Genomic DNA, 57,671 nt, shown 5'->3' with positions numbered 1-57,671 from the left:
AGCAGCCTTTTTCTATGGAGCTGCCGGCCTGCTTGTGTGCCTGTCGATTCTTTTATCTATCGTTACTTGGGTCAGACAAAAGTAATTCAAGCTTGCCCGGCGTCCGATTCGGGCGTGCTAGAAGGATATTCCTGGTTTGCATCGAAATAAGCTTTGCGTAAAGGAATGATTATTTCGAAGAAGGTGCGGGATATGGAGCATTTTACAATGGAGTCCATCTTTAATGCGATTGGGGAATTGTTCTCGGACGAAACCTCGATTGTTGTTGCCAATACTAAGGAGTACATCTATTACAGGCCCAGCAAAAGGATCGATCTGAAAATTAAGCCCGGCGATCCCATTAAGGAAGGGACGATTACGCATAAAGCATTGACAGGCAAACAAAAAGTATCCGAGTTCATTGACCGTGACATATTCGGAGTCCCTTATTACGGCATGGCTGTCCCCTTGATCCATGAAGGCAAGCTCGAGGGGTGCGTGTCTGCGATTTTCCCTACCCTGACGACGGGACAATCCGTTGTCACCGTGAAGTATCAGGACGGGTGGGTTCCGGTTCCTTTCCCGGAAGTGCTGTATCTGGAAGCAAGCGACCGCAAAACGTACGTCGTCACCGAGAAGCTTTCCGGCACCCATAAATACACGCTAAATGAATTTGACTTTCTGCTGCCGAGAGACTATTTTGTGCGCTGCCACCGTTCCTTTATCGTGAATGTAAACCACATTAAGGAAATCTACCCGGATACGCACTCCACGCTTGTGTTAATCATGAGGAACGGGACCAAGATCACGGTCAGTCAATCGTATATCCGCTATTTCCGGAAGCTGCTCGGTTTCTAATGGACTTTTACGGTTTCGTTCGTCCATATACGTGTTCTGTCCGATTTTTTCCCTATTTCATCCGAAAATGCCTCTCCGCGGCCGATCATCGGTTAAAATGTGGCTAAACGACATATGAATGGGGGAAAACCCTTTGGAAAACGTTTTCAATCGCATTCGAAATCAACGTCTCCACGAGAAGGTCGTTTCTGCAGAAGAAGCCGCTTCCTGGATTAAAAACGGAATGACCTTGGGATTAAGCGGATTTACGCGGGCCGGAGATGCAAAAGCGGTTCCCATGGCGTTAGCGGAGCGTGCAAAAAGTGAAAAGCTTAAAGTTAATGTATATACGGGAGCTTCTCTTGGATCGGATATCGACAAGTTATTTGCCGAAGTCGGCTTGCTCCATAAACGTCTTCCTTTTCAAGCGGATCCGACGATGAGGCGGAAAATCAATCAAGGCGAGTTTTATTTCATAGATCAGCATTTATCCAAAACGTCGGAAATGGTGCGCGCTCAGGTGCTGGAGCCCATTGATTTCGCCATCGTGGAAGCGATTGCGATAACGGAAGACGGCATGATTATCCCGACGACATCCGTAGGCAACTCGATGGTGTTCGCGCAGCACGCGCGTTCCATTATTGTCGAAATCAACCTGGCGCAACCGCAGTCGCTGGAAGGACTTCATGATTTGTACGAACCGGGTAAACAAGGGGAGCGTACCCCCATTCCCATCTCCAGGCCGGATGACCGGATCGGGACCTTGGGCATACCCGTCGACATGAGTAAAGTCCGGGGGATTGTGTTTACGAACCAGACCGATTCCCCTTCAACCATCACAGCGCCGGACAAGGACACGGAAACAATCGCCCGGCATTTAATCGCGTTTCTGCGTCAGGAAGTCCGCGCGGGACGATTAACGAACCGGCTGGCTCCTCTCCAGTCAGGGATCGGATCGGTTTCCAACGCGGTTTTTCATGGTTTGCTGCAATCGGAATTCACGGATCTGGAGGTATATTCCGAAGTATTGCAGGACGCCGTGTTCGATTTAATGGATGCGGGCAAAGTCCGGTTTGCCTCCTGTTGTTCGATTACGCTCTCGGCTCCGAAGATGGAGCAAGTGTTCCCGAATCTCGAGAAATACCGGGACCGGCTCATCCTAAGACCGCAGGAGCTGTCCAATCATCCGGAGGTCATTCGCCGCATGGGTCTGATCGCCATCAATACGGCGTTGGAATTCGATATATACGGCAACGTGAATTCCACCCATGTGCTGGGGACGCAAATGATGAACGGCATCGGGGGCTCGGGAGACTTTGCGCGAAACGCCCGTATCTCGGTGTTCGTCACGAAATCGATCGCCAAAGACGGGAACATCTCGAGTATCGTGCCCTTTGTGTCCCATGTGGACCATACGGAGCACGATGTGGATGTGGTCGTCACCGAGCAAGGCTACGCCGATTTGCGCGGACTGGCGCCGAGAGAGCGTGCGGAGCTTATTATCAATCGCTGCGCCCATCCGCTGTACCGCGAAGCCTTACTGGACTATTATAAGGAAGCCCTTACGCGGGGAGGACAAACTCCGCATGTGCTGGAAAAGGCGCTGTCGTGGCATTCCAATTACAAGCAGTCGGGAACGATGCTTCAGAAAGTCTTGTCTTTATAAAGTGCGAAAACACAGGCTTCGGGTCTGTGTTTTTTGCTGTGGGAAAATTTCCTAATCCATATTGTAAACGCTTTAATAATGGTGTATGATAATAACAAACGTTACCGGAAACGTTTCCGGTAACGTTTGCAGGCTGGATTCATAGATGGAGGTACGATTTTGGCTAACATCAAGGATATAGCAAAACATTTGGGTGTTTCAGTTTCTACAGTTTCCAGAGCGATGAACAATCATCCCGATGTACGCCAAGAAACCAAGCTGCAGGTTATGGAGGCGATCCGTTATTTTAATTACCGGCCCAATGCGCTCGCCAAAGGCCTGATTCAGAAAAAAACGTTCACGATAGGGTTAATGGTCCCCGATCTGTCCGATCCGTTCCCTACGAGCCTGTCCAATGCCGTGGAAGAGACGTTGTTTGAACAGGGGTATCAGGTTGTATTCGGGAATGGGAACCGGAACTCGGAGAAGGAGAAACAATTTCTTCAAAGCGCCATCGAAAGACAATTCGACGGACTCATTCTGACCCCTGACTTCCTGGATGATGAATTTATTGAACTGTTGTCGAGTCTGGAAATACCGATTGTGTTCTTGAGAAGGAGACCTCCGGAAGGCCTGTCTATTCCGTATGTAGACGTAGACCATTACCAGGCGGCGACGGTTTCGATGAATTATTTGATTGAACTCGGACATCGGCAAATCGGCTTTATCGGAATGCCCCAAAGCTCTTTCATCGGTAATGAAAGACTGCGCGGATATACGGATGTCATGCGCAAGAACGGGCTGACGCCGGAAGCGGGCCATATGATCTTCGGAGGCCGCACGATTGAAAGCGGACGGGAAGCGATGGGCAAGCTGTTCGGGCACAATCCGGACTTGACCGCTGTCTTCGCAGCGAACGATTTGCTCGGGATTGGCGCTCTGGAATGGTTGGCGATGCATGATATTCCGGTTCCCGAGAAGGTGTCCGTCATCGGATTCGACAACCTGGAGTATGCCGGACTGTACTGGATTCAATTGACGACGATGGAACAGCCGCGCAGAGAGATGGGAAGAAGGGCGGCGCAGCTGCTGCTCCAAATGATAGCGGATAAAGAGTACACGCCCGAATCGGAATTGATGGAAGCCAGACTTGTTATTCGACGAACTTGCAAAGCGAGGCTGACCCCTTGAACAAAGTGTTGATCGTAACCGATATGGATGGCACATTGCTGGACCGTTCGCAGAACGTAAGCGAAGAAAATGCAAGGGCGATTAAGGAGTTCAAAGCCAGGGGAGGCTTGTTTACATTGGCCACCGGCCGAATGGAGTCGGCGGTCCTCCCCTATATTCGCCGGCTCGAGATTGACCTTCCCGTCATTCTCTACAATGGCGCCAAGATTTATTCGCCTGTCACCGGGAAGGTTCTTTATGAGAAGCGGCTCGTTATTCCCAAGGAAATTTGGAAGCGCTTTATTTCCGGTTTGTGCGACGAGTCGGCCATTCTTGTGTACCGCGAGAGCGACGTGTTTGCACCGGTGCGCAATGAGGTTCTGGAGATGCATGAACGCAAAGACGGCGTAAGATGCAAAGACATGAGGGAGGATTGGATCGATGATCCGATCACGAAGATCTTATTTATCGCACCGAGGGATAAACTGGAGCAATTCGAATCGCTGATCACGACAAGTGGAATCCGCTGCGAAATGGTTTATTCGGAAGCCAACTATTTAGAGCTGCTGCCGGAAGGCGCGACCAAAGGTGCCGCGCTTAGGGAACTGGTGCACATGCTGAGGATTGAAGGCTTGCATACGATTGCGGTTGGTGACAATGGCAACGACATCACGATGCTGCAACAAGCGGACCGCGGCATAGCGGTGGAGAATGCCAGCCAGCCTTTGAAAGAAGCGGCCGATGAACTGACGGTGCATCATGAGAATCACGCCATCCATGCGGTCATACACAAATTGATGCTTATGGAGAAAGAAGCTTAATAGCTTACAACATAAACCTAAATCAGGGGAGGCTTCACCTATGAAAAAAAGATTCAAGGCTGTCCAGCTTACCGCATTGACGCTTGCTGTACTCGGGATGACAGCTTGCGGTTCATCTACGGCGGATCAACCGGCCGCCGGCGGCAGCGGGCAGAAGGCGTCTGAGGAAGCGAAGCAGCCGGCAGCGAAATCGTCGAAGCAATTGACGATGTATACGGCTTATCCCGAAGAGGAAGCCATTAATTATGCTAACGAATTTGAGAAAGCGAGCGGAATTAAAGTCAAATTCGTCCGTTTGTCGGCAGGAGAGACGCTAGCCCGATTGCAGGCGGAGAAAAATAACCCGCAGGCCAGCGTTTGGTATGGCGGCCCATCCGACACCTTCGTCGCGGCCTCCAAGGAAGGACTGCTCGATAAATACACACCGCAAGGCATCGATAAGCTGCCGAAGGAATACTTGGACAAAGACGGATTATGGACGCCGCTCTATGTCGGTCCTCTCGGGTTTGCCGTCAATACGGAATGGCTCAAGAAGAACAACGTGAAAGCGCCTGAATCGTGGGAGGATCTGCTGAAGCCGGAATTCAAGAAGAACATTTCCATTTCGCATCCCGGTTCCTCCGGCACGGCCTATACCGTAGTGGCCTCGCTGGTTCAGTTGATGGGCGAGGAGAAAGCCTTCGATTACTTGAAGAAGCTGGATGCGAATGTCCTGCAGTATACGAAGTCGGGATCGGCGCCGGCGAAGCAGGCGGGATTAGGCGAAGCGGCCGTGGGCATTTCCTTCTCGCATGACATTTTGAAACCCAAGTCGGAAGGTTACCCGATCACGCTTGTGTTCCCCAAAGAAGGAACCGGTTATGAAGTCGGGGCTGCGGCGTTGATCAAAGGCGGGCCGGCTGACGAGTTGGACAACGCGAAGAAGTTCATCGACTGGGCGATCAGCAAAGAAGCGCAAGGCTTGTACGAGACATACAAAACGTTCCGCCTGCCTGTAAATCCCGAAGCCAAAACTTCCGACGGCCTGACGACAATAAGCGAGCTGAAAGTGGTCAATTATGACGCTGTCTGGGCGGGACAACAACGGAAGGACCTTGTAACGAAGTTTAATGAAAAAATCAAAGGTGCGGATGCGGCAAAATAGAGGGAGGCTTGCAGCAGCCTCTCTTAAGGAAAGGGGGAAGGCCATTTGGCTAAGTTGGAACCAGCCGCAAACTTGAACAGGGCATCAACCACTTCGAAACTTACGTCAATCCTGCAGCAAATGTGGAAAGAGCCCTGGTTGCTGGGCCTCATCATTCTTATTTTCGTTTCCCTGTTTCTTTTTGCCGTGTATCCCATTTATCAGGTGTTCAAAATAACCTTGGTCAGCGATAAAGGGCTGGACTTTACGACCGTAGCTAAAACGCTGGGAAGCCGTTCATTCCTGCGGTCCTTTTGGAACAGCATGCAATTGGGCGTCATCGCGGCGCTGACCAGCTCTGTCATCGGATTCGTATTCGCCTATGCCAACACCCGAACCAGCATGAAAGGCAAGTCTTTCTTTCATCTGGTCGCGCTGCTGCCGATCATTTCGCCGCCATTTGTCATTGCGCTGTCGGTGATCCTTTTGTTCGGGCGTAACGGCCTCATCACGAGCGGCTTGTTCGGGTGGCAGGGCTCGAACGTGTATGGCTTGACCAGCTTGATTGTCATCCAGACGTTGTCCTTCTTCCCGATTGCTTACTTGAATTTAAAGGGCATTCTGGAGTCCATCGATACGGCGGTGGAGAATGCTGCATTGAATCTGGGCGCTTCCCGCCTGAAAGTATTTACAACGATAACGCTGCCCTTGGCCATTCCCGGAATTTTCAGCTCGCTGCTGCTCGTATTCATCAAGTCCATCGAGGATTTCGGCAATCCGATGGTGATCGCGGGCGATTATTCCACCCTCGCGGTGGAAGCTTATCTGCAAATTACCGGGATGTACGATTTGCGCGGGGGGGCCATTATGGCGGTCGCCATTCTGTTTCCGGCCATGACGACGTATTTCCTCCAAAAATATTGGATCAGCAAAAAATCGTATGTAACCGTAACCGGCAAACCGTCCCATACGGAAATGCCGATTCGGGAGAACTATATTGTCTGGCCGCTGTTCGCTTTTTGCGGGCTGATCACCGGCGCAATCCTCGTCTTTTACGGGACCGTCGTCTGGGGCGCCTTTGTCAAGATATGGGGAATCAACCATTCGATGACGCTGGACAACTTCAAATACGTGCTCTCCCGCGGTTTTGATTCGATTACGAACTCGCTGCTGCTTTCGGTCATTTCCACGCCGATTACGGCCCTGCTTGGCATGATCATCGCTTTTCTAATCATCCGCAAAAAGTTTATCGGCAAAAAGTGGATGGAAATCAGCTCCATGCTCACCTTTGCCGTACCCGGCACCGTCGTTGGGATCGGGTATATCCTGGCATTCAATGAAAAGCCGCTGCTGCTGACCGGTACGGCCGCGATCATCATCATATGCTTGACGTTCCGCAATATGCCGGTCGGCATAGAGGGAGGCACGAACAGTCTCCGCCAAGTGGACCCGTCGATCGAAGAGGCATCGGCCATCCTGGGCGCGAACAGTTACACGACGTTCCGGAGAATAGCGCTGCCGCTGATGCGTCCGGCCTTGTTTTCCGCCCTCGTATATTCGTTCGTGAAATCGATGACTTCGATCAGCGCCATCATTTTTCTCGTCTCTGTCAATTGGAACCTGATGACGGTCACAATCCTCTCTCAAGTCGAAGGGAGCCGCTTGGGGGTGGCCGCCGCTTATTGCGTCATCCTGATCGTTATCGTCATGGCGGCTCTCGGTATCTTGCAACTGCTGGTCAATCAACTCGGGTCGAAGAAGAGGAGGGCCTTCTGATATGCGCGCAATCGTGGAAACCGTTCCATCATCCAAAGTAACATTTGCCGGGATCGTCAAGCAGTTTCCCGGCCATTCGGGCGAAGAACCGGTCTATGCCGTCAACAAGGTGTCGCTGGATATCGAACCGGGACAGCTCGTAACGCTGCTTGGCCCGTCAGGCTGCGGCAAGACGACGACGCTGCGGATGCTGGCCGGATTTGAGACGCCTACAGCGGGAGAGATTTCGATCAATGGGCAGACCATTACCCATTTGCCGCCGAATAAGCGCGATGTGGGCATGGTCTTCCAGAGCTACGCGTTGTTTCCCCACATGACCGTATATGATAATGTCGCATACGGCTTGAGCATTAAGCCGATTCCGAAGTCACAGGTCAAAGAACGGGTAGACAAGGTGCTGGCCTTGATGCACTTGGACAAAATGAAAGACCGCCTGCCTTCGCTGCTGTCCGGCGGACAGCAGCAGCGCGTGGCGCTGGCGCGGGCAGTCGTTACCGAACCGAAGGTGCTGTTATTCGACGAGCCGCTGTCCAATCTGGACGCCAAGCTCCGCGAATATATGCGCGATGAACTGCGCAAAATCCAGCAGCGCCTCGGCATCACGAGCCTCTACGTCACGCACGATCAGGCGGAAGCGATGGCCATCTCGGATAAAGTCGTGATCATGAACAAAGGCGAGATCCAGCAGATCGGATCGCCCCGGAAAATTTATATGAGACCCTGCAATCAATTCGTGGCCAACTTTATGGGCAAGGCGAATTTCCTCAAGGCGATCGTCGAGCAATCGGACTCCCGCCATATCGGGTTGAACTTGCTGGGTCAAAGACTGGTCATTCCGAAGGACCCGATCTTTGAGGTCAAAGCGGGGGAACGGGTCGATTGCGTCATCCGGCCTGAATTTTGGAGCATCGATCCCGAAGGCAAGTTCCAGGGCACGGTGGAACGGGCGATTTACCTTGGGCCTTACGTCGAATATGAAGTCGCGTTAGGCGGGCAAACCGTGGTTGTTGTCGATTACATGCATCATTTACATGAGCCGAAAAGCGTGGGAGATCTGATCCGGCTTGGGCTGTCGGGTCAATCCATTACTCTGCTGCCGCCGGGTCAGGAGTAGGGAGGAGATCAATTTTGATCCAGAAAAGAGGAGGTTCTATTTGAACCATTTGGAGATCGCCAAGCGGATTGCCAGGGATGCCGGAGCCATGATCAAATCCCGTTTAGGGACTTCCTATGTGACGGATGAGAAAAGCTCAAGCTTTGACCTTGTCACGGAAATTGATCGGGCTTCCGAGCTGATGATCCGGCAGCGCATTGAGGAACAATATCCCGAGCATACCTTCTTGGGGGAGGAAGAGTCGTTCGGCAGCGGCGAGCGATTCGTTGGCAGGCTGGAGCAAGCGTCGGCTGAGCCGTTCCTATGGATTGTCGACCCGATCGACGGCACCAGCAACTTTGTCCATAACATGCCGGGGTTTACGGTGTCCATCGCTTTAGCTTGCCGGGGGGAGCTGACGGCAGGCGTCATCTATGACCCCTGCTCGGACGAAATGTATTGGGCCGCGAAGGGGCAGGGCGCATTCGTGAACGGGAAACGCATATCGGTGTCGAACGTGGACCGGTTGGAACAAACTTTACTTGGCACCGGCTTTCCGACGGATGAGCGGGCAAGAGCCGTGGGCGTGGAATGTCTGGGTGAATTGAGCGGGAAATGCAGGTCTATCCGGTCGTTAGGGTCAGCGGCCCTGCAATTGGCTTATGTCGCATCGGGCAAGCTCGGAGCCTACTGGGAATACGGGCTGAACGTGTGGGATACGGCAGCAGGGGTTATTCTCATTCAGGAGGCGGGAGGGACCGTGACGGATACGGCAGGTCGCCCCTTCGATTTATTCACGAAAAACATCGTCGCGAGCAATGGCTTCGTTCATCAGCCGATGCTGGCATGTATGCAGCCCACCATCCATGCTTAACCGGCTAGTGGAGCGTTGGCAAATCGATCAGACAAGGGGTTCGGCCGAAGGCACTCGGTTCGGGCTCCTTTTTTGCATGAATTCCGGTATTTCTGGATACCGGCCCGGCGTACATGGATCCACCAAGATTTACCGGCATCCGGGCCTTGGTTATTGTAAAATACGTTTAGGGCGATGGGTTCTGTTTACGAATCCGATGCTTACAAACCAAGGGGAGTGAAGTCCGGGTGTCGATGGCTCGATTTGGTGAAATATGATCGTGATTGGCTGGAGAGGGAAGGTTTAGGATGCCGTTTTAGGGGAAAAATACCGCAAATGAACGGATGAAGGAGATGGAGCCTGTGGCTAAAATCAGCCGGGAACAAATCGAAAATATAAAAAGTGCGAACGCCGGGCGTACCGTTACGCTTCCGGACGGAACCGTATTGCCCAGACTCGGTCAAGGCACTTGGTTTATCGGAGACGAGCCTTCCAAAAGGCAGGAAGAAATGAAAACCTTAAGACTCGGTGTGGAGCTTGGCATGAGCTTGATCGATACCGCGGAAATGTATGGTGACGGAAGATCCGAGTCGCTGGTCGGGGAAGCGATCGAAGGCATAAGGGATCGCGTATTTCTGGTTTCCAAGGTGTATCCGCATAATGCCGGACGGGGCCGAATAGCCAAAAGCTGTGAAGACAGCCTGAAACGATTAAAGACGGACCGCCTCGACCTGTACCTGCTTCACTGGAGAGGCAGCGTTCCTTTAAGCGAAACGATAGAAGGCATGGAAAGACTGGTTGAAGCGGGAAAAATACGGAGATGGGGCGTCTCGAACCTCGATACGGCCGATATGAAAGAGCTGTCCGCGTTGGCTAAAGGTTCGCATTGTGTAACGAATCAAGTACTCTATCACCTTGGTTCCCGCGGCATTGAATATGATTTGCTGCCTTGGCAAAGAGAACACCGTATGCCGATCATGGCCTACTGTCCTATGGCGCAGGCGGGATCTTTAAGAAAAGGGCTGGTGGAGAACGAAGTGGTCAAGGACATCGCCGATCGGCATCATATCAAGCCGCTGCAGCTTCTCTTGGCATGGTGTATCCGAAACGGAGATGCGATAGCCATACCTAAGGCATCGACGGAAGAGCATGTGCTTGAGAATGCGGCGGCAGGCCTCGTTCAGTTAACGGAAGAAGACTTGCAAAGACTGGATGCCGTCTTTCCCAAGCCCTCCAGAAAAGTTCCTCTCGATATTGTGTAAGGACAGCCATACAGCTTTAGGAGCGAGCGCGCTGACCGTTTGAGGTCAGCGCGCTTTCGTGTGGAACGGCCCGGAATGGTTATCCGTGACGGGGGCGTTGCTACCGTTCAAGGGTGGCCCGGTTCTTCGGCGGATTGTACTTCTTCTTATAGTAATTGGAGAACCCGATCAGTAAAGGAACGATAACGATCGTCGGTATAAACCACAGGATGGTGCTGACGGATTGGATTTGCAGCAGCTTGGGAGCGCCGAATACGGTGAAGGCCGTAATGGTCGCGATACAACAGGTGAGCATGCCGGCAATATGCTCCATGACCCAATGCATTTTTAATCGGGGCGCCTTTAACCAATACAGAAGATGGGTTACGCCGAGGAAAACCCCGAGGAGCGGGAAGTATTGCAGCAAGGGGAAAGCAATTGTAAACCCGTAAATACTGATGCCGGCTCCGGAGAGCAATAACAGGATAGGGAACATCAAATCCCATACGTTGCGGTGCTTCTCCTGCCGCCGTTTAAAGCGAAGCACCCGAATGCCGTACCAGGCGCTGGCTCCGCTCAGGATCGAGATAAAGATTAAGAACCATGAGAAGGAGATGCGGTCCTGATCGCTGGCCGGGTCCAGGAAAATGCGAAAAATCCCCATATACAAAGCGCTAATGGAGACGATGGTCATCGCGTATACATAAATCCAGCCGATCCGATTATGCGTCTTTCCGCCCTTCTTCGTGACAATCGGGATCCAAAATACGAGTAACGCCAAAAAACCCGCAACAATATGTAGCCATCTGCTAAAGTGAAACGCTAGTTCCATCGAACCATCTCCTGTGAACGTATTGTGAGCACTTAAGAAATTATAACCAAAGTTATGGATATATGGGAAGAGAAATCATCATGCTTACAATTGCAGGCAGTCCGGTCTGGAGGGGCTGAAATCCCCGATTGTCATCATTTCGGTGGAAAGCGAGCAGCAAGCTCTTGAGATCGCCAATTCGGTCGAATATGGATTGGCGGCAGCCATTTTTACTGAAAATCTATCCTCGGCTTACCGTTTTGCCGATCAGGTGGAAAGCGGCATGGTGCATATCAATCATGGCACGGCAAGCGCGGCCCATATGCCGTTTGGGGGCGTGAAGCAATCCGGCTTCGGCGCGTACTCGATCGGAAGCTCGAACAAAGAATTTTATACCGAGATGAAAGTGGTTTATTTCCAGTATTAAGCCGTTCATTTAACCTCGCTTATTGGCGTTGTTGATGATCGGGATTCCTGATTCGATGAGCTTATCCGGGCCGGCGGACTCGGGAGGGATACCGTGCTGATAACGATGTTTATCCACAGGGTTATACACAAAGCCCACAAGCGGCAATCGCTTGCTGTGCATAAGTTTTCATGTCGATATCAACATATCCACAGACATACAGATTTTCGTGAAAATTGGGCGATGATCGCTTCCGGCTCCGTTCATAAAAGCTTTGACCGTTAACTGGGTCAGGCTTTTTTTTACTCGCCATCGTATTTTTTTTCCCGCTATTCAATTCGATCCGGTTCAACGTATAATAAAATAACGCATTTTTTAACGAGTTCTTGAAAAGGAGCCTGGGATATGATCTCTTATTTGACCGAGGATAACCTCAAAGATTTGCTGGAACGTTACCGTAGCCTGGGGCCTCTCCCCGGTATACTTTTGACCTTCCTGAAATCTTTCATCCCGCCCTTGCCTACGATCGTCATTGTTGGCGTGAACGCTGCGGTGTACGGATTATGGCTCGGCTTCTTCTATTCCTGGCTCGGCATGGTGAGCGGCTGCCTGGTGACTTTCCAGCTCGTGCGCCGAATCTCCGGACATCCATACCTGGAGAAGTGGGCCCGCCGCCCGAAGGTGGAGCGAAGCATGAGATGGGTTCGCCGGAACGCGTTCGGTTATGTGTTTCTGTTAAGTTTGTTTCCCGTAGGCCCCTTCGTGGTCGTTAATATGGCGGCCGGCCTTGCAGGAATGCGGCTGCGTTCGTTCTTGATCGCGATCCTGTTCGGCAAAGCCATTATGGTGTTCTACGTTTCCTATATCGGTTACGACCTGGAGCGGTATATCCGCAATCCGGCGCAAATCGTCTACGTGCTGCTGTTTATCGGCGCTTCGTTATGGGCCAGCAAGAAGATCGAGGCTTACTATACGCGGGAACGGGGACAAGCCCAGAATCAGTCCCATCCAGATAAAGGATAATTATTTGTAACGTCGAATGTAAGAAATCAACACCATTAACTTGTGGACTAGCGGCAGGCGGGAGTGTGTAAGATGGCGATGGCATCGATTTCATTAACGGACCAAATTGACGTTTCGAATGGGGCGCACATCCTATATTTTTACGAATCTTATGAGGGCTACCTGAGCAATGCCGTGGCGTTTGTTCGTACCGGACTTCGGCAAGGGCAGGAAATCGTGCTTATCGATAGTCTCGACAACCAGCGGCTCATCTACGAGCGTTTAACCGATGTGATCGAAGAGAAGGAGTTCGAGCATATCCATTTTTTCGATCACCGGGAGTTTTACGGCAAGTACGGGGCGTTTCATGTAAAGCTGATCTTGGAAAGCCTGGAAGAGTTGTTCCAGCCCTTTGTCAATCGCCTGCTTACGGTGCGGTCTTGGGGTCATGTCTATTGGCAGGACCAGGCGGACATCCTGGAGCAGCTGCGGAAGTATGAGTGTCATTGCGATACGTCCTTGAGCGAGTGGGGGATTCTCGGAGTGTGCGTGTATGATGGGCGCCATGTGCCGGCCAACGTGCAGAACGAGATGCTGAAGAGCCATGAGTACGTCATGACCGATACCAGCTTGGCGAAATCGACCTTTTATAACCAAAAAGGAAAAACGGTGCTGTTCCCTTCGCTTGCCGTACATACCCAAATGCAATCGGAAGTCGATTTATACAAGCAGAAGCTGGAGTTTGCGCACGTCGTCTCGCACGAGGTTCGCAATCCCTTGACGGTGATTAAAGCTTACGCGACCTTGCTGCAGAACAGGGAAGAAGATCGGTCCGCCCAAGCGAAGCTGCAGGCGATCATCGATTATGTGGACGTTATCGATAATGAAATTACGCATATTATCAACACGGAACAGATGCTGTCGTCGGAATCGCTGTGGGTGAAATCGAAAATCGCGGTAGCGCCTATCGTTTGCGAGGTGCTGCCTATGATGGTAACGAAAGCCCGTACGCAAGCTATCGCGCTGCACAGCGAATGCAGTCTCGGCGGTGAGACGATACTCGGGAATGCGATCGGGTTGAAGCTTATCATCTCCAATCTGCTGAGCAATGCGATTAAATACAGTCATGAGGGCGGCACGGTTTGGTTCAAGGCCGGTGTTCAGGGGAAGCGAGTCGTGCTGGTCATACGCGACCAAGGCATCGGGATGAGCGAAGAACAGACCCATAAGCTGTTCCGCAAGTATGAGAAAATGAACCATGAAAAAAGCGGCCAAGGGATCGGTTTGTTCATGGCGAAGCAATTGATCGACCATTTCGCCGGCGAAATCGAGATCGCGAGCGTTCTGTACCAAGGCACCGAGGTGACGGTTAGATTGCCGTTAAGCGAGGCTGCCTCGTAGCCGGTTCAATCCGGATAAGGCGCCTCGCCAGTCTAGGAACAGACACCTTCAGCTTACAGAAGCCCCCGGCGATGTTACATGGCACCGATGATGATGCCGGCCACCGCGTAATGAATCTCCGTCATATCCGGCATGCGTGCGAATCCCCTTTGGACTAACGATAAGTTTAGCTTGTATCTCCATTTACTGCGGCAGCAAAGAACCTTAACCCCGCGAAACATCAGCAGGGTTAAGGTTCTTCGTATGCAGCCTATATTCTAAACCCATCCAGCAAGCGCTGCAGTTCTTGAGAAGACGTTTGGAGCGTTTCGGCCGAGCGGAAAATGCGATGCATCGAAGCCAACTGCTCTTCATTGGCCGAGGCTACTTGCTGGAGGTGCCGGGTGGAATGACGGGAGATGCGGACCGTTTCCTCCATGGATGCGGATACTTGCTCGGTTCCGGCCGACATTTGCTCGGCGACGGCGGACACTTCCTGGATTTGCTCGGATACTTGACTGACAGCGCCTACGAGCATGGCGAAGATCGTCCCCACATTGCCCATCGCGACGGCGCCTTTGTCAACTTCCGAGGCATCCTGCTCGGTTCGGTCGACGGCGTTACGGCAGCTGCGCGTAATTTCCGCGACTAATCCGGCAATTTGCTTGGCTGCCTCGGTGGAGCCGTCGGCCAGCTTCTTCACCTCCAGGGCGACGACCTGAAAGCCACGGCCGTGCTCTCCGGCACGCGCCGCCTCAATGGAGGCGTTCAACGACAACAACCGGGTCTGTTCGGAGATGTCACGTATGACTTTGAGAATGCGGTCAATCTGAAGGGTTAATTCCGCCAGCTGCCGGATCGTCACCGACGTGCCGGCCACATTATCTTTAATCCGATTCATCTGCCGGATGGCGTCTTCGACAACAAGGCGGCCTTTATCCGATTGTTCGGCGGCGTGAGCGGCCGTCTCCGCAACGACGAACGAGGATTCGGCGATTTTTTGCACGCCGGCGGACATTTCATTCATCGCAGTGGAAGTTTCTTGCGCGGCTTGTACTTGAACTTCGGCCCCCGCCACGACTTCCTTGAAGGCCTGGGAGATCTTGTTCGTTAACTCCGTGCTTGACGTGCTGATCGCGTGTAACTGTTCGGAAGCGGACAAGGTCGTTCTGGAAACGTGCCTGCCCTCTTGTACAACCTGCAGGAACGAATCGGCGAGCGCATTGAAGGCGTTCATGACATATCTGAATTCGTCCTTCGTCTCCACGGGGACTCTGACCGTTAAGCGGCCTTCGCCCAATTGTTGCGAGACCTCGCCTAATTGCCGGATGCTTCGCTGCAAGGAAAGGGTAAAGGAGAAGAATAAATAAGCGATGAACAGGAGGACGATAACTACGGTCCAGAGCGAGAACGTCTTGGTCGCGTGATACTTCGCTATCCGCTGGTCCAGCTGCTGGACCAGCAGGCCCATCTCCTTCGCGTACAGGTTCTCGCTGGCGGTGACGGCCGCCTCATAGAGCGTTCGGACCTTCTCCGGCTCCACAATGATAAACGCATTGTTAATCAGCTGCACATGCAGCAGATCGTTAAACTGAACGACTGCATTCTCGCTTTCGCTCAATTCCTTCACGAGGGATTCGAGCAAAGCGGGCTCGGTTTTGGCTGCGGTTATGATGGATTTGGCAAGCGTCTTTTGATGCTTGTCGACTTCCCCGATCGCCAGGAGCAGCTCGTCTTTTTGCGCAGAGTTTGAGAAACGCGTCTTGCTGCTGACTTCCATGCCGATGGCCGCAGCTTGATTCAATTTGGCGAGCAGCGAAGGATAAGTGGAGGTTATGGAATCCATTAAGTAGTAGGAGCTGAGCTGTGGATCGAGAATCAGATTGGAGTTCACTTTGACCGTATCGATCAGCTGTACGAAGCGTTCATCCAGCTTCTTATGGGTTTCATCGGTTTTGGTCGGGCTGGAGCCGTCCGATACCGCTTTGAGCTCCCGCCAGCTTGCGGAGATGTCGGCGACGACTTCGGTCGCTTGCAGCTCGTCCTTGTATTGAAGCGCAAGCCGGTCCAGAGCTTCGAGGGAGCGCTCGATGCGGGCCTCCAGCTCTTGAAGTCTCTCCTTTGTCGGGGGTGTTCCGATGGTGTTCCCCAATGCCGCAAGGCGGTATTGTCCCAGATCGGTAAATAGACTCTCCAGCGGCTTGAGAAAAAGAGCCCCTTGTTTCTCCTGCTCCGCAAACCGGATATTCCGGTTCGCTTCGCCAGTCAACTGCAGCATCAAAATCACAATCGGAATGAAGAAGACGCTCCCGATCAAGATGAATTTATACAAATAACGCAGTCGGTTCATCACGAACATGCCGGGCACGAACAAACTTTGAAGGCTGGATGCCTTAAACGATGACTTCGATTTCATAGTCAAGCTCCCCCCGTCTTTTATGTCATAAAATATAACATACATATACCGGTCGAGGGAGTGTGGAACTAGAAAATTCGGACGAGTTTGTTTTTTTTAACAATAAAAGGTGCTGGATTTGTAATTTTATACAAAGGGCGGAGTAAGCCCAGGTTATTAAGGTTAGGTAATATGACATATAAATGCAAAAACGGCTCTTTCCTTCGCAGGGAACCGCCAGCTGCACCAGACGAATGGCGTGTAAGCGCGAAGCGGAGCCCAATTGTCATGGAAATGCTTTCTTTGCAGGGAGGAATCGGCTTGAAGCTGTAGAACTAGTACGTTGAATGACCTGGTTAAAGGAGAGAAGCTGTATGAAATCGGTAACGGTTCAGGATTTGGTCGAGCGCTTCTCCTTGGAAGTGCTGGCGGGAAGCCATAAATTAAACGCCGTCATCCCCAAAGGGAGGGTGCACCGGCCGGGCCTTGAGTTTGTCGGGTATTTCGATTTCTTCCCGCATGCGCATGTGCAGGTGCTCGGAAGCAAAGAAATTACTTACTTGCATACGCTTAGCGAAGAAGAACGCAACCTGCACATCGGCAATATCGTGAAATATCACCCGCCTTGCTTTGTGGTTACCCGCAATCAGGAAGGGTTGAAATATTTGAAGAAGTATTGCGAGGAAGAAGGTATTCCGCTGCTCCGCACGCCGCTTCCGTCGTCCAGATTCATCGAGCTTGTCGACGCTTATCTGACCAAAGCTTTGGCGCAGGAGATTGCCGTGCACGGCGTATGCGTCAACGTGTCGGGCATCGGTATACTGCTGCGCGGCAAGTCCGGCGTCGGCAAGAGTGAAACTGCGCATACGCTCATTCGGAGGGGACACCGGCTGGTGGCCGATGACATCGTCGTTCTGAAGAAAATCGGACCCGAGACGATTCTCGGCACGCATAACGGCAAGACGAAGGAGTTCCTTGCCCTGCGCAGCATCGGGCTTATTAACGTTTCGCGGCTGTACGGACGCAAGGCGTTCCAGGACGAGACGCGGATCGTGCTCGATATCGAGCTGACGAAATGGCAGGATCACGCGCTCAACAACGAGCTGGAGCTGGAGCCGAAGTTTACCGAGTACATGGATATCCGCATTCCGCATATCGAAATCCAACTGCAGCCCGGACGCGACGTGGCCGGATTGGTGGAGGCGGCAGCCAACAACTGGTACTTGCGTCAGCAGGGCTACAGCGCAGCCGAAGATTTCATGAAGCGGCTGCAAAGCGACGACTAGGCACGAACCGAGGAGGTTCGTGCCTTTTTTTGCAGCTTGGCGGTGTACGTCTCCGCCACCGCCAAGCGTCAGCGCATGGCGGTGGCCCGCACCATCGCCACGCCGCAGGCGGGCGCATTGTAGTCGCCGGCAAGCCGCTTATGTGGACGACTGTTTTTTGACCACCGTAAAGTTATCCTCAAGCAGCAGCCAGTTTTGAGGAAAGCTCAAGCCCAGCTTCCAGTAGCTGACTCCCCGCAGCTCCAGCTCTTTCACTAAGTTGAATTTCGCCTGGATGGAACGCGCGTCCTCGAACCAGACGACGTGCTGTTTCCGGTTCGCATCCCAGTACGAAAAATGAGGCGCTTGTTCCTTCGCATCGTACTCGATCCGGGCCTTGTTAGCCCGGGCTAGACGGATGGCCTCCTGCGGGCTGACCGCTTTCGCATAGGCCCCGCCTGGAACGTAGGGCAGCGTCCAGTCGTAGCCGTATAGGTTTTGCCCCATCATAATTTTGGAGCCGGGCATTTCCGTGAGGGCGTATTCCAGGACCCGGCGCACCGGACCGATCGGGGAGACGGGCATCGGCGGGCCGCCGCTGTAGCCCCATTCGTACGTCATGATGATAACGAAATCGGCGATCTCGCCGTGGGCCTTGTAGTCATGGGCGGTGTACCACTCGCCGGTTTGGGCTGCGCTTGTTTTCGGGGCGAGGGCGGTCGAGATCAGGAACCCTTCGCGGTGAATCGCCTCGGCCGCCTTCCTCAGGAAGCGGTTGTACGCCTCTTTGTCCTGCGGGCGCAGATGTTCGATGTCGAAATGAATGTCGCGGAAGTTCAGCCGTTTGGCGGTGGCGATGATGTTGGCGAGAAGCTTGCTCTGCAAGTCTTCGTTGTTCAGTACGGCTTCGCCGAGCTCGGCGCTGAACTGGTCTTTCTCGAGGTTCGTAACCACCATCATGAGCGTGACCTTCTGTTCGGCCGCGATTTGCGGCAGCTCGCCCAGCGGCGGCGCAAGGAGGGTGCCGTCCCGCTGAATGCGGAAGCTGAACGGGGCGAGGTACGTCAGATGCGGGGCGGTCTCGCGCGCCGCCTGGGTCAGGGCGGGGGAGACGCTGTCGCCCCGAGGCTCGATGTAGGCGTTGATTTCCGCCTGACGGCGAGGCGCCGGAGGAATATAGAGCCGCTGGCCGACGGTAAGCGGCTGGTTGACGCTGATCCCGTTGACGGCTGCGAGTCTTTCCGGCGTTATGCCGTACGTTCGGGCGATCTTAAACAGGCTGTCCCCTTGATGAACCCAATAATATTGGCCCACCATCGGGATGACGAGCGCCTGACCGACGACCAGCGTGCTGGCGGTGTCGATTTCGTTCGCTTCGGCGATCGTTTGCACGGGGACGTCATACGTTTGGGATAACTGATAGAGCGATTGTCCGGGTTGAATCACGTGAATTTGCATGCAACCTTCTCCTTTGAAGGAAAATCATCCTGCGGCGGCGCCGCAAAATGCGCTTGGTACAGCATATTCCACGCAGCAACCTTCCATGTCAACGTTAAACGTCCATAAGCATACGGGGTGTCGAAAACTGAAAGTTTGCTGAAATTTCGGAAGAAGTGAGGAAAAAGCTAAAGGTTCCTTCGGCGGCTGACGATAATAGATGAGGCGGGTTTACCAAATCGTGGAGAGGAGAAAACGCGAAAGATGAAGCAATTGCGTGTTCGCATGACCAGATTGTTAATGCTTCTGCTTGGATTTGTAGTGGCGACCAGCGCTTTTGGAAGCGTGAGCGTACGGGCGCAGGAACAAATATCGAGCCTGGTGCTGAATAAGAACGAGCTGTCCCTGGAAGTGGGGGCCACCGCGGCCTTAACGGCTACCGCCGTTTACGTTAGCGGCACGACGGAGAACGTTACTGTGAAGACGGAGTGGAATTCAGGAGATCCGGACGTGGCTTCGGTATACGCCGGTTCCGTGACCGCAAAGAAAGAAGGAAAGGCGGTTATCACCTCCACTTATATGGGCAAGACCGTCATTGTCAACGTGGACGTGACGAAGCGGGTCCGTTCTTTAATTAAAGATAAGCAGCTCATCGAGCTTCGGCAGGGACAATCGGAGCAGATCAAATTGACGGCTTATTACGACGACGGAACCTCCGAAGACGTAACGGCCAAATCCGATTGGAACATCGATAACGGTTCGATTGCGACGGTCGTCAATGGCAACGTGACGGGGCAAAGCTCCGGAAGCACGAGTATTACGGCCAAATATAACAATCAGCAGGTAACCGTGCCGGTCTATGTTGAGATCGTGAAACGGGTGGATCCGGAGAAAACGCAAGTCTCCTTGCTGTTGAACGAAACGGAATCCGTCAAGCTGTTCGCTACCTACCCGGACGGTTCGGTAGAGGATGTTTCGGATAAAGCGGACTGGGAGTCGGATGATGAGACGGTGGCCGACGTCATTAAAGGTAAAATCACCGGATACGGCCCGGGCCAAGCGACGATTAAAGCGGCTTACGGGACCAAGTCGACGACGATCAAGGTCGATGTCGATCAAGCCATGAAGATCGCCCTCGATCAGCAGAGCCTGTTCATGAAGAAGAATGCGACGGAGCAGCTGAAGCTGGTGGCGACTTATCCCGACGGGAGCTCGGAAGACATTACGGGCCGGGCGGAGTGGTCTTCGACCGACGAAGACGTCGTCTATGTCATCAAAGGGAAGCTTAGCGCCAATGAATCCGGGGAAGCGACCGTATCCGCGAAGTACGGGAACAAGACGGTGACGACGCGAGTTGATGTCGACGTACCGCGCAGACTGGAGCTGAGCAAGGAAGATCTTGCCTTGAAAACTGGAGAATCCGAGCAAGTCACCTTGCAAGCTACTTACGCGGACGGGACGGAAGAAGACGTCACCGGACAAGCCGAGTGGAAATCCGACAGCGCCGGGACCGCGGATGTTTCGGGAGGGAAAATAACCGCCTATAAAGCCGGTCGGGCGACCATTACGGCGAAGTATGGCGGCAAGAGCGTGTCCCTGGACCTCTCGGTCGATGTGCCGACCAAGCTGGTTCCAAGCGTGAAGGCGGTCAACTTTCAAGCGGGTTCGTCCGAACAGGTGACGCTGAAAGCCGTCTATGCCGACGGACGCGAGGAAGACGTCACGTCCAGGGCGGAATGGTCAACTGCAGCGGCCGACATCGCCGAAGTTAAACGCGGTCTCATTACCGGCGTCGGCACCGGCGCTACGACGATTAAGGCGCAATTCGGGACAAGATCGATTGCGATTCCCGTATCGGTCGGCGTCTTGAAGACGTTAACGGCCGATAAGACGCTGTTGATCTTGAAGAAGCATGAGGCTTACACGATCAAGCTGACGGCAACGTATACGGATGGGACGAGCCTCGACGTTGTGCAGGACGCGCAATGGAGCACCTCGAACGCGAATGCGGCGACGGTCGAACAAGGCGTCATTACGGCTGAGGGCGCAGGCGAAGCCAAGGTTACCGGCAGCTTTGGCGGTAAATCCGTTACGGTGACGGTTCAAGTGGATACGGCTAACAAGCTGACGGCTGCTCCTTCCATGCTCGCTTTCGATTTGGGCGAAACGAAGGTCATTGCGCTGACCGCGACGGACGGAAGCGGAGTGAGCAAGAATGTCACCGCCGAGGCGGAATGGAAGTCCGGCGATGAGAAGGTCGTTCAAGTCGTGAACGGCGTTGTCACGCCGGTATCCCGCGGCAAGACGACCATTACGGCGGCCTTCGGGGGCAAGACGGTGTCGATTCCGGTGGAAATCGGGGTCGTTCAGTCGCTGGAAGTCGACAGGAAGTTCATTTCGACCAAGAAGGGGCAGTCGGTTCAAATTACGTTAACCGCTCTGCTGTCTGACGGCACGAAGAAGGATGTAACCGATCAGGGCGTATGGAGATCCAGCAGTTATAAAATAGTCGATGTAGCGGGCGGATGGGTTACGGCGGTCGATTCGGGAACGGCGACGGTACTTGTTTCGTTCGGGGGCAAAACCGTGAGCATTCCTGTAGAAGTCGACAAGCTTAAATATTTGAAGACGAATGAAGTTGCCGTGGAGATGAAGAAGGGCGAAACGCTGCAAATGAAAGCCGTCGCTACCTTCTTTGACGGAACCGAAGAGGATGTCACGGTCGAAGGGCTCTGGTCTTCCACGAACATTCGAATAGCGGACGTGAAAGACGGTACCATCAAGGCGACGGGCAAAGGAAAAGCGACCGTTACGGTCACCTACGCGAAGAAGAAAACGACAATTGTGGTGAATGTCGTCAACTAAGCAGGAAGAGGATCCGTTTTGTCTAAGCGGATCCTTTTGCCTTGCCATCCAGCAGGCGCTTGATCCCCAGGCCGAAGAAGACGCCGATGAAGGCGAACAGCATAGGCAGCCATACCGGTCCGAGCAGCACGCCCGCAATTCGGAAGTTCGGGGAGTACACCACGCCTACCGTAGCGAAGAAGGCGCAAAAGACGAACGGAAATGTGGCATTCGGCGATTTTCCTCCTCCAGCATGTTTGTACGCGTCCCAAATGCCGAACATGTATACGCAAGGATAAAACATCAGCCACTGATAGTCCGTATGCTCGATTGATAGCTGAATTCGGCCCTGAAAGCTCTCGATGATCGTTGTGTTCAGATTCGCCCCCATATTGATGGCGAACTCAAGCGCGATGAGGATGATACCTTTGAAGTACTGTCCATTTAGAAATTGGCCGAAACCGGGGAAGGCGATACACCAAAATAAAGATTCGAGAGGGATTTTTTTTGGCATAGAGACGCGTCTCGTACTTACAAACGTGCTAAAGCTTTACGGTCAACAGCGCTGGGCGGCTTCTCCAGCCATCGGTTATTCATCATAATCTCGGCTCCATTTTCGGCAAATTTACTAACTTCAAGCATCAGGCGGTAATAATTGGTGCTGATGTCGCGACGCATGCTGACACCTAACGCCAGTCCGTCCATCATCAAAAACATCCGAGTATAAGCGCTTGCGCTTGGCTTCGGTGCAGACGTCCTGTTCCTGAACCCCGCAGGCAGCTGATACCTAGACTCCTTTCTAAATTACCCCAAATAAACTTTCTTATCCCCCGGCGCAGTGTCAGAGCACCTGATTAGGCGGTTGCCCGGTTGAGGAAGATCATGGAACATGATAAAATAGGACGCAATCCTGCGCGGTTCGAAGAGCCTGAATCGGCGTGTGCGGATAAACATTCGTCTGCCGTCGCACAATAACCCGCGCATAACTTTCGGATAAAGGGCGTGAACACATGCTAAAAGAACCGTTACTCGCGCAATTAAACGATCAAATGAACTTCGAGTTTTATTCGTCTCAAGTTTACTTGGCCATGGCTGCCTACTGCTCGTCGGAAAGCTTCGACGGGTTTGCGAATTTTTTCATCGTTCAAGCGGAGGAAGAGAAGTTCCACGCAATGAAAATTTTCCATTTTATCAATACGCTCGGCAAACGCGCGTTGGTAACCGGCATGCCTGACGTGCCAAACGAGTACACGTCGATGCTTGATACATTCGAACATGCCTTCGCCCACGAGCAGGAGGTCACGAAGCGCATCTACGCTTTATCGGATTCGGCCTGGAACGACCGCGAGCATGCGACGATCAACTTCCTGAAATGGTTTATCGACGAGCAGGTGGAGGAAGAAGCAACGTTCGATAGCATCATTCAGAAGCTGCGCCGCATCGATAAGGACAGCAACGCGTTCTACATGCTGGACGCCGAACTCGCCCAGCGCACGTTCACACCGCCCGCGGCCGGCGAAGCTTAAACGGTTCAATCAAGAGGCTGTTCCTCCAGCTTTCACTGAGGGGGCAGCCTCTTCGTTTGGCGGCTTGCGTTAGACAAGCCATGACGGCAAGCATCGGCCTCCGTTCTTTCTTTATATATATCTTGCAAACGATTTCGCGAGTGTGATAGATTTTAGTATAAATGGAAATGATTTGTATATTTATATGGGCGTGGGGAGAAACCAACGAATGAAAAAGCTCAGAACCATCCGCAACAAAGTGGTAAAAGCGACCGCAACCGCGGTTATCCTGGCGACGTTGTCGGCGCCTGCCGCTTACGCCGGAGCTGCCGAGGATCGCGGCGTCATCCCGGCCGTCATCGACAAAACGACATCCTCGGTGGTTGCCATCATCGGCAAGCCGACGGACAGCAAGAAGGTATGGCAATCGAGCCGTTACAATCTGGCGCACGGCACCGGCGTAGTCGTTCGAAGCAACGGATATATTTTAACGAATGCGCACGTGGTCAAAGATATGCATAACATAACGGTCGTCACTTCCGACGGCAAGTCCTATACGGGCAAGACGACCCATTACGACGAGGAGAGCGACTTGGCGCTCGTCAAGATCGAAGCGACCGGATTGTCCGCCGCCACGTTCGCCAGCCCGACCGACATTAAGGTCGGCGAGCCGGTCATGGCGATCGGCACGCCGCTGTCCTTCACGCTGCGCAATTCGGTTACGTATGGAATTGTCAGCGGCATGGAGCGTTCCGTGCAATCGAAATATCAGCTCATTCAAACCGATGCGGCGATCAACCCGGGCAACAGCGGCGGGGCGCTCGTCAACCTGAAGGGCGAAGTGATCGGCATTAATACGCTGAAGTACGTAGAGTACGGCGTCGACAGTCTGGGCTTCGCCATCCCGATCGATACGGTGCAGCACGTGCTCGACCACTTCTTTAAATACGGCAAGGTGAAACGTCCGTATCTTGGCGTCGAGCTTGGCGAGAGCTGGGAGGCGGTCGTCGGCATTCCGTCCGGCAACGGGCTGGAAGTGACGTATGTGGAGCCGGATTCACCGGCGGCGAAAGCGGGCGTGAAGCAGGGCGACGTCTTGATGGCGATCGAAGAAGCCAAGACAAGAACGCTTGTGGAATATAATGAGGCGTTAAAGAAATTTTTGCCGGAGCAGAAGGTGAAGCTGAAGCTGCAGAACGCCGCCGGGCAGAAGGTCGCCGAATTGACGCTTGGCGAGGACGAGTCCAGCGCGACTTCGCCGGAGCAAGAGGCGGACGGCTCTTATATCGATGCGGACCAAGGCAAGACGCATATCGGCGACAGCCACTACGGCTGGTCAATGAAGTATCCGGCGGGACTGATCAAGGTTGATCAATCCTCCGACGGCGAAAGCGTATCGTTCGCCGATTCCAAGGGAGAGTTCGCGATCAACATCAACATCCAGGAGAAGCAAAGCGTCGATCTGTCGCCGCTTGGCCTGCTGCGCAAGCTGAGTGACAACCAATACGGCAACACCGTACTGGAGAAGCAATATGTCGAGCAGGAGCCGGACAACTATGCGAAATTAATCGGCAAACGCGAGTTCGGCGACCAGTTTTATCAGGTTCGGGCTTATCAGAAGGCTGATAAAATTTTCTACATCACACTGGCTGTCAAGAGCGGGGAACTGTACAACAACAGCTTCAAGCGCAACAGCTATAACGATTTGCTCGATTCGTTCGTGCTTTCGTATGACGCTGACAATGGCGGGCTCAAAGACATCTCCGTCTATCAGACCCAAGACACGGTTACGACGCCGTATGGTCTCATGTTCGACGTACCGGCGGAGTGGAGCGGCCGCGAATGGGGCGGGGGACTGACCTACCGAAGCGAGGACGAGGAGAAATCGTTATCGGTTCAAGTGACGTCAGCCGCTTCCGGCGATACGTTGAAGGCATGGGCTAACCGCGAGGAAAGCCGGTTTACGGATCGATATGTGGCCGACTACCGGAAGGTGAAGGGCGCTGAAGAGACCGAAATCGCCGACGTCGCCGCCATCGAGAACCGCTACTCCTATACGATGGGCGATAAATGGGAGCATATGCACGTCATTTACTTGATCAAAGACAAATACAAGTACGAATTGATAACGACCTACCCGGAGGACGCGAATCAAGAGGAAATGAATGAAGTGATAGCCGATTTGAAGAAATCGATCCATTTCCCGAAAGAAGCGACCAACCCTTCGCTCGGTTTTATCCAAGACGAAGACGATCTGCTCGACCTGAACAGAACATCGACATACACCAACGAAAAATACCGGTACTCCGTGAAAGCGCCGGAAGATTGGACCGGCGGTTACGACGACGAGAGCGGCTCGGATAGGAAGACGTTCCATTTCGAGGGCGGCAGCTTCACGATTACCGCCGACGATTCCAGCGACCTCCAGGACGAGGTGAACAGCTTGGAGCAGGACTACAAGAAAAGCGCCGAAACGGACGCCAACTACAAATACACGGTAACGGATGAGAAGCTGTTTGATACCGATGTGAAGAAATACGCGACGCAATACAAGAGCCGCAACGTGCCTTACACGCAGAACGAGTACGTGTTCGAGAAGCACGGCATTGTGTACACGGTCCGCTTGCGTCTGAATGATGCGGTCAAGACCGACGAACAGTGGAAGCGTCTGAACGATGCTTTTTTCACGATGCACTTCAAGGATAAATAAGCTTGGCATCTCTTTAATCGCACCTCGCTTGCCGGATGTCATCCGTTAAGCGAGGTGCGATTGTTTGATTTGAGGAGTGAAGCGGGCTGTACGGCTTGTACCCGATCGTTGCCCAGCGGCAACGCCGTGCGGCAAAATGACGGCGCTTGACGGAGGGCGGTTATTGTGCCCCTTGACAGACCGTTGGTCGGTATGTATACTGAACTTATTAACAAACCGACCGACGGTCTGTATCTGGGGCGGAAAAGAAAAGTTTGTACGGTCAATCGGCGGCGCCCTGCGCGAACTTCACTTTAAAGGAGAGTATAAATCTATGTCCCCACGCTTCAACCCGTTTGCACGGATCAGTATGGCCATTGTCGCCTACTTCGTCTCGATGTTTGCGTTTCTCGGCGTATTGGCCGTTATGGACCAGCTTGAAAGGGTGCGAACGGAATACGCTTTTCTCGCTTCTATGAACGTTCTCGTCGGTCTCTGGCTCACTGCGGCTGTATTCGCCGCATACAAGCTGCTCGACCGCGGCCGGCCGTTCCGGCTCGGCTTCGCCGTACGCCGCAAGGATCTGGCCTTCGCCGCTGCGGCGGTAACGGCGTCGATGACGACCGCCATCGTCTTCGCCTTCGCGGCGGCAAGCCGGGAGCCCGGGCTAGGCACCGTGTTCCGGCTCGAGAAGTTGGGCGACACGGCCTTCCTGGGTGCCGCGGCGTACGGCTTCCTGGGCTGGCTCATCGCCTCCATGCAGGAAGAGGTGCTGAATCGCGGCTACATGTTCGCCAATCTGCACCGGCTGCGCCCGCTCGGGATGCTGCTCGCCGCCTCGTTCCTGTTCGCGCTGACGCATATCCCGACGAAAGGGCTGCACATGTACCCGCTGCTCATCCATTTCATCGGAGGCCTGTGTTACGGCTACGTCTACTTGAAGAGCGGCTCGCTCTGGATATCCTCCGCCGTGCATGCGGCGCATAACTGGGCGCTCGATCTATGGTTCAACGACGATTACGGCGTATCGCTCGTCTCGTTCGCCGTACCGCTGACGGATGGGACTAAGCTGTTGCAGCAAGCGCTGCTCGTGTTTCTCATCCTCGTGCTGACCTACGGGTTTTACGGCCGGAACGGCATCTGGACGCCGGCGGACAACTTGAACGCGCTATGGACGGCGGATCGTCATCGCCCCCACCCTCATCGGGGCGGGATTCGACAAGGTTCAGCGGCATCGGCCGACACGGCATTGTGAAAAACCGACCGTCGGTATATACTGGCTTTATATGTACTTCAGGCAGGAGGTCATTAACGTTATGGTTCAACCCTCGCCCGTAAGCGCGAGCTTTCAGCTCATTTTAGACACCGCTGAACAACTGATCCGGGAGAAAGGCTGCCGGCAAACGACGCTGCAGGACATCATCGACCGCTCCGGACTATCGAAGGGCGCCATCTACCACTACGTCTCCGGCAAAGACGAACTGTTCGGGTTAATTTTGAAATCGCGAATGGAAGAAGTGAACGTGAAGTTTTTCGAAACGGTAGCCGATCAACAGACGGCGAGCGTCAACCGGCCGCTGCAGACGATTGCCGAAGGAATGGCTCGCAGTGCCGAGCATCTGGACGTGTCCAACAAAATTTTCATCTATTTGCTCGGGCAAATGGACAACCCGAAGGTAGCCGGGCTCGTACGCGGCATTTACGAGCATACGTTAGCCACCTCCAGCAGGTGGATCGGCGTTGGTCAGGAGAACGGCGTCATTCCGCCGTCAGTAGATGCGCAGAAAATGGCTATGATGTTCGTCACTTTCTTATATGGCATGCGGGTGCAGAGCGTGATCGATCCGGAGCGCGATGCGCTGGCGCTTGGCGATATTTATCAGATGATGTTCCGTTCGCTTCAATAAAGGGATGGAACGATGAACCCAAAACCCCCTCCATCGTAACGTGAACGATAGAGGGGGTTTTTTTGGCGTTGCGCTATCCCGTCAACAGCGGCTCCGCCGCCAATGTCTTCGGCTCAAAGGGCAGACGAATCGTGAACGTCGTACCTTGACCTACGATGCTGTTCACTTGGATGCGGCCGCCGTGATTTTCGATGATATTGTAGCTGACCGTCAAGCCGAGGCCGGTCCCGTTTTCCTTCGTCGTAAAAAACGGCTCTCCCGGCTTCCGCAGCTTATCCTCCGGAATCCCCGGACCTTCGTCCCGTATCGCAATGGCGACGCCATCCGCGTCAGAATCGATGTCGATGGCGACGCGGCCGTCGACAGGCGTGACTTCGAGCGCATTTTGGATCAGGTTGATGAAGACCTGCTTGATTTGGTTCTCGTCGCAGTATATTTCCGTTTCGGCCGCCCGGCGCTGGAACTCGATCTCGATATTGTTCATGATCGCCCGAGTTTGCAAGAGGGCGACGATCTGCTCAATCGTATCGACCAGATTATATTTGCGGAATTGAACGTTGGGCGGCTTGGCCAACAGGAGCAGCTCGCCTACGATTTGCTCGATCCGGCGCAGCTCCTCTTCCATAATCGACAAGTAGTAATTTTTCTTCCTTACTTTGATCCATGCGCCCTGAACGTCAACGATCGATTTTCCTACGAAATCATAGAAGAAAGCATTTTTGTATAGTTGCAGTTCCTTTTCTGCGGTGGTTGACATGCAGGATCTCCCGACAGTTTTTACTTATATTATCCACTATAGGGATAAAAAGGGGCAAGTGGAATTTGTGGAGGAAGTGCGGCGCAATTTGGCAAGGATCAACAGAAGATGGAAAAAATTGACGATTTTTCATTGTCTTTTCGATCGGGACGGCTATAATGAAAGTAGATCCTAAAGCAGCGAAACAACTCTGAAATCGCAGTCGGCAAGAGCTTGATTCGCGACGAATCGGCGCATGCGCGATGACAGGAAACGACTTTTTGGAGGAACAAACGGATGACCCGACAAAGCAGCATACCTCTTACGAGCAAGTTCCATGTGCAGAACGGTTCGCATATTTTGTACTTTTACAACGATACGGAGAAATATATCAGCAATGCCGTTTCGTTTATTATTATGGGGATCAATCTGGATCAACGGGTTATTATCATCGATACGTCCGACCATTTTGAGAGGATGACAGAGGCGCTGCGGCAAGAAGTGACGGATGAACGTATCCGCCAGTACGTCCATTACATCAATCAAACCGAATTTTATGACATGCACGAGGATTTTCATTTCTCCCGGATCTTGTTGAATTTGAACCAAATTATCGCCCCCTACTTAGAAGATCAGGTCGATATGCGGCTGTGGGGGCAGGTGGGCTGGAAAGAGCAGCCGGACATGCCGGAGAAGATTCATGCTTATGAACATGGCTGTGACATTTCACTGAGCGGGCTGGGGTTTGTGACCGTTTGTGGGTATGATGCTTCGAACGTAAACGCGGCTGTTCTTTTGGAAGCTATGAAAACGCATCCATACTTGATGACCGATGACAAGTTGGTGTTGTCGAGTCTTTATAACCATAAATCGAATCATGCCGTGACTTATCCGGCGCTGGCCGTACAGAAGGAAATGGAATCGGAGATGGATTTGTACAGGCAGAAGCTTGATTTTGTCCATGTTGTCTCCCATGAGGTTCGTAATCCGCTGACGGTTATCAAGGCCTATTCCTCGCTGCTGATGAGCAAGGTTCAGGATCAGGAGGACCGCGACAAGCTGAAGGCGATTCGCGACTACGTTGCGTTGATCGATAATGAAATTTCCCATATCATCAGCACGGAGCAAATGCTGACCACCGACGCGCTTTGGCGGCGCAGGCTGACCGTCCCGAAGGAGCTGCTGCTGGACGTGATGGAGATTATGGAGGTCAAGGCGAGGACGCAAAATATCGCGCTGCACCACGAGATCCGGTTGAATGGGAGGGAGACGCTGCTGAGCAATGCGACGGGCTTTAAACTGATCGTGTCGAACATTATCAGCAATGCGATCAAATACAGCGACGAGGGCAAGCCGGTTGATTTCAAGGCGTATAGGGAGACCGGGCAGCTGGTGCTCGTCACGCAGGATTATGGCGTCGGCATGACGGATAACCAGCTCAGCCGATTGTTTCAAAAGTATGAGAAAACGAACGAGCAGCGAGGCGGACAGGGCATCGGACTGTTCATGGTCAAGCAGCTGGTGGAGCACCACCACGGCGATATTACCGTAGAGAGCCGTCTCGATGAGGGCACGAAGGTGACGGTCCGGCTGCCGATGCAAGGGTAGGCCAAGGTGCTCCGGGGGGCGTCGTTGTCGCGCCTATAGCTGAACGATGATGCGTAATATCTTTCGTAGCGAGCCTGGACATTACTTAGGCAGTCCGCTTCGCTGCGTAAAGGGCCGGAGACGAACAGACGCCGTATCCGCTTCCAAGGTTCGGTGCAGCACCCAGTATAGCGAGATCGTGATGCAGGCGCCGAACAAGATGTCCGTTGCATAATGCGCGCCCATGACGATGCGGCTCAACGAGGTGCACGACGCCCACACAATGGCGCAGCCCCATGCCGCATAACGCCAATAGGCGCGGACGCCTGCGGCGGCGACATAGCCGGGCAGCAGCAGCATCGTCCAACTGTTGGCGGCATGGGCGGACGGGAAGGAGAGGTTGCCGTTCGGTCCTTGCGGCAAGTACCAGGCGGTGAAATTGGAATGATCGGGCAGCAGATCCCGGAAGCGGATGCGGCCCCACCCCCACTTCAACGCATGCACGGCGGCAAGCTCGGCCGCTACGAGCAGCAGCGAGAGCAGGGCGGCCCGTTCGAAGCGGGCAAGATACTCCGCCGACAAGCGGGCGAGCAGTCGCTGCACGAGCAGGGCAGCAGCCGCCACGGCCAGCAGCGAGAGCAGGGCGTGTAGGCCGGTCGGCTTCACATGAAAGGCCCGTTCTGCGGTCATGTGCAAGATGGCGTAGCCGGCCGTCACATTCGCCGCGAGCAGGGGCAGCCGAAGCGTAAACGACAAGCCGTCTTTACGCAGGCGCGAACTAGCGAGCAGGAGGTGAGAACCGGCCCAAGCGAACAGAACGGCCGGATGCTCGCCGTAAACTTCAAAGAACCTGGCCCATTGCGAGCTTGTGTCCGCCAGCATCCGTGATAGATACAGGTCGTTCGGCCCCAGCAGTAAGGCCAGTCCTCCCCATAATGCCAGGAAAGCAAGCGGAAGCGGGGCGCTCCAAGATCGATTTCGATTGAACATGAGGTTATGGTCTCCTCGGGCGGATTTGGCTGGGCAACGATCGGGTATTTGTTATTTAGTATAAACGATGACCTTCGGGTAAAGTAAGTCCTTCTTGTATACGATTACCGGAAACGGTGCATAGTAAAAGTCAGCTGTACACCCGGCAAGCCGGCATCTACATGTACGGAGGTGATACGAATGACTTCGAGCCGAAACCATCAAGGCGCCCACGGCATCGGGCAGACGGAAGAGCAGTTGAACCGGCAAGCGCAGGCGGCAGAAGCGATCCAAGGCAAGAATGAAACGGATCAGAGCATTATCGCGGAAGCGAACCGCAGCGATTCGGAATTGGATGAAATCATCGAAAGCTAACCGGTCTCTCGGTAAGGGCACGGAAGGAAGGACCTTGAACGCAAGGTCCTTTTTGGCTTGGCAGGAACGGGCTTTTTCGGCTGCTTTCGTATACAATGGAAGCATTCCCGGCCGGTACGGCCGGCCAGAAGGAGCCGATGATGTTGGAGCCGCAAGCTCGTTATGTATATACATTCGCTTATCACGAGGACGAGGCCTCGTTATGCGCGCTGGAGCAGCGCGTTTGGTTCGGTGTGCAGGACGCCTCGCCCTGGATTGAAAGCGAACTCGGTTTGGACCTCAGCCGGAGTCCGTTCATGAAGCAGCGCCTCGACGTCATGTTCGAAGGAGCTGCGGTCGAAGAGGTCGCGGAGCGGGCGAGCGGGATCGATCTGAACGGCGATACGTTCAAGGTGATCTATGTGCCCGCAGATGAGCCGGCGGCTTACGAGGAGCGCCGCGCTCTGGAGCGACAGGTCGGGGCCCGGCTGCGCGGGAAGGCGGAGATGCGAACGCCGAAGCGGACGTTCGGCTTAGCCAAGCTGAAGCATCGCTGGGTCTTCGGCGAGCTGTCGGAGAACGCGGCGGTATGGCTGCGCCACAAGGATAGGCCGCGTCCGTACTCGACGGCGCTGAGCACTCGCGTGGCCCGGGCGATCATGAATATCGCCGTTCCGCAGCCGGCGGGAGTCCGCGCCGTGGATCCGTGCTGCGGCATCGGTACGGTGCTGATCGAGGCGCTGTCGATGGGAATGGACATCGAAGGCTTCGATGTCAATCCGCTGGCGGTGCGGGGCGCACGCGAGAACCTTCGCCATTTCGGCTATCCGGACGTCGTCAAGCTGCGGGATATGCGCGAAGTGGAGGGCGGCTACGATACGGCGATTCTCGACCTGCCGTACAATTTGTGCTCGAAGCTGTCCGAGGACGAGCAGCTTGACCTGCTCCGCAGCGCCCGGCGAATGGCGCAGCGCGTAGTCGTAATCGCTATCGATCCGATCGAGCCGTCGATCCGGCTGGCCGGCTTAACGATTACGGACGGCTGCATCGTCAAGAAAGGCTCGTTCGCCCGCTATGTCACGGTATGCGAGCGATAACTAGTCGTCAGAAAACAGATAAGCCCGGGGATGAGCGCCCGCCCGTCCAAACGAATCCCGACCAAGTCACATATCCTGCACTATCGTGACCAGAGCTGAACGGGAGGGAAGTCTATGTGGATAGAGGTAGTAGCGGGCTGGCTCGCTGCGGGGCTTGCCGCTTTTGCCGTCTTGCTCCGGCTGTTGGAAGCAGGGTCAGACCAAGCGAAGCCATCGCCTGGCGAGATCGAGCTGCGCGGGGGAGACGGCGGCGATTCCGGGCAGGAGCGGCCGATGGCCAGCGGGCAGGAGGCCGACTAAAAGCTGAGCCGGTTCAGCCGGCCTGGCGCTCTAGTGGTGATAGCCGGACAGACCGATGCAGGTCTGTCCGGCTTTGGCATGCGCCTGAAGGAGAGGATGCCATAGCCGCTAGTAAAGGTCGTATAGAGATGCAGGATTTGGAAGGAAGGTCATGTAGAAGGACGGGGGGCCTAATGAGCCCGACGACAGACGAATGAGAACCAAGCAGAGAGAAATGATAAGAAGATCCTCTCATTAACGGAGGCTCAATGAACAAATCGGAGATGGTTCCTGGACGATTCAGGAATGTCTCCTCTTTTTTCTTTGGGTTCGAAAGGTCTCCCTTGCAAAGATGTTTAAGCGTAGTTATTGATGTTTAGTTTTCGTTATTTCGGATCAGAAGGCGATCAGGTATGCTGAATCTTGTAAGAAAGCCTTTTCAAAACAGAGATGAAATAGGAGGTCTATTCATGAGAAAATCTTGGAGTCGTTGGATGGGCGTTAGCGCGTCCGTACTTGTAGCGGCAAGCTTGGCAGCAGGCTGCGGACAGCAGCAAGCAAGCGAAGCGCCGGAAGCTGCCAAGCCGGCCGCCAAACCTTTTGAAGGTAAAAATATTACACTGGTTACCGCGAACCATCCTTGGAACGATGCGATTAAGCCGCTCATTCCGGAGTTTGAAGCCGCAACCGGGATGAAAGTTAATGTACAGAGCTTCTTCGAAGACCAATTGACGCAAAAGCTGACCGTTCAGTTTACTTCCGGATCGGCTACCCCGGATGTGTTCATGTACCGTCCGCTTCAGGAAGGCAAGCTGTTCTATAAGAACGGCTGGGTTTCTCCGCTGGATGAATACCCGCAGAAGGATGCCAGTTATGATTTTGCCGATTTCTCCAAATCGGCCGTCGGCAGTGTGACGGTGGACGGGAAGCTGGCGGGTATTCCGATCATTACGGAGCAAGAGATTTTGTATTACCGCAAGGACCTGCTGCAAAAAGCGGGAATCGCCGTGCCGAAAACGATTGATGAGCTGGTGGCGGCCGTGAAGCAGCTGCACGATCCGAAGAACGAAATGTACGGCTTCGTTGCCCGCGGACAGCGCTCGCCGCTCGTCACGCAAGTGTCTTCCTTCCTGTACTCGGAAGGTGCGGACTTCTCGCAAGGGGACAAAGCGACGATCAATACGCCGGAAGCCATTAAGGCATTCACGACTTACGGAACGCTGCTTAAGGATTACGGTCCTCCGGGCGTACTGAATATGTCTTGGCCGCAAGCCTTCGGTATATTCGCACAAGGTAAAGTGGCGTTCCTCACGGATGCGAACTCGCTTTACAAGAACCTCACGGACGCGGAGAAATCGAAAGTGGCCGATCAAGTAGGCTTCGCGGTATTCCCGGGCGGCAAAGCCGGTTCCAAGCCGTATAACATCACTTCCTGGGGACTGGCAATGAATTCGAAGTCGGCTAACAAGGATGCCGCATGGGAGTTCATGAAATGGGCGACCAGCAAGGAAATCGTGTTGAAAACGCAGCAAAAAGGCAACCCTGGCGCACGCGCATCCGTTTGGGATAACCCTGAAGGCACGACCGGATTCCCGGCGGAACTGGTTACGGTCATCAAGGAAAGCGTGAAGGGCGGCGTAGACCATGACCGTCCGACGGTCATCAGCGTAGGAGAAGCCCGCGACGCTGTAGGTGAAATCGTACAGCGGGTTATGGCTGGCGAGACCAACCTTCAGGATACTGCGGATAAAGCAAACGCGGCGCTGCAAGCGATTATGGATAAAGACAAAAGCAAGTAATTTCCGCTCGGCTGTACATGAAGGGGGCCTCTATTGGCCCTCTTGATGTTACCGGCCATTGTGCAACAAAACGAAGGAAGGGTGGATTTTCATTATGCAGTACAGCTGGTTTGATCGACACTTGAAATGGATTTACACGCTTCCGGCCGTGTTGTTCGTCCTGCTTATGATGTTGTTCCCCATTATCTATACGGTGCGGATCAGCTTCTTCGAATGGAGCATGTCCGCTACGACGCCTCCGAAATGGGTCGGACTGGCCAATTATTACGCCTTGCTTCAGGATGAACGCTTCTGGCATGCCGTTGGCTCGACATTTTATTTTACCTTGGTGGCACTTGCTGCCGAAGTTATTCTCGGCGTTGCTATTGCTATGCTGCTTTCCCGCAATTTCATTGGTAAAAATCTGGTAAAAACCGTATTCCTGCTGCCTATGGTTGCGACGCCGGTCGCGATGGGTTTGGTTTGGATGCTGATCTACGAGCCGACGATCGGCGTCGCCAATATGATGCTGAAATCGCTTGGCTTCGAGCCTCTGCTGTGGCTAGCTTCACCGAGCCAGGTCATCCCTTCCCTCATTATCATCGACGTATGGGAGTGGACGCCGATGATCGCGCTGATCGTGATGGCGGGGATCGCGACACTGCCGAGCGATCCGTATGAAGCGGCAGATGTGGACGGAGCCAGCGCCTGGAGGAAATTCGTCTCCATTACGCTGCCGCTGCTGCGGCCGACGATCTTGGTTGCCACGATGCTGCGCTTGATCGATGTGCTGAAAACGTTCGATATTATCTACGCAACGACGCAGGGGGGACCTAACTTTGCCTCCGAAACGCTGAACCTGTACGGCTACGTACTGGGCTTCCAGTACTTTAAGCTGGGTATGGCTTCCGCGCTGCTTGTCCTGTTCTTCCTGCTGGTGATGGGCTTGACGTTATTGATGATCTGGATGCGTAAACGATTGGAGGGAGCGAAATGAGGAAAAAACGGCGGTTGGGAGTGAACCTGCTTCTCTCGGCATTAACGTTTCTTGTATTGGTCGTGTTTGCCTTCCCGTTTCTGTGGATGCTGCTCGCCTCCTTCAAGACGCAGGCCCAGATAATGTCCAGCGATCATTTTTTTGCATTCACGGCGAGCGCTAAGAACTATGCCAGCGTGTTTAAGGAATATGACTTCTTGAAGTTTATCGTCAACAGCTTAATCGTGGCGCTCGGGTCCACGCTGCTCTCGCTGCTTCTCGGCTTGCCCGCGGCTTATGCGATTGCCAGACATCATCTGCATAAATTGGGGATGGTGATCCTGGTGGCGAGAATTATTCCGGGTATCACGTTCCTCATTCCGTGGTTTATTTTGTTCTCCAGCATCGGCATGGTCGATAGCTACACAGCGCTTATTTTGAGCCATATGCTGGTCGGCTTGCCTTTCATTATCTGGATTATGATTTCGTTCTTTGAAGCGCTCCCTACGGAAATTGAGGAAGCGGGCTTGATCGACGGATGTACGCACCACCAAGTATTTATGCGCATTATTTTACCGATCTCCGGCGCCGGCGTCATTACTTCGTCGCTGCTGTCGTTCATTTTCTCGTGGAATAACTTTATGTTCTCGATCATTCTGGCGGGCGACAAAACGAAGACGCTGCCGATTGCGGTATTTAACTTTATGTCCTATTCGGAAATCAACTGGGGCGCTCTCATGGCGGCCGCCTGCATCATCACGCTGCCCGTGCTGATTATCGCACTGCTCGCGCAGCGCTACATCGTAAGCGGTATGGCTGCCGGCGCAGTTAAGGGATAACAGCCCTGGAAAGGCTTAAGGAGACGGGTCCATGAGAGTGTTTGTCGGTTTAGATATAGGCACAACAAGTACGAAGGCGGTTGCTTTCGGAGTGGACGGCGCCGTGGCGAGCGTCCACTCCGTTCCCTACCCGCTTATATGCGAAAGTCCGGGCTATGCGGAACAGGATCCCGGGCTCATCGTGGAGGCGGCAGCCGAAGCCGTCAGCCGTGTGACGGCGGACGTGCGCCTGTCTCATGGGGAGGTGGCGTCCGTATCTCTAAGCTCCGCGATGCACTCGCTGCTGGTCGTGGACGATTCGGGGCGTCCGCTTACCCTGCTCATGACCTGGGCCGACAATCGGAGCGCAGAGCAAGCGAAACGGATCGCCGCTTCAGGCGGGCTGGATATTTACAAGCGCACCGGTACTCCGATTCACGCGATGTCGCCGCTCTCCAAGCTGTTCTGGTTGAGGGAAAACCGGCCCGACCTTTACGAAAAAGCTGGCAAATTCGTTTCCATCAAGGAATATTTGCTGTACCGCCTGTTTGGACAGTTTGTCATCGATCATTCCTTGGCCTCTGCCACAGGACTTTACCGTCTCGGGGAAAGGGATTGGGACAAGGAACTGCTTCGCGATGCAGGCATCCGCCGGGATCAGCTTTCGGAGCTGCATCCGGTTACCTGCGTGATGACCGGACTGAATCCAGGCTACGCTAAGCGTATGGGTCTGTCCACGGATGTGCCGTTCGTGCTGGGAGCCAGTGACGGTGTGCTCGCGAATCTTGGAGTAGGGGCTATCGATCCGGGGGATTTGGCCGTGACGGTCGGAACAAGCGGTGCCGTACGAACCGTGGTCGACCGGCCTTTAACGAGCGATCGGCAGCAAACGTTCTGTTATGTGTTTGACGACCGCCATTGGGTGATTGGCGGAGGCACGAACAACGGCGGAATCGTTCTGGATTGGGTACAAACGGTGCTTCATTCGATACAGGCGCCGGACTCGGGGAAGTCTTCGCTCGAAGGGATGCTGCGCCAAGCGGAGAGGATTCCTCCTGGAGCCGAAGGGCTGCTCTTTCTTCCGTATTTATCCGGAGAACGCGCGCCGATCTGGAACCCGAATGCGCGCGGCGTATTCCTTGGCTTAAACTTGACCCATTCGGGCCCGCATCTGGCGCGGTCGGCGATGGAAGGGATGATGATGAGCCTCCTGTCGGTCGCTCTAGCGATGCATGATTTAACGGGCTTGAAGAACAAGGTGCTCGCCTCGGGCGGCTTCGCCCGCTCGCCGTTCCTGCTCCAGCTGCTTTCCGACGTATTCGGCTGTGAGGTGGAGGTTCCGGCTTGTGCGGAAGCTTCAGCCTACGGAGCCGCTTTTCTTGGAATGATGGCTTTAGGGGAATACGGCGATATCCGCGACATCAAGTCCACGATTAATATGCGCGAAACGTATGTCCCTTGCTTGAAGCATCATCAAGTGTATACGGAACTGTATCGAATCTATGAACAAGCCTACGCCGGTCTGGGCGAAACGTTCGAGGCGATCACCGCCTTGCAGCATTCGCTTCAGGGCGCAGGATAAGGAGTGGGAAGGCAGACATGAAAGTCGGGCTGATTGGGCTTGGCAAGATGGGAAGCAACCTGGCGATGCAGCTGCTGGATAAAGGGCATCAGGTAGTCGGCTATGATCGCGACGCTTCGAACGCCGGCAAGCTGTTCGGGCATGCCGGGCTTGCGGTGGATTCGTTAGAGCAGCTGGTTTCTGCTTTAACGCCGCCGCGGCTCGTTTGGGTGATGGTGCCGCCGGGCGATCCGGTCAACGCCACGGTAACCCGGTTAACGGAGCTGCTTAGCGAGGGAGATACAATCGTCGATGGCGGCAATTCGCATTACAAAGACTCGATGCGGCTTGCTGAATTTTGTTGCGGGAAGGGCGTCCGTTTCCTGGATGCAGGGACCTCCGGGGGTATGGAAGGAGCTCGTCATGGCGCCTGCGTGATGGTTGGAGGCGACCGGCAGGCCTTTGAGGCGATAGAGCCATTGCTGGCCGATGTGTGCGTCCCGCATGGTTACCTGTATGCGGGGGCAAGCGGCAGCGGACATTTTCTAAAGATGGTGCATAACGGCATTGAGTATGGGATGATGCAGGCGATAGCCGAAGGGTTCGAGGTCTTGCACAAAAGCAGCTTTGATTTGAACCTGGCGGAAGTGGCGGGGCTCTGGTCGCATGGCTCGGTCATTCGGGGCTGGCTCATGGAATTGACGGCAAGAGCTTTGGACAAGGACGCCAAATTGGATCAAATCCAAGGGATTATGCATTCCTCGGGCGAGGGGAAATGGACCGTGGAGACGGCGCTGGAGCTTCAAGCCAGCACCCCGGTCATTGCTTTATCTTTGTTGATGCGATATCGTTCCTTGGAGACGGATGCTTTTCACGGCAAGGTCGTGGCTGCACTCCGCAATGAATTCGGCGGTCACGAGGTCGTTAAGCAGTAGAGTCGGAAGTGGCTAAGTTACTCCGCAGGAGGGGATCAGATGCCTTACAAATTGAATATTTTCAGCAAGATCCTGCTCCTGATCGCGCTGTTGCTTATTCCGATCCTGGTGCTTTACGGCATTTCCAACCGAACCGCAAACCGTGTCGTACAGGAACAAATCGAGTCTACGAATGTGAATCAGCTTTCATTTTTCCTGCATCAGCTTGATTCGCAAATTTCCAACCTGTCCATGTTCCCCGTCATTATGGGCAACGATCCCTACATTCGTGAATTTATCGATATGCAGGGAGCCCCGATCATGGACGTTCTGAAGGCGCAATCCCGCATTACGGCGAAGCTTGGCCTGCAAAGCGTGTCAAGCGGCTGGTATAACGATTTAACGATACTCCTTCCGGCTAATCAACAAACGGTTTCTTCGAGTATCTTTCTCGGAGGGGGCGACCGTTTGCAATGGAACCGGCCGATTCTTAAGCAATGGACTTATGTCGAGGACCGCCCGGGAGATCAGGCAACCGCCATGTTCGTCCGGGAGGTTAGCGAGCCGGCCAGAGCGGGGCGGATTGAAGAAGCGGGGGCCGTGTATCAAGTCCGCTTCACCATTCGGAACATCACCGATATGCTCGATGTGTACAAGCTGGATAAGCATAGCGATCCGTTTCTCTTTCATCCGGCCTATCAAACGATATGGAACAGCGGCTCGAACAGGTCTCTTTCGGAGACGATCCGTACACGGTTAGGCGAGGCTCCCATGAACGCCGTCGGTCAAGTCAGACAAGAGATCGATGGGCAGGAGTACCTGGTCAGTTATGTGCAATCCGAGCAGATCGGCTGGTATCTGGTCGACTACGTGCCGGTTCAGCAGATGCTGGCACCGATTACGCAAACGAGCCGGTTGTTTTATGTATCCGTCGGGCTTCTTCTGGTGATGAGTGTGCTGGCCGTCTTCCTGCTATACCGGAATGTGCAGATTCCGATTGTCCAGATGATTCGCAGCATGCAGCGCATGAAGCGGGGCGATTTAGCGGCAAGGATCGAGTACCGGTCCAAGAATGAATTCGATTATTTAATCCAGCGGTTCAATGAAATGGCGGAGCGGATCCAGCTGCTGGTGGAGGATGTGTACGTCGAGAAGATCCGGTCCAGGGAGGCGTCGCTGAAGCAGCTGCAATCGCAGATTAATCCGCATTTTCTCTATAATTCTTTATTTTTTATTATCAATTCGGCCGTCATGGAAGACCGCGATTCGGTTGTGAGGATGGCCCAGAATTTGGCAGACTATTGCCGCTACGCCACACGCGTGGAGAACCAGTCGGTCAAGCTCAGGGATGAGCTCGAATTGGTTAAGCATTATTTGAACATCCAAAATTTACGCATGCAGCGCCTCGACTATCATATCGAGGTTCCTGAGGAGATGTGGGATGAAGCCGTCCCGAGGCTGATTCTGCAGCCGCTCGTTGAGAATGCGATTGTCCACGGCATCGAGCATCGCGTGGGCGGCGGGCGAATCACGATCACCGGCGAACAGGATGAGCTGCGCAATTATGTCGTGATTGAAGATAACGGAGCGGGCTTGACCGACCGGCAGCTGCAGCATCTTCACGCGCAGCTGCAGAAGCCGATGAGCGAGGACATCGGCTGCGGGACCTGGAATGTGCACCACCGGCTGTTTTATAAGTTCGGAGCGGGCTCCGGTTTGACGTTCCAGCACGGGACGGGCGGCGGGCTGCGAGTTACGGTTACTTGGAACAGGCAAGGCGCTTTGCCTGAAACGGCTCCGGTCTCTGAAGGAGGGTAAACGGTGGTTCAGCTCTTGCTTGTTGATGATGAAATTCACGTGGTGGAACGGTTTTCAAGCACGATCGACTGGATGTCCCTGGGGATCGAGCACGTATACAAAGCCTATTCCGGTCTTGAGGCGCTTGCGCTGCTTGAGCAATTCTCCATCGATATCGTGATTACCGATATCCGGATGCCGGGAATGTCGGGGCTGGAGCTGGTTGGGGAAATTCGCAATCGTTGGCCGAAAACCAAGTGCATCCTGCTGTCCGGGTACTCGGATTTTAATTACGCCAAAGAAGCGATCGTGCATCAAACGGAAGATTATTTGTTGAAGCCGGTCACCGAAGCCAATCTTGTCGAAACGGTTCAACGGGTGATGGGGAAGCTGCAAAGGGAGTGGGAAGAGATTAATTCCAAGCAGCGCTTGGCTTATGCCCTTAAAGAAAACCTGCCGCTGCTTCGGGGCAATCTGCTCCATGACCTGCTGCAAGGGCGCAAGCTGTCCCATGCGGCGCTGCTGGAAAAGATGCAAATGCTGGAGCTGTCCCATTATCTCGATCAATGCTTCACGCTTATGCTCGTTCGGCTCGAGGAATATTTCCTGCAATACGATGCTCACAGCTTGTCGCTGCTGGAATACGCGATCGGCAATATGGTCGAGGAGCTGTTCGGGGATAAATTCGACATTTGGTACACCAAGGATGCTCACGATTATTTGGCGTTCCTGCTGAAGCCCAAGCAGACATCCGATGAGGCGGACGACTCGACGTGGGTGGAACGAACCGCGGCGCTGCTTCAGTCTGCCGTCAGCACCTATTTGAAGGGCAAAGTGTCCATTCTGGTGAGCGGGCAGGGGCGCTTCCCTGAAGATTTGGCCGGCTTGTATACCCGGTCGGTGGGGGCTTTCCGCAGGCGAATCGGCAGCGAGCATGAGCTGTTCATGCGCCTCGGGGACGCTCAGGCGCTGCCGGAAACGCAATCGCCGCAAAGCTTGTACGAGCCGCCTACGCTCATTCATTTGCTGGAAGCGGCCCGCTGGGACCGGATCGAAGAGAAGCTTCATCTGATTTTCGATGAATTGGAAACCGGCTACGGCGGCTCCCAGGAGCATGTGCTGGAGGCTTATTTCTCCATCGCATCCGCTTATGCCTACATCGCGCACAAGAACGGCAAGCAGCTGTTCGATTTAATCGGGAGCGATTATGACAAGATGACCGAAGGCCTTCCTTTTCGTTCCGTGAATCAATTGAAGGATTGGTCGCTTCGGACGCTGAAGCAGATCCGGCAGGATATGGATCAGGAGACGAAGGATTCCCGGTCGGTGCTGATCAAGCAAATTCAATGGTTTATCGATCAGCATATAGGCCAGGACGTTTCTCTCCAGACGATTGCCGATCATGTGTACTTGCATCCTGTCTATGTTTCAAAAATATATAAGCTGGAAACCGGCGACAACCTTAGCGATTATGTTCACCGGGTCCGGATGGATAAAGCGGAATTTCTGCTCAAGAACAGTCAGGAGAAAATTTACGAAATTGCCGCACGGCTGGGCTATCAGCGGCCGCACTCGTTTAATCATGCGTTTAAGAAGCAGTTCGGCATTACGCCGCAGGAGTACCGGGATCAATTTAGCTAAAGGCTCCGGGCATGCCGCGCAGCCGATATTCCCCATATAGAGAAGAGGAGAGTCACAATGAAAATTACAAAATTAGAGCTGTTCAAGGTTCCGCCGAGATGGCTGTTTCTTAAGGTTGAGACCGATGAAGGCATTACCGGCTGGGGCGAGCCCGTCGTGGAAGGCAAGGCGGACACCGTCGCTGCGGCTGTAACGGAAATGAGCGAGTATTTGATCGGTCAAGATCCGATGCGGATCGAGGATTTGTTTCAGGTGCTTTATCGCGGAGGATTTTACCGGGGAGGACCGATTCTTTCCAGCGCGATCTCGGGGATCGAGCAAGCGTTGTGGGATATCAAAGGGAAATTCTACAATGCCCCCATCTACGATCTGCTGGGAGGGGCTTGCCGCGACCGGACGCGCGTTTATTCCTGGATCGGCGGAGACCGCCCGAGCGACGTGGGTGCAGCGGCTAAACAGCAGGTTGAAGCGGGCTTTACGGCAGTGAAGATGAATGCCACCGAAGAGATGCACTACATCGATTCGATTGGTAAAGTGGAAGCGGCGATCGCCCGTATCGCCGCCGTGCGCGAAGCGGTCGGGAAGGAAGTCGGCATCGGAATCGATTTCCACGGGCGCGTTCATAAGTCGATGGCCAAAATTATCGCCAAGGAGCTGGAGCCGTATCGTCCGATGTTCATTGAGGAGCCGGTACTGCCGGAAAATAACGAGGCGCTGAAGGAAATCGCCCGCTACACCTCCTGCCCGATCGCTACGGGCGAGAGAATGTATACGCGGTGGGGCTTTAAGGAACTGCTGGCACAAGGAATCGTCGACATTATTCAGCCGGACCTGTCGCATGCCGGAGGCATTCTGGAAACGCGGAAAATCGCTGCGATGGCAGAAGCTTACGACATTGCCGTAGCTCCTCACTGTCCGCTCGGTCCGATCGCGCTTGCCGCTTGCCTGCAGCTCGATACGTGCTCGCCTAACGCCTTTATTCAAGAGCAAAGCCTGGGCATTCATTATAATCAAGGCAGCGATTTGTTGGATTATTTGAAGGATCCTTCCGTCTTCGCCTACCAGGACGGCTTTGTCCGAAATTTAACCGGACCGGGCTTAGGCATTGAGGTCAATGAAGAGAAAGTAAGAGAAATGGCGGCCATCGGCCACCAGTGGCGGAATCCGGTCTGGAGGCAGGAGGACGGAACGGTCGCTGAATGGTAATAGAAGCAAGGCCAATACGATAAAAGAGAACCGCTTGGCGATGATGAAGCCAAGCGTTTTTTTGGCGAACCGGGGTAGGTGTGGCTACAGGTAGGTATACGCTGCAGCGGTTTTGAGGGATTCGCCGTTTTGGTGTACGCTAGGAATAGGAATTATTTCGATATCGGGCGACCGGAGGAAGACCCATGATCCGTTATTTACGCCAGGTGTACCAGGCTTGGATTGATTATCCGCTGCGTGCGGGACATCGACTGCAAGGACGCTATGAAATTGTCCGGTTTCTCGGCGAGGGAAGCTACGGGCTCGCTTATTTATCCACGGATCGGCAGACGGGGGAGCGGGTCGTCGTCAAGCAGTCGAAGCCGAGCAAGCGGGGTCTCGGCCGGAAGCTGCTGCGCCGGGAGCAGGAGGCGCTTCTCGCGCTGACGCACCCGAGCATTCCGAAGTGCCGCGGTCTGTTTGAGGACGGTAAGCGGTTATTTCTCGTCACCGATTGGATCGACGGCGCGACAGTGGAGGATCTCATTTTCGAACAGCAGCGGGGCTTCTCGGAATTAGAGAGCTTGGCGTTCATTGCGCGGCTGCTGCCGGTCGTCAGGTTCGTGCACGAGCGTGGCTGGGTTCATCTCGACCTTCGCATTCCGAACGTGATGGTGCGGGACGGGACTTACGTGCTGATCGACTTTGGACTGGCGCGGCGGATCGGAGATACGGAGGGGCTGGAACCATTCTCAAGCGAGGAGGAGGAGCGTCGGCGCCTGCCGGACGTGAAGAGCGATTGGTATGCGGTCGGTCATTTTCTGTTATTCCTCTTGTACTCCGGTTATGAAGCGCAAGAAGGACAGCCTCCGGGCGAATGGCACGAAGAGCTGTCCTTATCGATGGCAACCGGGCGATTGCTCCGGCGGTTGCTGCGGCTGGATGAGGCTTATGAGAGCGACGCGGCGCTCATGCAGGATGTCGAAGCGGCGATAGCCGCCTTAACGTAACGGTCGAAACGTCAGGAACTGGAATGAAATTTCTTCTTGTAGTATTGGTGTCCGTAAGAATTGCCGCGACCGGAAGAGTACGACGACGAATGTTTGAGAGGGCCTGGACGATGGTAACGATTCGAGCTGCCGCCGCGGTAATGAGGACGTTTCGAATGCAGCACACTGTTTGCGATTTTGCGTAAAATATGCTTAAACATTACGTTTCCTCCTTTAGCTAATGATACCTGTAACTACGGAGCGGACGGTTGAAAGTTTCAGGAACGGTTCGATCTCCACCGTTTATTTGAGTCCGGGAAATCGCTTCTCCATCACTTGAAGCAGCTCCAGATAGCTGTCGCGGAGCTCCGTTATGGTAATCAGTTCAGGGGTGTTTCGAACTTCGTGTTCGGAATGCCCCTTTATGATGCCGTCAAGGCCGTTGTAATTAAATTGTAAATCTTTATAGGTCTGATCGAGCTTCTCCAGGATGACGCCGATTAACGGTTGGTATTGCTCCATAGCCTTGTCACTCCGTTCTTCTTAGACATTCGCTTGCATACTTGAACGTAACATATCCACACGCAGTGGCGCAAATAGGCTGTGGACCGGACGAAATATTTGTCGATTATACGCGAAAGCCTATGCGTCCTGAGAACCATTTTTTAACTTTCAGCTTATTTTCAGCTGGTTTTAAGATTTCATGTTTACAATGTCTTAACATGAACTGCAAATATGTCCGCCGCGTGAGCGGGCCGATAGGAGAGTGATCTGGGTGCGTCCAACCGTGATACAAGGACGAACGAAGTCACCCCGTCCCGCCAAACGGCGAATGGTGAACCCCGTTATTGTAGCCGCGGCGCTGCTGATCGTGCCGGTGCTGCTGGTTGTCGGGATGGAAGTGCTTCACAGGGGTTCTCTGCATGAAACAGGGACCTGGATGGCGTCTCATCCGAAACTGGCGCTATTGAACGGGCTGCTGGCCATGCTTGTTTTCTTATTCCTGTACGGCTTGGTCGGGCGGCTGTTTATGGCCGCGGGCTTAAGCGTGCTACTGCTTTCTATGGTCGCCTTAATCAGTTATTTCAAGAAAAAGCTGATCGGCGAGCCGTTTTTTCCATGGGATATTTTTTTGAATAAAGAAAGTATGAATATACTGCCGCTTGTGACGAGCAGGGAAGCCGTTCTGCGGCTTGCCCTCGTGTTCGGCACCGCTATCGCCTTGTTCGCGATCGGCAAGGCCATGCCGCGAATGTCGCCGCGATGGCTGACGCGTCTGACGTTAGTGGCGGTTTGCGGCTTCGGGCTTTACGCTTTCGGTACGCGGGCGGCATGGCTTAATGCGCTGGTGGATCGTGCCGGCATGAACGAGATCGTCTGGAATCAGCAGGAAAATTACGGGGAGAACGGGCTGGCGCTCGCGTTTACAATGAATGTTAAAAACACGATCGTGCCGCGGCCGCCTGGCTACAGTGAATCGGCCATGGCCGGCTTGGCCGACAGCTTGAATGAGCTGGTCGGCGCGCCTAAGGCAAAGGCCGCATCGCAAACGCAGAAGCCGAATGTGATCTTCATCATGAACGAAGCGTTCTGGGATCCGACGCTGCTCAAGAACGTAAAGTTCAGCGAAGACCCGCTGCCGACCGTTCATCGTCTGCAGAAGGAGATGACAAGCGGCTTCCTGCTGTCGCCGCAATTCGGAGGCGGCACCAGCAACGTGGAGTTCGAGATCCTGAGCGGCCAGTCGATGAGCTTCATGCCCGCGGGATCGGTTCCGTATCAGCAATATATCAGCAGGCCGCTGCCGAGCCTCGCGAGCTACTTCAAATCGCAAGGCTACGCCAGCACGGCCATCCATTCGTACGAGCGCTGGTTCTGGAACCGGGAGAACGTGTACCGGTACATGGGCTTCGATGAATTTATCAGCAAGGAGGGATTCGACAATCCTGTCAACAAAGGCGCTTTTATAGCCGATGACGAGGTGTCCCGCCGGATCATACAAGAAGTTGAAGAGAACGAAGAGCCGACGTTTATTTACGCGGTAACCATGCAAAATCACGGTCCTTACGACGATAACCGATACGGCGACAATCCGATCAAGACGGAAGGCTTGCAGACCGCCGGGGCCAAAAATACGTTGGAAACTTACGTGCAGGGCGCAAGCGATGCCGACCGCAGCCTGCAACTGCTGATCGATCACTTCGAGCAGTCGGATGAGCCGACGGTCATCGTGTTTTACGGTGACCATCTGCCGATGCTGGGGTACGATTACGACGTGTACGCGCAAGCGGGGTTCGTCTCGACCGGACGTTCCGAGCAGTGGTCGCTTGAAGAGTTGAAAAGCATGCATAGCGTTCCGTTCGTCATGTGGACGAACGAAGGGCTGCCGAAGGAGCACGTGCCGACGCTCAGCACCTCGTTCCTCGGCGCCTATGTGCTGAATCGCATCGGGCTGGAGCTGCCGGCCGCGTGGGCATACAACGCCGAACTGGCGCAAAAAACGCCGGGGCTGCTGCGCAATCTGGTCGTCGATTCGAGCGGTCAGCTGTATGCCGAGGTGCCGCCTTCCGTGCAGGAGGACGTCGAGATTTACCGCGAGCTTCAGTATGACGAGATGTTCGGCCACCAGTATGTGGCCAAATATTTGAGCGAACTGATGGCGGCGCGAGCCGCTCCTTCCTCGGGGGGCTGACCGGTAACTTTCAAGCAGCGGACAGCCGCCTTCCCGCCGGGGCGGGTCCGTCCTTTCTCTCCATGGTGCAAATGTGATACAATTTGCAAAAATCGGTCCGGTTCCAGACGAAGAGAATATCGGGAGCGAATCGGCAGGCAACTTGGGGGGAAGACCATGGATTTGCGTAAGTTCCGACTGGATGAACCGGCTCAGGGCACGTTTAGCGAAGAACGGGATGAATATGAGCGAGATTATGCGCGGCTGATCCAATCGCCGGCTTTTCGCCGGCTGCAGGGAAAGTCTCAAGTGTTCGGCGCCGGAACGGGAGACTATTACCGGACGCGGCTGACGCATTCGATCGAAGTTTCGCAAATTGCGCGGGAGACCGCGCGGCGCATGAACAAGCAGTATCCGTTCCTGGAGCGGAAGGAGCATCCGGGTTTGATTTTGGACCCGGCTGTCGTAGAATGCGCTTCGCTGGCCCATGATTTGGGTCATCCGCCGTTCGGGCATAAGGGCGAAGAGGTGCTCAACCATCTGCTCAAGGAGTCTTATGGGCTCGCTTACGAGGGGAACGCGCAAAACTACCGCATCCTGATGTTTCTGGAGAAGCGGGCGGGCAGCGGCAGCGGTCTGGATTTGACGGCGGCCGTGCTAATCGGCATCAATAAATATCCGTACAGCCTCGAAGAACCCGGCCGTCTGAAGGGCGTGTACGGGATGGAATGGACGGACGGTATTCGCTATATTCGCGACCGCTGGAACATGCCTGTCGGCTGCTCGACGCTGGAGGCGCAGCTGATGGATTTGTGCGACGATATCGCCTACTCGACGCATGACATCGAAGATGGGATTCGCGCCGGTAAAATCCAGATGAACCGCACGTTCTTCGAGGACGACCGGTTGGTCGAGCATTTGGTCCAGGAGATTGTGAACGACCGGGGCAACTATGAGGTCGGCTGGGATCAGGTGGACATTCCGGACATGGTGAAACGGGTCTTGACCGACTATTTGGCCCAGTGGGAGACGATCTACGCGGCCTGCGACCGCGAAGCGTCGCGCACCCGGCGGGAGATGAAGGCGCGGTGGGTCAGCACGTTCGTCGGCAAGGTGGGAATCATCGACGATCCGGTCAAAGGCTGGAAGAAAGTGACGTTCGTGCATGAAGGCAGGCAGGATCTGGAACTCCACCGCACGATGGAGATTCTGAAGAAGCTGGCTTGGGTTACCCTGATTAAGGACTTCCGGGTACAGCGGCTGCAGAAGCGCAGCGAAATCATGATTCGCAGGCTGTGGGACAGCTTCATCGTTCCGGAGAACGGCCGGTTGATTTTGCCTCCGGACTGGTTGGAAAACTATGAGCGACACCAATCGAATTGGTCGTGGCCCCGGCTCGTCGCCGATTATATATCCGGCATGACGGATGCATACGCCGAGAAGGTGTACGCAGAGCTGTTCGCCAGCAAGTCGGGGTCCATCTACGAGATGGATTAATTCGGGGGCGTGAGGCCTTTTCGCCGCCTCTTCCGCATAGAATGTACAAGATGCATTCGCCGTAAGGGCGGAGGGGGGGATGGTGTTGATTTACATTCAGGGAGAACCGATATCGCCGTTTCATATCGTGTCGAGTGAGTTGGAGCAGAGTATTCTTCAGCAGAAGCAGCTGAGCCGGACGCCGTATTATTATGCGTCGTTCGAAGAGCTCCGCTTTGAGCTGCGCGTGCGCGCAGCGATCGTGCATGCAGCGCTTATGCTGGGGGAAAGCGGAGCCGCGTTCGATACGTTTGAGAATTCGCGCTGCAACGAACGTTTCTGGACCCTTGATATGAAAGGCGGCTTTAGGTTGAAGCCTACGGTTCATCCGTCGGATGCGATCGAAGATATTTATATTCACGGTCACTTCTACGCATTCGAGTGTGCGATGGGGATCGTAGTCGTGCTGTACAAGGCGGTGCTCGATATTATCGGTCGTGAGCAGTTCGATCGATTTTTCGACCGCCTTTATCTATATTCATGGCATCACGATGCGGACTTGAAGCTGATCACGGTGCACGCCGAGGGGGAAGGGATTCCCGGGGACGTTCAGTATTTCAAGAATCCCGAGGTAGATCCCGAGTCGATGCAGTGGCAAGGCGTGAACGTCATCGTGATGCCGGGCGGCAGATACTTCGGGCATGGAACCGGCGTATCCAGTGCGTGGTTCATCATCCGCCTGCTCAACCGTTACCGGATTCCGGGAGCGCAGATCAGTGCTTATCTGATGGACGAAACGACGTTCCCCAATTTTAAATATTTGCACCAGCTGGCGAACGGTAACGCAGCCGGCTTAAGGGAACCGTTGTCAGCTGGACCGGGCACCATCATGGGGCCCGGGGGCTTGGCGCCGCCGGACGGTGGCGCCGGCGCTGGCTTCGGCGCTGCCAGAATCGGTCAGGGCTTTGGCGGCGAGGCCGCAATGGGCATGGGGCCAGCCTCGGACGGGGCCGGCACGTTCACGCATACGTATCGGCTGGAAGCCCGGATTGGTTCGCGGACGCATTTATACGGATAAGCGGCGGGGCGGGCGAAGCTTGCTCCCGGATTCGAAGCGGGAAGCGTCCGCCTTTTTCCTCCGCGAGTACGAAGAGGCCGCGCGGGCCTTCACAACCGTGAACTTGCATGCTTCGCGCTGCTCATCAGAAGGTAAACCATGGCGTACACGGCGAAGATGAACAAGCCGAACATACCGCAAAACAACAGCGCCTCCGGATGGAGGCTGTCGACCACGGACCGCCCGATCGAAGCGGGGTTCGTGAGCAAGTCCCAACTGTTCAACCGGTATTCGCGTCCCAGCAAGATGCCGTAAGCGCTCAAGAACGAGACGAGCGCGGCGCAAACCCAGGAGACCTGCGATGATGTCCGAACCCGAAGGATCGCGTGCCATTGGTGCATCGAAACGGCGCCCAGCAGCAGGCCGTTCCAAGCGAACAGCATGATGACCATAAAGTCGTTCCAATACGAAAAACCGAGGCCGAGATGGCCTTCCGCTGTGTAATTGCTTTTCAAAATGGTTAAATGAATCATATCGGTTACGATATAAGGAGCATTTGGCAAAAACAGTATCCACACGATGCCGATAACGGTCAAGGCGAGCCGAGGGACGGATGTGAACCGCTCGTGCAGGATGGCGGCGACCGACGACAATACATAAGGAATCCAGGCCAAAAATAAGTTCCAGATCAAGAAATCGTAATACGTGTTCTGTTTGAGTAAGCGGAGCAGCGCGTACACGACGACGCAGACGACAGACAGCAGCGCCAAGCCCGCAAATCGTTTGCCGGATGCGAGTAGTTTCATTCTCATCGAATTCCTTTCCGTGTAGAAGTGACCTAAGCATACCATACCCGGAAACAGAGATACCAGAATTTACCTTCAAGATGCCAGGACGTGAAATATCTGGTATTGTAGGGGTAAGAACTTTTAACCTGTAGTCAGTGAAAGTCAGTGAATCCAAACAATGGGAACATGCAGGAGGCGTAACCATGTATACGAAAAATCAGCTTCCAGCTCCGGTACGCGCGTTAATTTTGGCAGGCGACCTGGGCGACGGACACCGGCAAGCCGCCCGTGCGCTGGCGCAAGGCTGCGGCAGGCCCGATTCTCCCGTGCAGGCCGAGGTTATCGATTATATGCAAGAGATCTACGCCCTCCTGCACCCAGTCATTCGATACTGCTTCTTGAAAGGTGTAGAGAAGGCTCCTTCGCTCTATGGCTACTTTTATCGCAAGTCCCGCATGAACGAAGAGATGTCGCTGTTCTCCAAATCGTTCTTGAAGCTGGGAATGTCTAAGCTTCTTGGGCTGCTGCGCGACCGTAAGCCGGATGTGGTGATCTGCACGTTCCCGCTGGCGTCGGCCGCCGTGTCGCTGCTAAAGGCGCAAGGACTTTCGTCCGTACCGCTCGTGACGGTAATTACGGACTATGCCGACCACGCGTTATGGGTGCAGCCGCATACCGACCTGTATTTGGTCGGCTCGGAGCATGTGGCCCAGGCGCTGTATCGCCGCGGCATTTCCAGCTCTTGCGTCAGCGTGACGGGCATTCCGATTCGGAAGAGCTTCTTCGAGCCCGGAGATAGGGAGACGTTCCGGCTGCAGCTCGGTCTGGACCCGCTCAAGCCGGTCGTCTTGGTCATGGGCGGCGGCTGCGGGCTGATGGGCAAGGATATGCGCGCCTTGCTGCGTTCGGAGGCGCTGCGGCTGCGGGCTCAGCTTGTGTTCGTCTGCGGCAGCAACGCGGCTGCCAAGCAGTCGCTCGAGGAGGAACTGGCGCTCAAGCCGACGCCCTCCGTTCGGATCGTGGGTTTCGTGGAGGATATTCACCGCTGGATGGGAGCGGCGGATATGCTGCTGACGAAGCCGGGCGGTTTGACGACGTCCGAGGCGGTGGCGATGAAGCTGCCGATGCTGCTGTATAAGCCCATTCCCGGCCAAGAGGAAGAAAATGCGGCGGTGCTCGAGGGGGCTGGCGTTGCGATTCGCGCGTCCAAGGAGCGTAAGCTGCTCGATCAGGTGCTCGAGCTTATCGATTCGCCCGGGCTGCTTGCGACTATGCGCCAGCAGGCGGAACGGTTTCGCTGCGAGCAGCCGACGCAGCGGGCGTGGGATGCGATGTTCCGGCTGCAGGCGGGACCGTATGAGGGCTCGCCCGCTTGGCCGGCGGTGGCATCCGTGCGGGAGTCTGTCCGGGAAGCTTGGTAGCCGTGCGGGCGTGAAGCGGTTAGGTCCCGCGCGGCGGACCCTGGAAGAAGGAGCCGATGGAAGTTCAGAAGGCCTGAATGTTGTTTCATCAACATCAGCGTGCTGATTACATTGGCGTTTCTGTTGAAACTGGCTATACCTACATATTCCGCCGGTTCCGCGGGTTTGAACGTATTTCAGCAAGAGGGAGGTCTGCCGCTTTGGCAGGCTTGTTTGTATTTGGCGGCTGGTTTCACCGTCATCAAGGCTCCTTCCGCAAAAAAGTGCCGATAACCCTGCTGGTAGTCAATTTGATTAACGCGATTCATCTTTCGATCTTCGGGTCGCTTTTCGATTTGGACGTACACGACTAAGATATTCCCGTTCACCTTGCCGCTTGGATCGTGTTGAGAAGACGCCCCTAACAGCATCATTCTGCTGTCGCAGCTGATCAGGGAACAGCACGAAGGACGTCTGAACGCAGAGGAGCTGCAATATTGGGCCGAAGAGGATCGGCCGGAACCGGATCGGAGGAGGATCGCTTTCCAGGTCCGGGAATTGGCATTGCCGAGGGCAAGCAGCGGTTAATCTTCGAGGCGTTCCGCCAAGCGGACGGCTCCATCAGCCGGAAATACAGCGGCACCGGGCTCGGGCAGTCCATCAGCTTGGAGCTGGCGAAGCTGCTCGGCGGATACTTGTCCGTATTCAGCCGGGAGGGGCAAGGCAGTACGTTCATGCTATACTTGCCCTGATCAGCCTAGTGGAGCAACCCATGACTTCGTTTGAAGGCATGGGTTTTTTATGTCTTTTTACCAAGATATAAGGGAAGATGTAATATATATTAACTTTACTAAAGTAAGATGATGATGATAATATAGTTAAACAGATAAATATCAAAGGAGTGGATTCAGATATGAGTCAGCAAGTGGAAGTGAATACGGAAAACCGATTCTCCGCCGAGCAGTTTTTGACCTCGCGACGTTCGGTGCGTCAATACCAGAAAGGGTTGGTGCTGTCCGACGCCGAGCTGAACGAAATTCTGGAGCTCGCTTCGCGCGCTCCGTCATCGTGGAACTTGCAGCACTGGCGTTACCTCGTAGTGCGCGAGCAAGCCAATAAAGAGAAGCTGTTGAAAATCGCGTTCGGTCAACAACAAGTGGCTGATGCCGCGGCTGTTATTATCGTGTTAGGCGATCTGGAAGCGAATAAGGTGACCTCGAAGGTGTACGAGAAAGCGGCGCCGGAAATTCGCGATTTGATGGTGAAGCAAGTCGACGGCGCTTATACGAACAATCCGGGATTGGCCAGAGACGAGGCGATTCGCAACGCTTCGTTGGCCGCCATGCAGCTGATGCTGGCTGCCAAAGCGAAAGGGTATGATACGGTGCCAATGGGCGGATACAATAAGGATGCCCTAATCTCCGAATTCCAAATTCCCGACCGTTATGTGCCGGTTGTCATGATTCCGATCGGGAAAGCCGAGAAGGAAGGCCGGGCAACGGATCGATTGCCGCTCGAGCATCAAGTTATTCACGAGCGTTTCTAACTCTCCCCGTATCCCGACGAAAAAGCGAAGCCCCGCCGGCTCGCGTGGTTCGATATCCGAATCACGCGGCCAGTGGGGCTTATTTGACGTACCATCGCTGATACTGCTCCCTAACGTTATGCCGGCTAATCAGATGGCGGTGCAGCGAGCGGCTGGGAGCAAGCGCGTTCAACTCGATAATCTGCTTGTTCAGCTCGGACAAAAGCGCATCGATTTCCGGAGCCGCCGGGGTTTTATCCAAGAGCTGGATCACTTTAGCCATATTCGAACCGATTTCCTTCCTCAGCATGATCCACGGTGGATCTACATTCGCATTGCGCAGAATCGTATCCAGAACGTCGTCGGTAGGAACGACAAGAGGCTTCCCTATTCCCGCGAGGCGCTCCAAGCCCCCGTTCTGAACGAATTGCTCGTATGCGTCGTTGGCCCAGCCTTCCTTCTGCCGCTCGATCGAATCCATGGCGTCGCGGTTCTCGAGCACGTCTCTCGGCTGCCGTGCGGAGCGCGCTGCGTGTTCCTCTTTGTCCATGTCCATACCTCCCGTCCCTTGGTATCTCTAGCGTAATGATACCTGGGCTCCGGGTCAAGTGACAGGTTTTCAAACAACCTGCGGAACGGCGGAACTGGAATCGGGCAAGGGAGGGAGATCTTGGGAGAGTCGTCGCCTATTCATTTTTGTGCTAAAATATTAGATGGTAAAGCAATGATCCGTGACGGTATATTTACTTGGCGAAGAGGAGGCTCACGATGGAGCTGAATACGGTGTTTATTATGGTGATTGCAGCCGGGCTCATTCTATGGCGAAGAATGCGCGCAACCTCCCGTCCGGTTAAGGGCAAAGGCTATCGCTTGCTGCTGCCGCTTCTCTTCTTGGCGCTAGGCCTTACAGGGCTTCTGAATCCGGAGCTGCACCTTACCGTGAAGGAAGTCGTGCTATCGCTGCTGTGCGGGGCCGTTTTGTCTATTCCCATGATTCTAACCACGAACTACGAAAGGCGGGAGGACGGACTCATCTATCCGAAAAAAAGCGCCGCTTTCGTTGTTGCCCTCATCGGCTTGATCGCGCTCCGCTTGGGTTTGCGAAGCTATTTGTCCGGACTTGACCCGACGGAGCTGGCGATGCTGTTCTATTTAATCGCGGTTGCTTATGTCGTGCCTTGGCGGGTCGCCAGTTTTGTGAAGTTCCGCAAGCTGTATGCCCTGCGGCAAGCGGAATAGCGCCTTACGTGGGGCTGTAGGCAGGGACGGTCACCGTGTGAAACCTGAATCCGGCTTGCACGTAAATTCATGTTGCCTATAAGAAAGGGGGGATGAACGATGGAATGGTCTATAGATCTTTCGGTGCTCATGCTGGTTCTCGGCTTGTCCGCGCTGCTCGTGCTGCCGCGTCCGGAATTGGCCCAAGTCCGGTTGCCTTACGGCTTGGTACAGCCGGTCGATTGTGCGCTTGTGCTGAAGTCGCATAACCGCTCGTTGAAAAGTTTGCGTACCGTATTCGTTCGTCGCAAAAGACCGCCCCGTTCCTCCGAATGCTCGGACTCTCCGTGCTCCCGGTCTGAATCGGTTAACGATTGACACGTTGAGCCTGTACGTCTCAGGACGGCCGGACAACGTTATTCCGTGCACCCTGAGGGTGCCGATTCATAGGGAGCGATGGGCTTATGTATACTTGGTTTCAACCGATCATCGCCGTGCTTGCACAGGCGTTATCTTATTTGCACACGTTTACTCACGATTGGGGAGTATCCATCATATTGCTAACGCTGGTTGTCAAAATGGCGCTGTTCCGTTTCAATCTCACCGCGGCACGTCAGCATATCCGCACGGCGGCCATGGGTCCGCATTTGAAAAAGCTGCAGCAAACGCATGCCGCCAACCCGAACCGGCTCATGGAGGAGTCCGGCAAGCTTTACCGCGAGCATGGCGTCAACCCGTTTGCGCAGATGGGCGGTGTCCTGCTGCAGCTCCCGGTTTTAAGCGCGATGTACGGATTGTTCCTGACGCACGGAAGCGCGATGAGTTCGCTGCTTGTTCCATGGGTGTCCCATTTGGCACTGGCGGACCCGCTGCACGTCCTGCCCGTCCTTACCGGTCTGATGACGTTCGTGGTCAGCCTGATTCCTTTGACGGAGGCGGCCGGTCCTGCGCCGGGCAGCGGGAAACGCGCGATGCTCGGAATCGTGCTCATGCTGATTCCGCTGCTGGTAACGTGGAGAGCGCCGATCGCCCTCGGCCTGTACTGGATGGCCGGCTCTGCCTTCGGCTTGCTGGAGCGGCTGCTGTACCGCACGGCCTTCGGCAAGCGGCTACTGCGTAAAGGGACGCCCGAGCCGGCTCAGGCGTCGTAACCCCCGCCCTGAACCGATGAGCGGCCGGGCTTGTACGGCATCGCTCATCGGTTCTAACGGGCAACCCGCCTTGGCGGCTTTTAACGGCTTGTTTGTGATTCCCTTCGCCGAGGGCATGCTAGGATGGGGACGCAGCCCCGACGGCGTTGACGAAGGGGACGCAAACAGGTAAGCTGTAGCTAAAAAGGAGGGATCGCCTTGGATTACCATCGCATTACAAATATCGCCGACCCGTATTTTCGGCAAATGCACGAACTGATGCAAACCGTGTTTCCACCGGAGGAAGTGCTGGCCTACGATCTGTGGGCGGAGCCGCTGCAGGATCCCGGAATCCGCGTGTTTGTAGCCATCTTGGACGGTCAGGTCGTCGGAGCGACCGAGTACCGCTACTATGCCGACATGCAGGTGGCGATGACGGACTTTACGATTATCGGTCGCGACGGTCTTGGCATCGGGCCGTTCTTGGCGCGCCGCCGGATGGCCGATCTTCGTCAGGTGGCAGCCGAGGCCGGAGGGAAGCTGAAGGGGATGTTCGCCGAAATTTATAACCCGGCGTTGTCCGAAGGGCTGGAGTTCGGCGGCGTGAAATCGATGAATGCTTACGTGCGCCGTGAAGTGCTGGCACATCTCGGCTACCTGAAGCTGGATCTCGATTATGTGCACCCTTCTTGGCAAATTGACGGCGAAGCCGTACACGGCCTGGACTTGTGCTTTATGCCGATCGACGACGCGGACGCGGATGCAGTTCCGGCTTCGCTGGTGGCCACGTTCCTGGAAACGTACTACGCAGTCTTGACCGAGAAGCCGGACGCTTGGTACCGTATGGTAAAAGGCCTGCACGAGCGCGACTCCGTTCGCTTGCTGCCGATCTAGAAGGGCGCTGCCCAAAGAAATGGAAATAGCGGAACAGGGGTATCTTATTTACGTCGAATCCGTGCTTGTAGCACGGCATTTCGAGGAATAAGGCATCCCTGTTCCGCTATTTTTGTACGGTTGCGGCGAAATGCCGAAATAGCGAATCGCTGTTCCGCTATTTCGGCGTCGGTCAAAGCTGCTCGCCTTGGCGCAGCGCGGCATCGGCTTGCTCAAGCTCGTCGAGCGCTTTCTCCAAGCCGTAGTTCAGAAGCAGCGTGCGGAACCCTTTGCCGTGGTTCGCCGCGAGCTTGGCGAGCCGCTCTTTGAGATCCTTGCGGATATATACGCTATCCTTCTCGTGCGTTTCGTTGCGTTTCTTTTTCTTCAAGCGTCTGCCTAGCAGGCGCTGCAGCCCGTCGTCCTTGCCCAAGGCCTGCGTACCCGCACCGGATTCATCAGCCGGCGAAGACGACGCGCTCATATTAGCGGGTGCCGCGTCGTTTGCCGGCTCCGCCGCCGGCAGGACCGCTTCCGCTTCGGTCTGCGCTTCGCTTGCGACCGGCGGCATAACCGCCGCTTCCTTGGTCAGCGCAGCGGTCTCCGGCGCACCGGCATCGGCCGACGGCGTCTCCGGTGCCTGAGCAGCCGCGTCGGCGGCCGGCTTGCGCGG

54 protein-coding genes are annotated in these 57,671 nt (G+C 54.5%); 42 read left to right on the top strand and 12 right to left on the bottom strand.

All coding sequences use genetic code 11. From position 1 onward, the window contains the following. The first annotated feature begins 192 nt into the window (after window positions 1-192). From PVA01S_RS17195 to PVA01S_RS17155, 9 genes are all read left to right on the top strand, one after another. Window positions 193-837, top strand: coding sequence for a LytTR family DNA-binding domain-containing protein (locus tag PVA01S_RS17195; protein WP_054799475.1), 645 nt, complete (start codon window positions 193-195; stop codon window positions 835-837). A 133-nt stretch (window positions 838-970) separates the two neighbouring features. Next, window positions 971-2,482: an acetyl-CoA hydrolase/transferase family protein gene (locus PVA01S_RS17190; RefSeq protein ID WP_127608630.1), complete on the top strand. Its 1,512-nt coding sequence runs from the start codon at window positions 971-973 to the stop codon at window positions 2,480-2,482. A gap of 159 nt (window positions 2,483-2,641) precedes the next feature. After that, window positions 2,642-3,652, top strand: coding sequence for a LacI family DNA-binding transcriptional regulator (locus tag PVA01S_RS17185; RefSeq protein ID WP_164751872.1), 1,011 nt, complete (start codon window positions 2,642-2,644; stop codon window positions 3,650-3,652). Window positions 3,653-3,657: 5 nt separating this feature from the next. Beyond that, on the top strand, window positions 3,658-4,452 hold the full coding sequence (locus tag PVA01S_RS17180) for an HAD family hydrolase (protein WP_244932981.1): 795 nt from the start codon (window positions 3,658-3,660) through the stop codon (window positions 4,450-4,452). Between the two features lie 40 nt (window positions 4,453-4,492). Continuing rightward, the gene (locus PVA01S_RS17175) at window positions 4,493-5,596 is read left to right on the top strand and encodes an ABC transporter substrate-binding protein (RefSeq protein WP_127608627.1); all 1,104 of its coding nucleotides are present in this window, start codon (window positions 4,493-4,495) and stop codon (window positions 5,594-5,596) included. Between the two features lie 45 nt (window positions 5,597-5,641). Next, window positions 5,642-7,351: an ABC transporter permease gene (locus PVA01S_RS17170; protein ID WP_218029643.1), complete on the top strand. Its 1,710-nt coding sequence runs from the start codon at window positions 5,642-5,644 to the stop codon at window positions 7,349-7,351. Window position 7,352: 1 nt separating this feature from the next. Next, window positions 7,353-8,465: an ABC transporter ATP-binding protein gene (locus tag PVA01S_RS17165; protein ID WP_127608626.1), complete on the top strand. Its 1,113-nt coding sequence runs from the start codon at window positions 7,353-7,355 to the stop codon at window positions 8,463-8,465. Between the two features lie 40 nt (window positions 8,466-8,505). Then, window positions 8,506-9,318 (top strand): inositol monophosphatase family protein, encoded by an 813-nt coding sequence (locus PVA01S_RS17160; protein ID WP_127608625.1) that lies wholly within the window; start codon window positions 8,506-8,508, stop codon window positions 9,316-9,318. 341 nt (window positions 9,319-9,659) lie between these two features. Further along, complete coding sequence (locus PVA01S_RS17155) at window positions 9,660-10,559, top strand: aldo/keto reductase (protein ID WP_054796535.1); 900 nt, start codon at window positions 9,660-9,662, stop codon at window positions 10,557-10,559. Between the two features lie 100 nt (window positions 10,560-10,659). On the opposite strand, the gene PVA01S_RS17150 is transcribed toward PVA01S_RS17155, so the two are convergent. Continuing rightward, a complete protein-coding gene (locus tag PVA01S_RS17150; RefSeq protein WP_127608623.1) occupies window positions 10,660-11,370 on the bottom strand; it encodes a DUF2306 domain-containing protein in 711 nt (236 codons plus the stop codon). Window positions 11,371-11,428: 58 nt separating this feature from the next. Here PVA01S_RS17150 and PVA01S_RS17145 point away from each other — a divergent pair, with 58 nt between their 5' ends. The 3 genes from PVA01S_RS17145 (at window position 11,429) to PVA01S_RS17135 (ending at window position 14,158) form a co-directional block, all read left to right on the top strand. Continuing rightward, window positions 11,429-11,776, top strand: coding sequence for an aldehyde dehydrogenase family protein (locus PVA01S_RS17145; RefSeq protein WP_127608622.1), 348 nt, complete (start codon window positions 11,429-11,431; stop codon window positions 11,774-11,776). 384 nt (window positions 11,777-12,160) lie between these two features. Next, entirely contained in the window at window positions 12,161-12,778 is a 618-nt protein-coding gene (locus PVA01S_RS17140; RefSeq protein ID WP_127608621.1) for a TVP38/TMEM64 family protein, read from the top strand. 72 nt (window positions 12,779-12,850) lie between these two features. Further along, a complete protein-coding gene (locus tag PVA01S_RS17135; protein WP_127608620.1) occupies window positions 12,851-14,158 on the top strand; it encodes an MEDS domain-containing protein in 1,308 nt (435 codons plus the stop codon). Between the two features lie 250 nt (window positions 14,159-14,408). Here PVA01S_RS17135 and PVA01S_RS17130 read toward each other — a convergent pair whose 3' ends face one another. Next, window positions 14,409-16,553: a methyl-accepting chemotaxis protein gene (locus tag PVA01S_RS17130; protein ID WP_164751871.1), complete on the bottom strand. Its 2,145-nt coding sequence runs from the start codon at window positions 16,551-16,553 to the stop codon at window positions 14,409-14,411. Between the two features lie 353 nt (window positions 16,554-16,906). Between PVA01S_RS17130 and hprK the strand changes: the two genes are divergently transcribed. Further along, window positions 16,907-17,818 carry an HPr(Ser) kinase/phosphatase gene (gene hprK / locus PVA01S_RS17125; RefSeq protein ID WP_054796542.1) on the top strand — a complete coding sequence of 304 codons (912 nt, stop codon included), beginning with the start codon at window positions 16,907-16,909 and terminating at the stop codon, window positions 17,816-17,818. A gap of 138 nt (window positions 17,819-17,956) precedes the next feature. On the opposite strand, the gene PVA01S_RS17120 is transcribed toward hprK, so the two are convergent. Beyond that, entirely contained in the window at window positions 17,957-19,255 is a 1,299-nt protein-coding gene (locus PVA01S_RS17120) for a glycoside hydrolase family 18 protein (RefSeq protein WP_127608618.1), read from the bottom strand. Between the two features lie 243 nt (window positions 19,256-19,498). Between PVA01S_RS17120 and PVA01S_RS17115 the strand changes: the two genes are divergently transcribed. Beyond that, complete coding sequence (locus PVA01S_RS17115; RefSeq protein WP_236595752.1) at window positions 19,499-22,099, top strand: Ig-like domain-containing protein; 2,601 nt, start codon at window positions 19,499-19,501, stop codon at window positions 22,097-22,099. A gap of 22 nt (window positions 22,100-22,121) precedes the next feature. Here PVA01S_RS17115 and PVA01S_RS17110 read toward each other — a convergent pair whose 3' ends face one another. Both PVA01S_RS17110 and PVA01S_RS17105 read right to left on the bottom strand, forming a co-directional pair. Continuing rightward, window positions 22,122-22,592 (bottom strand): hypothetical protein, encoded by a 471-nt coding sequence (locus PVA01S_RS17110; RefSeq protein WP_054797654.1) that lies wholly within the window; start codon window positions 22,590-22,592, stop codon window positions 22,122-22,124. Window positions 22,593-22,609: 17 nt separating this feature from the next. Next, the gene (locus PVA01S_RS17105) at window positions 22,610-22,786 is read right to left on the bottom strand and encodes a DUF3231 family protein (RefSeq protein ID WP_236595753.1); all 177 of its coding nucleotides are present in this window, start codon (window positions 22,784-22,786) and stop codon (window positions 22,610-22,612) included. A 302-nt stretch (window positions 22,787-23,088) separates the two neighbouring features. On the opposite strand from PVA01S_RS17105, the gene PVA01S_RS17100 reads away from it, so the two are divergent. The 4 genes from PVA01S_RS17100 (at window position 23,089) to PVA01S_RS17085 (ending at window position 28,179) form a co-directional block, all read left to right on the top strand. Next, the gene (locus PVA01S_RS17100; RefSeq protein ID WP_127608616.1) at window positions 23,089-23,604 is read left to right on the top strand and encodes a ferritin; all 516 of its coding nucleotides are present in this window, start codon (window positions 23,089-23,091) and stop codon (window positions 23,602-23,604) included. Window positions 23,605-23,812: 208 nt separating this feature from the next. Beyond that, window positions 23,813-26,293, top strand: a complete 2,481-nt coding sequence (locus tag PVA01S_RS17095) for a S1C family serine protease (protein WP_127608615.1) — start codon at window positions 23,813-23,815, stop codon at window positions 26,291-26,293. 313 nt (window positions 26,294-26,606) lie between these two features. Next, window positions 26,607-27,527: a CPBP family intramembrane glutamic endopeptidase gene (locus PVA01S_RS17090; protein WP_164751870.1), complete on the top strand. Its 921-nt coding sequence runs from the start codon at window positions 26,607-26,609 to the stop codon at window positions 27,525-27,527. A 61-nt stretch (window positions 27,528-27,588) separates the two neighbouring features. Then, window positions 27,589-28,179 (top strand): TetR/AcrR family transcriptional regulator, encoded by a 591-nt coding sequence (locus PVA01S_RS17085; RefSeq protein WP_054797656.1) that lies wholly within the window; start codon window positions 27,589-27,591, stop codon window positions 28,177-28,179. A 73-nt stretch (window positions 28,180-28,252) separates the two neighbouring features. On the opposite strand, the gene PVA01S_RS17080 is transcribed toward PVA01S_RS17085, so the two are convergent. Beyond that, window positions 28,253-28,936, bottom strand: coding sequence for an ATP-binding protein (locus PVA01S_RS17080; RefSeq protein WP_127608612.1), 684 nt, complete (start codon window positions 28,934-28,936; stop codon window positions 28,253-28,255). A gap of 276 nt (window positions 28,937-29,212) precedes the next feature. On the opposite strand from PVA01S_RS17080, the gene PVA01S_RS17075 reads away from it, so the two are divergent. After that, window positions 29,213-30,523: an MEDS domain-containing protein gene (locus PVA01S_RS17075; RefSeq protein WP_127608611.1), complete on the top strand. Its 1,311-nt coding sequence runs from the start codon at window positions 29,213-29,215 to the stop codon at window positions 30,521-30,523. A gap of 81 nt (window positions 30,524-30,604) precedes the next feature. Here the strand turns inward: PVA01S_RS17075 and PVA01S_RS17070 are convergent, their stop codons facing one another. Then, a complete protein-coding gene (locus tag PVA01S_RS17070) occupies window positions 30,605-31,492 on the bottom strand; it encodes a phosphatase PAP2 family protein (RefSeq protein ID WP_127608610.1) in 888 nt (295 codons plus the stop codon). Between the two features lie 180 nt (window positions 31,493-31,672). Between PVA01S_RS17070 and PVA01S_RS26720 the strand changes: the two genes are divergently transcribed. From PVA01S_RS26720 to PVA01S_RS17015, 12 genes are all read left to right on the top strand, one after another. Then, on the top strand, window positions 31,673-31,846 hold the full coding sequence (locus PVA01S_RS26720; protein WP_164751869.1) for a hypothetical protein: 174 nt from the start codon (window positions 31,673-31,675) through the stop codon (window positions 31,844-31,846). A 95-nt stretch (window positions 31,847-31,941) separates the two neighbouring features. After that, complete coding sequence (locus tag PVA01S_RS17065; protein WP_244932978.1) at window positions 31,942-32,922, top strand: TRM11 family SAM-dependent methyltransferase; 981 nt, start codon at window positions 31,942-31,944, stop codon at window positions 32,920-32,922. A 114-nt stretch (window positions 32,923-33,036) separates the two neighbouring features. Next, complete coding sequence (locus tag PVA01S_RS17060) at window positions 33,037-33,222, top strand: hypothetical protein (protein ID WP_127608609.1); 186 nt, start codon at window positions 33,037-33,039, stop codon at window positions 33,220-33,222. Between the two features lie 449 nt (window positions 33,223-33,671). Continuing rightward, on the top strand, window positions 33,672-35,000 hold the full coding sequence (locus tag PVA01S_RS17055; RefSeq protein WP_127608608.1) for an ABC transporter substrate-binding protein: 1,329 nt from the start codon (window positions 33,672-33,674) through the stop codon (window positions 34,998-35,000). A 94-nt stretch (window positions 35,001-35,094) separates the two neighbouring features. Continuing rightward, window positions 35,095-35,976 (top strand): carbohydrate ABC transporter permease, encoded by an 882-nt coding sequence (locus PVA01S_RS17050; RefSeq protein WP_054797680.1) that lies wholly within the window; start codon window positions 35,095-35,097, stop codon window positions 35,974-35,976. After that, a complete protein-coding gene (locus PVA01S_RS17045) occupies window positions 35,973-36,794 on the top strand; it encodes a carbohydrate ABC transporter permease (RefSeq protein WP_127608607.1) in 822 nt (273 codons plus the stop codon). The genes PVA01S_RS17050 and PVA01S_RS17045 overlap by 4 nt, the downstream gene beginning before the upstream one ends. Window positions 36,795-36,825: 31 nt before the next feature. Next, window positions 36,826-38,355, top strand: a complete 1,530-nt coding sequence (locus PVA01S_RS17040; RefSeq protein ID WP_127608606.1) for a gluconokinase — start codon at window positions 36,826-36,828, stop codon at window positions 38,353-38,355. A 17-nt stretch (window positions 38,356-38,372) separates the two neighbouring features. After that, a complete protein-coding gene (gene gnd / locus PVA01S_RS17035) occupies window positions 38,373-39,269 on the top strand; it encodes a phosphogluconate dehydrogenase (NAD(+)-dependent, decarboxylating) (RefSeq protein ID WP_127608605.1) in 897 nt (298 codons plus the stop codon). 39 nt (window positions 39,270-39,308) lie between these two features. Then, window positions 39,309-41,066 (top strand): sensor histidine kinase, encoded by a 1,758-nt coding sequence (locus PVA01S_RS17030; protein ID WP_127608604.1) that lies wholly within the window; start codon window positions 39,309-39,311, stop codon window positions 41,064-41,066. A 3-nt stretch (window positions 41,067-41,069) separates the two neighbouring features. Continuing rightward, on the top strand, window positions 41,070-42,686 hold the full coding sequence (locus PVA01S_RS17025; protein WP_127608603.1) for a response regulator: 1,617 nt from the start codon (window positions 41,070-41,072) through the stop codon (window positions 42,684-42,686). Window positions 42,687-42,743: 57 nt separating this feature from the next. After that, window positions 42,744-43,892: a galactonate dehydratase gene (gene dgoD, locus PVA01S_RS17020; RefSeq protein WP_127608602.1), complete on the top strand. Its 1,149-nt coding sequence runs from the start codon at window positions 42,744-42,746 to the stop codon at window positions 43,890-43,892. Between the two features lie 185 nt (window positions 43,893-44,077). Next, complete coding sequence (locus tag PVA01S_RS17015; protein ID WP_127608601.1) at window positions 44,078-44,881, top strand: serine/threonine protein kinase; 804 nt, start codon at window positions 44,078-44,080, stop codon at window positions 44,879-44,881. An 11-nt stretch (window positions 44,882-44,892) separates the two neighbouring features. Here the strand turns inward: PVA01S_RS17015 and PVA01S_RS17010 are convergent, their stop codons facing one another. Both PVA01S_RS17010 and PVA01S_RS17005 read right to left on the bottom strand, forming a co-directional pair. Then, complete coding sequence (locus PVA01S_RS17010; protein WP_054797665.1) at window positions 44,893-45,081, bottom strand: hypothetical protein; 189 nt, start codon at window positions 45,079-45,081, stop codon at window positions 44,893-44,895. An 82-nt stretch (window positions 45,082-45,163) separates the two neighbouring features. Beyond that, entirely contained in the window at window positions 45,164-45,382 is a 219-nt protein-coding gene (locus PVA01S_RS17005) for a hypothetical protein (protein WP_127608600.1), read from the bottom strand. Window positions 45,383-45,635: 253 nt separating this feature from the next. On the opposite strand from PVA01S_RS17005, the gene PVA01S_RS17000 reads away from it, so the two are divergent. The 3 genes from PVA01S_RS17000 to PVA01S_RS16990 all read left to right on the top strand — a co-directional run bounded on the left by PVA01S_RS17000 (window position 45,636) and on the right by PVA01S_RS16990 (window position 50,085). After that, window positions 45,636-47,552 (top strand): LTA synthase family protein, encoded by a 1,917-nt coding sequence (locus PVA01S_RS17000; protein WP_244932977.1) that lies wholly within the window; start codon window positions 45,636-45,638, stop codon window positions 47,550-47,552. A gap of 156 nt (window positions 47,553-47,708) precedes the next feature. After that, window positions 47,709-49,028, top strand: coding sequence for a deoxyguanosinetriphosphate triphosphohydrolase family protein (locus PVA01S_RS16995; protein ID WP_127608599.1), 1,320 nt, complete (start codon window positions 47,709-47,711; stop codon window positions 49,026-49,028). An 85-nt stretch (window positions 49,029-49,113) separates the two neighbouring features. Further along, entirely contained in the window at window positions 49,114-50,085 is a 972-nt protein-coding gene (locus tag PVA01S_RS16990; RefSeq protein ID WP_230876098.1) for a protein-glutamine gamma-glutamyltransferase, read from the top strand. Between the two features lie 89 nt (window positions 50,086-50,174). On the opposite strand, the gene PVA01S_RS16985 is transcribed toward PVA01S_RS16990, so the two are convergent. After that, window positions 50,175-50,876: a DUF1361 domain-containing protein gene (locus tag PVA01S_RS16985; RefSeq protein ID WP_164751868.1), complete on the bottom strand. Its 702-nt coding sequence runs from the start codon at window positions 50,874-50,876 to the stop codon at window positions 50,175-50,177. A gap of 179 nt (window positions 50,877-51,055) precedes the next feature. Here PVA01S_RS16985 and PVA01S_RS16980 point away from each other — a divergent pair, with 179 nt between their 5' ends. The 4 genes from PVA01S_RS16980 to PVA01S_RS16970 all read left to right on the top strand — a co-directional run bounded on the left by PVA01S_RS16980 (window position 51,056) and on the right by PVA01S_RS16970 (window position 53,798). Then, window positions 51,056-52,273, top strand: coding sequence for an MGDG synthase family glycosyltransferase (locus PVA01S_RS16980; RefSeq protein ID WP_127608596.1), 1,218 nt, complete (start codon window positions 51,056-51,058; stop codon window positions 52,271-52,273). A gap of 77 nt (window positions 52,274-52,350) precedes the next feature. Continuing rightward, window positions 52,351-52,626: a hypothetical protein gene (locus PVA01S_RS26965; RefSeq protein WP_174817593.1), complete on the top strand. Its 276-nt coding sequence runs from the start codon at window positions 52,351-52,353 to the stop codon at window positions 52,624-52,626. Between the two features lie 123 nt (window positions 52,627-52,749). Next, window positions 52,750-53,004 carry an ATP-binding protein gene (locus PVA01S_RS26960; RefSeq protein WP_412761009.1) on the top strand — a complete coding sequence of 85 codons (255 nt, stop codon included), beginning with the start codon at window positions 52,750-52,752 and terminating at the stop codon, window positions 53,002-53,004. Window positions 53,005-53,183: 179 nt separating this feature from the next. After that, a complete protein-coding gene (locus PVA01S_RS16970; protein ID WP_127608638.1) occupies window positions 53,184-53,798 on the top strand; it encodes a nitroreductase family protein in 615 nt (204 codons plus the stop codon). Window positions 53,799-53,877: 79 nt separating this feature from the next. On the opposite strand, the gene PVA01S_RS16965 is transcribed toward PVA01S_RS16970, so the two are convergent. Further along, complete coding sequence (locus PVA01S_RS16965) at window positions 53,878-54,327, bottom strand: DnaJ family domain-containing protein (protein WP_164751867.1); 450 nt, start codon at window positions 54,325-54,327, stop codon at window positions 53,878-53,880. 218 nt (window positions 54,328-54,545) lie between these two features. Between PVA01S_RS16965 and PVA01S_RS16960 the strand changes: the two genes are divergently transcribed. The 4 genes from PVA01S_RS16960 to PVA01S_RS16945 all read left to right on the top strand — a co-directional run bounded on the left by PVA01S_RS16960 (window position 54,546) and on the right by PVA01S_RS16945 (window position 57,019). Continuing rightward, window positions 54,546-55,016: a cytochrome c biogenesis protein CcdC gene (locus PVA01S_RS16960; protein WP_127608594.1), complete on the top strand. Its 471-nt coding sequence runs from the start codon at window positions 54,546-54,548 to the stop codon at window positions 55,014-55,016. Window positions 55,017-55,115: 99 nt separating this feature from the next. Then, a complete protein-coding gene (locus PVA01S_RS16955; protein ID WP_054797677.1) occupies window positions 55,116-55,373 on the top strand; it encodes a hypothetical protein in 258 nt (85 codons plus the stop codon). 86 nt (window positions 55,374-55,459) lie between these two features. After that, complete coding sequence (locus PVA01S_RS16950; RefSeq protein ID WP_127608593.1) at window positions 55,460-56,146, top strand: YidC/Oxa1 family membrane protein insertase; 687 nt, start codon at window positions 55,460-55,462, stop codon at window positions 56,144-56,146. Between the two features lie 198 nt (window positions 56,147-56,344). Beyond that, window positions 56,345-57,019 carry a hypothetical protein gene (locus PVA01S_RS16945; protein WP_054797679.1) on the top strand — a complete coding sequence of 225 codons (675 nt, stop codon included), beginning with the start codon at window positions 56,345-56,347 and terminating at the stop codon, window positions 57,017-57,019. Window positions 57,020-57,191: 172 nt separating this feature from the next. Here the strand turns inward: PVA01S_RS16945 and PVA01S_RS26715 are convergent. Beyond that, window positions 57,192-57,671: hypothetical protein (locus PVA01S_RS26715; RefSeq protein ID WP_164751866.1), on the bottom strand; the 480-nt coding region annotated here is incomplete at its 5' end.

It is taken from the genome of Paenibacillus validus NBRC 15382, from assembly GCF_004000985.1.
Classification (GTDB): Bacteria; Bacillota; Bacilli; order Paenibacillales; family NBRC-103111; genus Paenibacillus_G; species Paenibacillus_G validus.
The sequence above is the reverse complement of the archived record's forward strand: the minus strand, read 5'-3'. Positions and strand labels throughout refer to the sequence as shown.

Bases quoted from the DNA above. Each gene is read 5' to 3' on its own strand.
- PVA01S_RS17195 (WP_054799475.1), top strand. From the start codon at position 193: ATGGAGCATTTTACAATGGAGTCCATCTTTAATGCGATTGGGGAATTG.
- PVA01S_RS17175 (WP_127608627.1), top strand. From the start codon at position 4,493: ATGAAAAAAAGATTCAAGGCTGTCCAGCTTACCGCATTGACGCTTGCT.
- PVA01S_RS17165 (WP_127608626.1), top strand. From the start codon at position 7,353: ATGCGCGCAATCGTGGAAACCGTTCCATCATCCAAAGTAACATTTGCC.
- PVA01S_RS17150 (WP_127608623.1), bottom strand. From the start codon at position 11,370: ATGGAACTAGCGTTTCACTTTAGCAGATGGCTACATATTGTTGCGGGT.
- PVA01S_RS17140 (WP_127608621.1), top strand. From the start codon at position 12,161: ATGATCTCTTATTTGACCGAGGATAACCTCAAAGATTTGCTGGAACGT.
- PVA01S_RS17135 (WP_127608620.1), top strand. From the start codon at position 12,851: ATGGCGATGGCATCGATTTCATTAACGGACCAAATTGACGTTTCGAAT.
- PVA01S_RS17130 (WP_164751871.1), bottom strand. From the start codon at position 16,553: ATGAAATCGAAGTCATCGTTTAAGGCATCCAGCCTTCAAAGTTTGTTC.
- hprK (WP_054796542.1), top strand. From the start codon at position 16,907: ATGAAATCGGTAACGGTTCAGGATTTGGTCGAGCGCTTCTCCTTGGAA.
- PVA01S_RS17120 (WP_127608618.1), bottom strand. From the start codon at position 19,255: ATGCAAATTCACGTGATTCAACCCGGACAATCGCTCTATCAGTTATCC.
- PVA01S_RS17115 (WP_236595752.1), top strand. From the start codon at position 19,499: ATGAAGCAATTGCGTGTTCGCATGACCAGATTGTTAATGCTTCTGCTT.
- PVA01S_RS17110 (WP_054797654.1), bottom strand. From the start codon at position 22,592: ATGCCAAAAAAAATCCCTCTCGAATCTTTATTTTGGTGTATCGCCTTC.
- PVA01S_RS17105 (WP_236595753.1), bottom strand. From the start codon at position 22,786: ATGATGGACGGACTGGCGTTAGGTGTCAGCATGCGTCGCGACATCAGC.
- PVA01S_RS17100 (WP_127608616.1), top strand. From the start codon at position 23,089: ATGCTAAAAGAACCGTTACTCGCGCAATTAAACGATCAAATGAACTTC.
- PVA01S_RS17095 (WP_127608615.1), top strand. From the start codon at position 23,813: ATGAAAAAGCTCAGAACCATCCGCAACAAAGTGGTAAAAGCGACCGCA.
- PVA01S_RS17090 (WP_164751870.1), top strand. From the start codon at position 26,607: ATGTCCCCACGCTTCAACCCGTTTGCACGGATCAGTATGGCCATTGTC.
- PVA01S_RS17085 (WP_054797656.1), top strand. From the start codon at position 27,589: ATGGTTCAACCCTCGCCCGTAAGCGCGAGCTTTCAGCTCATTTTAGAC.
- PVA01S_RS17080 (WP_127608612.1), bottom strand. From the start codon at position 28,936: ATGTCAACCACCGCAGAAAAGGAACTGCAACTATACAAAAATGCTTTC.
- PVA01S_RS17075 (WP_127608611.1), top strand. From the start codon at position 29,213: ATGACCCGACAAAGCAGCATACCTCTTACGAGCAAGTTCCATGTGCAG.
- PVA01S_RS17070 (WP_127608610.1), bottom strand. From the start codon at position 31,492: ATGTTCAATCGAAATCGATCTTGGAGCGCCCCGCTTCCGCTTGCTTTC.
- PVA01S_RS26720 (WP_164751869.1), top strand. From the start codon at position 31,673: ATGACTTCGAGCCGAAACCATCAAGGCGCCCACGGCATCGGGCAGACG.
- PVA01S_RS17065 (WP_244932978.1), top strand. From the start codon at position 31,942: ATGGAAGCATTCCCGGCCGGTACGGCCGGCCAGAAGGAGCCGATGATG.
- PVA01S_RS17060 (WP_127608609.1), top strand. From the start codon at position 33,037: ATGTGGATAGAGGTAGTAGCGGGCTGGCTCGCTGCGGGGCTTGCCGCT.
- PVA01S_RS17055 (WP_127608608.1), top strand. From the start codon at position 33,672: ATGAGAAAATCTTGGAGTCGTTGGATGGGCGTTAGCGCGTCCGTACTT.
- PVA01S_RS17050 (WP_054797680.1), top strand. From the start codon at position 35,095: ATGCAGTACAGCTGGTTTGATCGACACTTGAAATGGATTTACACGCTT.
- PVA01S_RS17045 (WP_127608607.1), top strand. From the start codon at position 35,973: ATGAGGAAAAAACGGCGGTTGGGAGTGAACCTGCTTCTCTCGGCATTA.
- PVA01S_RS17040 (WP_127608606.1), top strand. From the start codon at position 36,826: ATGAGAGTGTTTGTCGGTTTAGATATAGGCACAACAAGTACGAAGGCG.
- gnd (WP_127608605.1), top strand. From the start codon at position 38,373: ATGAAAGTCGGGCTGATTGGGCTTGGCAAGATGGGAAGCAACCTGGCG.
- PVA01S_RS17030 (WP_127608604.1), top strand. From the start codon at position 39,309: ATGCCTTACAAATTGAATATTTTCAGCAAGATCCTGCTCCTGATCGCG.
- dgoD (WP_127608602.1), top strand. From the start codon at position 42,744: ATGAAAATTACAAAATTAGAGCTGTTCAAGGTTCCGCCGAGATGGCTG.
- PVA01S_RS17015 (WP_127608601.1), top strand. From the start codon at position 44,078: ATGATCCGTTATTTACGCCAGGTGTACCAGGCTTGGATTGATTATCCG.
- PVA01S_RS17010 (WP_054797665.1), bottom strand. From the start codon at position 45,081: ATGTTTAAGCATATTTTACGCAAAATCGCAAACAGTGTGCTGCATTCG.
- PVA01S_RS17005 (WP_127608600.1), bottom strand. From the start codon at position 45,382: ATGGAGCAATACCAACCGTTAATCGGCGTCATCCTGGAGAAGCTCGAT.
- PVA01S_RS16995 (WP_127608599.1), top strand. From the start codon at position 47,709: ATGGATTTGCGTAAGTTCCGACTGGATGAACCGGCTCAGGGCACGTTT.
- PVA01S_RS16985 (WP_164751868.1), bottom strand. From the start codon at position 50,876: ATGAGAATGAAACTACTCGCATCCGGCAAACGATTTGCGGGCTTGGCG.
- PVA01S_RS16980 (WP_127608596.1), top strand. From the start codon at position 51,056: ATGTATACGAAAAATCAGCTTCCAGCTCCGGTACGCGCGTTAATTTTG.
- PVA01S_RS26965 (WP_174817593.1), top strand. From the start codon at position 52,351: ATGTTGTTTCATCAACATCAGCGTGCTGATTACATTGGCGTTTCTGTT.
- PVA01S_RS16965 (WP_164751867.1), bottom strand. From the start codon at position 54,327: ATGGACAAAGAGGAACACGCAGCGCGCTCCGCACGGCAGCCGAGAGAC.
- PVA01S_RS16960 (WP_127608594.1), top strand. From the start codon at position 54,546: ATGGAGCTGAATACGGTGTTTATTATGGTGATTGCAGCCGGGCTCATT.
- PVA01S_RS16955 (WP_054797677.1), top strand. From the start codon at position 55,116: ATGGAATGGTCTATAGATCTTTCGGTGCTCATGCTGGTTCTCGGCTTG.
- PVA01S_RS16950 (WP_127608593.1), top strand. From the start codon at position 55,460: ATGTATACTTGGTTTCAACCGATCATCGCCGTGCTTGCACAGGCGTTA.